Raw genomic sequence first — 57671 nt, 5'->3', positions numbered from 1 at the left:
TTGCATCAACAGGAACTCCGTCTTTCTTTATGCATCCAGGTGAAGCTGGTCATGGTGATCTCGGGATGTTAGTGCGTGGAGATGTGCTGATCGCGATTTCGAACTCTGGTAAAAGTGATGAAATCATGATGTTAATGCCACTCATCAAACATTTGGGTGTGCCATTGATAACAATTTCAGGTGATGACCGTGGACCAATGCCACAGAGCGCTGATGTTGCGCTTACACTTGGTCATATTCAAGAGGCATGCCCATTAGGTTTGGCACCAACTTCAAGCACGACAGCGACTTTAGCTTTAGGTGATGCTTTGGCTGTTGCTTTACTTGAAGCGCGTGGATTTACTGCAAATGATTTTGCCATGTCGCATCCAGCTGGTGCACTCGGTAAGCGATTACTGTTGCATGTTAAACATCTGATGCACGTGGGTGACTCTCTACCAAAAGTTTCACCTGATACACCAATGAATAAAGTTTTATACGAAATATCAAACAAACGTCTCGGATTAACCACAATTGTGGATGAAAATGATGTTCTGTTAGGTATATTTACGGATGGTGACTTGCGACGTCTCATTGATAAGCAACAAGGTTTTGATGTTAATCTTGCTGTATCAAAGGTTATGATTGAAAATCCTCTAACCATTTCACAAGAAGCAAGAGCGGTTGAAGCGCTAGAGCAAATGAATGCAAAAAAAATCAATCAATTTGTAGTAGTCAACGATGCCAAACAAGTGATTGGTGTGATTAGCATGCACGATTTAATTCAAGCTGGGGTAAATTAATTCATGGCATCTTATGTATTGTTAGAACAAGCACGACATATCGAAGCATTGGTTTTGGATGTAGATGGTATTCTAAGTGATGGTTTTGTAACGTTGACGAACTCAGGTGATGAAATTAAGTCATTTGATATTCGTGATGGACTTGGGATGAAACTTGTTCAGCAAGCTGGAATTAAAGTTGTCATTATTACCGGTCGCCAAAGCAATATTGTGACAAAGCGTATGAGTGATCTAGGTGTAGACTTAGTTTATCAGGGGCGTGAAGACAAAGGGACTGCCTTACAGCAAGCTTGTACGCAACTAGGTTTAAAACCAGAAGATTGCTTGTATATGGGTGATGATTGGCCAGATTTATCTGCTTTTGCGATTGCGGGAATGAAAGTAACAGTGCCAAATGGTCATGTTGAGGTTCGTCGTCGTGCAGACCTTGTAACCCAAGCTTATGGTGGTCGTGGCGCTGTGCGTGAAATTTGTGACATGTTATTGTTGTCAAAAGGGGTTTACCATGAACTTCTTGAAAAATATTTGGCTGTAATGCATTAATACGCAGTTGATATGAACGCTGAATATAGTTGATGATTTATGGATACTAAAGTTTTATACATTACTGCTGTTATCGTCGCTGCTATAAGTGGCGGCTATTATTATTACAGTGGTAAAGGGAAAAAATTAGAGGGTTCATCCGCTCAATCGATGACATATTCGGCAAAGAATATTAATCTTTTGCAAACTGATGAAAAAGGCATGCTTTATGTTAAGGCTACAGTGGATGAACTGAACCAAGATATGAAACAGAAAACATCAAGCTTGCAGAATTTAAATGCCAGCATGTTTACTGATAATGTAGAAGACGCTACGTTTTATGCTAAACAAGCACATGGTTTCAATGACAATGAGAAGATTGTGTTATCTGGAGATGTTGTTGCAACCAAGCAAGGAGAAATGGGCAAAATGGTTTTTCGAACCGATGCGCTTACAGGATATCCAAAAACAAGAAAGCTTGAAACATCTGAGCAAGTTACTGTACAAACACCAAATGCAGATTTTGTCAGCCAAGGCTTAGAAGCAGATTTGAATGAAGGTCAGTACGATTTTAAAAATATTCGAGGAAAGTATGCACCAAACTAAACCTTCTTATTTATCAGGTTCGAAAATGCTTAAAGCAATAGCAATGGTGGCACTCAGTTCTATTTCTGTTATGGCATTTGCATTGCCAAGCGATCGTAATCAACCCATCATGCTTTTAGCTGATCGTGCGACCTATAATGATAAAACAGGTATAACGACCTATGTGGGGAATGTTTCTGTTGAACAAGGTACTTTCAAGTTAAATGCAGCTTCTATTGTTGCTAATCTCAATGCCAATCGCCAAATTAGCTCAGTAAATGCGTCAGGTTCTCCTGCAAAGTTCCAACAGCAATTAGAGTCTAAACGTGGCATTGCACGTGGTGAAGCCTCTAAAATTGTATATAACGCTGATACAGGCATTATTACTTTGTCGGGCAATGCATATTTGTATCAAGATGGCGCAAGTATTCGTGGGAACACTTTGCGTTACAGTATGAATAAGGGTGATATCGAAGTTGTAGGCGGTGGCAGTAGTGGCACAGGCAGTTCGAAAGGTCGTGTACAAATTATCATTCCCCCTTCTGCCTCAAAATCATTCTCTGGAGTACGTGATTAATGAGTGTCAATGAATCACAAATCCAAACATTAAAAATTAAACATCTTGCCAAAGTTTATAGTAAACGCTGGGTGGTGAAAGATGTTTCATTTAGCATGCAAAGTGGTCAAATTGTGGGTTTGCTTGGACCGAACGGGGCGGGAAAAACGACAAGCTTTTACATGGTAGTCGGACTGGTTCGAATGGATAAAGGTGAAATTCATTTAGATAATCTTGATCTTTCGGACCTTGCAATGCATGAGCGTGCTCGTCATGGAATTGGTTATTTGCCACAAGAGGCTTCAATTTTTCGTAAATTGAGTATTTCAGATAATATTATGGCGATTCTTGAAACGCGCAAGGATCTTAATAAGCAACAACGCAAAGAGAGACTTCAAGAGTTATTAGAAGACTTTAAAATTACACATATTAAAGATTCTTTGGGGATGAGTGTGTCAGGGGGGGAGCGTCGCCGTGCTGAAATCGCTCGAGCATTAGCCGCCGATCCTAAGTTTATGCTCCTTGATGAGCCTTTTGCTGGGGTAGATCCAATTTCTGTAGGTGATATCAAAGACATTATTCGCAATTTAAAAGAACGTGGTATCGGTGTGCTCATTACAGACCATAACGTTCGCGAAACGCTCGCGATTTGTGAGCATGCTTATATTGTCAGCGAAGGATCTGTCATTGCGGAAGGAACACCAGATCAAGTACTTATGGATGAAACTGTCCGTAAAGTTTATTTAGGTGATGATTTCACAGTTTAAAAAAATAGTGTGATATCTATAAAATAATGTTGTTTTATAGATATTTAGACTGTAAATTAACTCAAACAAATCGTAAGTTTACAATTGACGCAGAAATAATATAAAAATCATTGTAGAATACGATTGATTTTATGTGACGTAGTTCACACTTTTTAATAGAGATTACAAGTGGCTAAACATCAATTAAGTCAGAAGGATATGGGGTATATCACGCTGTTTGCGATCAGTTTATGTACGACACAAGTACATGCTGAAGATGCAATCGCTCCTCTAGCAATTGACGATACCCAACGTGCACTATCAGCAGAATTACAAAAACCAAAAATCAACTTTAGTTTGGAAAAAAAGACTGTTGAAGATATACCTGAACAGCTTGAAAAGCCACGTTTTAAATTATTCCAATCGAAATCCAAAATCTCGAAAGAGCAAGTAAAAGAACAGGTTCTTGTTCCTAAAGTTATTGAACAAGTTCCTGATTTAGACGACATAGTCGAAAATGAAATTGCTCAAGTTAACACTATACCTTTATCTAATTCGCAGTCTCAGAATGAGTCGAAGGAAAAGACTCAAAAGAAATCTTTCTTTGCATTTGTTAAGCGTGAAAAAGCGGCATCTGAACCAAAAGTATTGCTGCCAAAGGTAAAGCAGGATATTGAAGAGGCTTCAGCGCCAAATGTTCTAAAACCTACTATTTCATCTACTGTACAACCCGCTACTAAAGACACTCGTCAGGTTTTAAAACCGCTTAAACCAAAGATCCAAAATCAACTAACAGAATCTTTAATTGAGGCGCAACACGCAAAATTACTAGAAAATGAAACATCGGTTTCAGAAGACAAAACAGAAAAACCAAAAAGTAAACTCTTTACATTTATTGGGAATATAGGCAAAGATAAAACTAAGCTGGATGAGGGGCATCACCAAGCTGCTGGCAATGTTTCAAATACAAAAGTTTTGACACCGTCTTTACAAAAATCGGTGAGTGAATCTTCATTGAAAGTGTCTAATACACCAAAACCGAAGATTGTTAATGATCAACAAATTAACAGCCAAAACAACTTGCTACAAGCTCCACCTTCAACAGTAGCGCAAGTTGAACATCGTCAAAGTCTTGTATCTAAAGCCAAAGCTTTTTGGCCTTTTAAATCAGGTTCTCATAATAAGTTAGAAACAGAGAATGTAATTGAGCGTCCAAACTTGATCGTTCAACAACAGACTAGTGCTTTGGCTGTAAATAAACCTACAATTGTTTATTCAAAACCAATAGAGCAGAAAGCGAAAATATCTGAACAATCGCAGTCGATTAAGCCAGTTGTAAATATTAAGCCTAAAGCTGATCAAGTCGTCTCTGAACTAAAATACAATACGGTGAATGCTGAACCGCAAGCAAAGAAAAAATTCAGTTTAACTGCATTAAAATCAAATATGGATCAGTTTTTTAAACCTAAAGCTGATGATGACTTTAGACAAGTTAAGTTAAATGAACTGAGTGATTTTAGCTTTGATCCTAAACAGGTCGAACAATTGCCTGTGATAACGACACAAGCTTCGCCTAGTGCTCCAGCATCTTTGATGCCACTTGTGAATGGTACGGCTGATAAACAAACGTTAAGTTTATACGATGCGATCAAGATCGCAGTAGCTAGACATCCTGAAGTGACACAAAGTGTTTCTTCACTCGCATCACAAAATGCATTTATTGATGTTGCTAAAGCAGGTTATTACCCACAGTTGAGTGCAGGTGTTTCAACTGGAGATATGACTTCAGGAGAAAGAGGGCGTCAATTATTTAATGTCAATGCGACACAACTACTTTTTGACTTTGGTAAACAAAAATCACTAGTGAGTACAGAAGAAGCCAAGTTACAGTTTAGCCAAGCTCAAGTTCTTGTCACAATTGACCAAATTGCTCTTGAAGTGGCTTCTGCCATTGTGAACATTAAGCGATATGAAGAAATTACACGTATTGCACGTGAGCAAATTGCTGGTATATCACGAATCCGAGAAATTGCTAACTTACGTGCAGAGGCAGGTATCAGCAGTCAGGCCGATCCAATTCAAGCGCAATCATATTATGAATCTGCACAATCAAATTTAATTCTGCAAGAAACACAGCTCAATGTATTTAAACAACGTCTTAGAACTTTGATGGGAACAGATATATCAAAATATAACTGGGAAATTCCTGAGAGTTTAATTAAGGCTTCAGATATTTATTCAGAGCCAAAGTTTAACGAAATTCCGAAAATGATGGCTGCCAAAGCTGAAGTTGATGTTGCAGAATTAGAAAAAAAACAAACTCAATTGAGTCGTTATCCTACGTTAAATGTTAAAGGTACATTAAGTCAAGCAGTCAACGGACGTAATCCAAATAACAATCAAGACGATGGAACAGATAGCTCTATTATGCTTGAAGCAAATAGTACTTTCTTCCAAGGTGGTGCAATTAGTTCACGTAGTCGTGCGGCATCGTTTGCAGAAGAAGCTGCTAAAGCAAAAGTAAATGCAATTTATTTAGAAACAATTGATGAAATACGTCGTGCTCAAGAGCAAGTAGAAAATAAACAGCGACAAATGAAAGTATTGATTGATCAACAAGCGACATCAGTCAGAACGAAAGAGTTATATCAAGAACAATATAAACTTGGCACTCGTACAGCTGTTGATCTTTTAAATGCTGAGCAAGCGATTCACCGTTCAAATTCAGATATTGAAACGGCACGTTATGATATTTATGAAAACTTAGTTCAATATATTGCCGCTTCTGGTAAGAGCCGCGATGTATATCAACTTAATAATTTGACCATTCAAGGGGTAGAATTGAAACCATGAATACAAGAATAAATTATCAACCATGGTTACAAGGTGTCCTGACGGTTGCACGTCATTATCGAATTGAAACCTCTGCTGAACGTATTCGCTTAGAACTAAATTGGAATCAGAACCAGTCAGTCGACGACATCTTGGCAATTATGACACGCCAAGTAGGTTTACATGTCCGTAAAGTGGATTTTAGCCCTGATATTTTAAATCCGTGGCGTTTACCGGTATTGGTCGGATTTAAAGATGGGCAAGTTGGCGTCATTGATCGTGCAGATGCACAAGGTAACGCAAGTGTTCAACTGAGCGGTGATGAAGGGTTAGCACAGACATTTTCAGTAGATACATTATTAGATGTCATCGACTCAGTCTATATTTTAAGACCAGAAACCTCAGTACCTGATGCGCGTATTGACGAATACATTAAACCGTACGAAAAAAATTGGTTTTGGGAAATTGTATTACGCGATTGGAAACGCTATATCGATATTATGTTTGCATCATTGCTTGCAAACGTATTAGCACTCGCGACAATCGTATTCTCGATGAATGTGTATGACCGTGTTATTCCAGCACAATCTATTCCAACCTTGTGGGTGCTGGCAGGTGGTGTATTACTTGCTGCAATCTTTGAATTCGCATTGAAATACTCACGATTAATTCTTTCAGATATGATTGGTAAGCGTGCGGATTTAAGAGTCTCGGATCGGGTCTTTGGTCATGCTTTACGTATTAAAAATAGTGAACGATCTAAATCCACGGGAACGTTTATTTCACAAATTCGTGAATTAGAAGGTGTGCGTGAGCTTGTAACATCTACAACAATTACCGCCTTTGCTGATTTACCATTCTTCTTCCTGTTTCTTGGTATTTTTTGGCTTATTGGTGGCAATCTTTTCTGGGTAATTTTGGTGGTTGTACCGCTGATGATTATTCCAGGGCTTTTGGCGCAAAAAAAATTAGCGCAATTGGCTAAAGAGGGTATGCGTGAGTCATCAATACGAAATGCGATTCTTGTTGAAGCCGTTCAAGGTATTGAAGATATTAAACTGTTACGTGCAGAGTCTCGTTTTCAAAATCAGTGGAATCACATGAATGATGTTTCAGCTTCTATCAGCATGAAACAACGTAAAATAGTAGGCGTATTGAATCTCTGGACTCAAAAATTACAGGGGTTGACCTTTGCAATTGTAGTATTGGTGGGTTGTTTTGCGGTAATGGATGGAGAAATGACCACTGGTGCGTTAGTGGCATGTTCGATTCTATCTTCACGTATGTTAGCGCCAATTGCACAGGTAACTGGTGTTCTTGGTCGTTATCAGCAAGCCAAAACGGCGAAAGAAAGTCTTGATGAATTAATGAGTAAACAGGTTGACCATCCTGAGCGTTCACAATTGATTCAGCGATCAGTACTCAATGGTCATTATGAATTAAATGGTGTGGTCTTTAAATACGGCGAAGAAGATCCTAAACCAAGTATTGTTATTCCTAAACTTGAAATTAAACCAGGTGAAAAAATTGCGATTCTTGGGCGTAACGGTGCAGGTAAATCGACCATTCTTCAATTACTTTCAGGTATGCAAACCGCAGTTCAAGGTAAAGTTCAATTAGATAATATTGATATTACCTTGTTGGACCCATCGGACGTTCGTCGTGACGTAGGTTTGTTGAATCAAAATGCGCACCTATTCTTTGGTACAGTCAGAGAAAACTTAACGTTAGGTGCACCATTAGCTACAGATGATGATTTATTAAAAGCACTTGCAGTAACCGGTGCACTCAACTTCATTCAAGAAAAGAAGGAGGGACTAGATCATATTATTTTAGAAGGTGGTGTAGGCTTCTCAGGTGGACAACGTCAGGCACTTTTATTGTCAAGACTCCTCATTTGTCAGCCAAATATTCTGTTGTTAGATGAGCCTACAGCTGCGATTGATGATGTATCTGAAAAACAATTAATTGATCATATGAAGAACTGGCTTGGACATCGCACATTGGTTGTGGCAACCCACCGCCGTGCAGTATTAGAGTTAGTGGATCGTATTATTGTGGTGAATGATGGTCGTATCGTTATGGATGGCCCACGTGATCAAATTTTAAATAATTCTGGCCAGCAACAAGCAAATTCAGGGGCTAAATCATGAGCGAAGAATTAAAACAACAACGTTCATTAAAAGTGTCTCAGTTAGAGCCACCATTACCGAAGGTCAGTATTACGATTTGGATTATTGGTCTGGGTTTGCTTGCACTCATTATTTGGGCAGCTATTTTCAAACTTGAAGAAGTTTCTAATGGTACAGGTAAAGTGGTTCCAACTTCTAAGGAACAAGTGATTCAATCTTTAGAGGGCGGGATTCTAACCAAACTTGAAGTTAAAGAAGGTGATATTGTTGAAAAAGGGCAAACCCTTGCTCAACTTGATCCGACACGATTTGCTTCAAATGTGGGTGAATCAGAATCGTTGCTACTGTCATCGCAAGCAACAGCTGCGCGTTTACGTGCGGAAGTGAATGGTGGTCCACTGGTATTTCCAGAATCAGTTCAAAAAATTCCAAAATTGGTTGCTGAGGAAACTCAGCTTTATCGTTCTAGACGTGCCAATATGGAAGAATCTATTGCTGGCTTAACGCAAGCACTTACATTAGTTCAGCAAGAATTGAGAATGACAGAACCGCTTGTTGCTAAAGGTGCTGCGAGTGAGGTTGAAGTTTTACGTTTAAAACGTCAAGCAAATGAATTGACCAACCAAATTAACGATATTCGTAATCAGTACTATGTGCAGGCACGCGAAGAGTTATCTAAGGCGAGCACGGATGTCGAAACTCAACAACAAGTAATCAAAGGTAAATCTGATAGTCTGAATCGTACAATCTTTAAAGCACCAGTCCGCGGTGTAGTGAAAGAAATTGATGTGATGACTTTAGGTGGTGTTATTCCTCAGAATGGTAAGTTAATGACCATTGTCCCTTTGGATGAACAACTTTTAATTGAGGCGCGAATTTCACCGCGTGATATTGCATTTATTCATCCTGGACAGGAAGCTTTAGTTAAAATCACTGCGTACGATTATTCAATTTACGGTGGCTTAAAAGGAGAGGTAACAGTCATTTCTCCTGATACGCTACGTGATGAAGTTAAACAAGATCAGTTTTATTATCGTGTGTATATTCGTACTGATTCAGACAAGCTTTATAACAAAGCTGGGCAAGCTTTCCCAATCACGCCGGGTATGGTATCAACGGTTGATATTAAGACAGGTCAAAAAACGATTCTTGAATACCTGTTGAAACCATTCAATAAGGCGAAGGAAGCGTTACGCGAACGATAATCTTTATTTTTCAGTCTGTTTAAAACCCAATCAATGATCTTTTGATTGGGTTTTTTAATATGATTGAATCACGCATAATGTATTTGAGTTCAATTGTTGTAATTTACCATGCCATTTACTCTTGCTCAGACTTATATCTATGAAGAAGATATTAAGAAAAGCCGTTTTCAGGCGATCACCGCACCTGTGGAAAATGAACAGGATGTAAAAGAATTTTTAAACCAGTATTTTGATGCCTCGACGACCCATCAATGCTGGGCATGGAAAATTGGGCATCAAGTCCGTTTTAATGATGATGGAGAACCTTCAGGAACAGCTGGAAGACCCATACTTGCAACGATTGAAGGGAATGAGCTCACTAATATTATTGTATTGGTAAACCGCTGGTATGGTGGTATCAAACTCGGAACTGGAGGCTTGGTACGAGCATACGGAGGTGTAGCAGGGCAATGCTTATTACAGGTCGAAAAAATTGAACTCATCGATAAGAAAACTGTAAATTTTAAATGCCAATTTAATGAGTGGTCTATTTTTCAATATGAGTTAAATCAACAAAAAATTGAATATATTGAAGAATATGTTGATTCAGGAGTATTGATTACTGCACGTATGCAAATTCATGAAATTGAGCCGTTTAAACTGAAAATCCAAGATGTGACTCGTGGACGTGAGCAATTGAATATAGAGGATGTCGAACGTGACGGAACATGATCCTTTACTCAAATACCGAGAACAGCATAAACATCGTTTGAATTACATGCCTTGGTTATATTGGTCACTCAAGGCAAAGCATCGTGAATGGGCAGAAGCTTGGCAAAAAGATTATCAAGCCTATTTAATGGATATGGAGACTGTTGAAATTGGGAAAAATTGTTTCATTTCCCCTTTAGCCCATATTTTTGCTGAGCGTGGTCGGAAGATTATTATTGGGGATAATACTTTTATTGCTGCGGATTGTACCTTGCATGGTCCTTTAGAAATTGGGTCTGAAGTCGCCATTAATCATCATTGTATTTTAGATGGTGGACGCGTTGGGATTAAGATTCATGACCAAGTACGGATCGCAGCTTATTGTCATCTTTATGCCTTTGATCATGGCATGAGTTTAGATCAACCTATTTACCAGCAAGCAGTACGCTCAAAAGGCATTGAGATTCATCGTGATGTTTGGTTAGGGGCGCATGTGGGTATAAAAGATGGCGTGACCATACATGAACAGGTGATTGTAGGTATGAATAGTATGGTTACTAAGGATATTCAGGCAAGAGAAGTTGTTGCAGGGAATCCAGCTCAATTTATACGAATACGTGAATAATTCGTAACGCGAAAGATTGAATTAAATTACATAAACCATGTTCATTTGCCCGAAAGCTATGATAGTTTAAAGAAAAGAACAATCAGACATCATGTCAAAGTGAGGCAATCATGAACCGTGTAATTGCGTGTATTGATTCATCCCCATGTATTCATGCCTTAGCTGAAGCAGCAGCCTGGATTGCGGATCGAACTAAACGTGAGTTAGTCCTTTTACAGGTTTTAGATTACTATCCTGCAAGTTATCATCTGGGTGAAATTAGTGGTGTGATTGGATTTGAAAGTAATGCGATGCTCTTAAAAGAGCTCGCGGAATTAGAACAAAAACAAAGTGAATTAGCCTTAGATTATAGTAATAATCTTCTTTCACATATTTCAGAAGTGATCGAAGAAAAATATGGTATTACGCCTATAAAAATTCAAGAAAAAGGCGATTTCCTCGAACAGAGTTTCAATGTTTTAAATGAAAATGACATTGCGATTATTGGTCGAGTAGGTGAGCGCTCTGCAGAAAAACACAAAAGCTTAGGGAGTAATGTAGAGAATTTTATTCGTGGTGCTCGTTGTACTGTTCTAACTGTTGGTGAAACCTTTAAGCCCCCAACACGTTTTATTTTTGCCTATGAAGATTCTCAGACTTGTAAAGAGATGATGCATCGTGTTGCTAAAAGTGATTTATTAAGAACACTTCAGTGTCATTTGCTTTATGTCGGTGATCATCCTGAAATTCTTGATATCCCAGCTCAGTATTTACGTGAAGCTGGATTGGATGTGGTTGTTGAATACCGTTTTGGAGATGTCGCTGAGAATATTTTAGATTATCAGCAACAACATCAAATTCAATTAATTGTGCTAGGCGCTTATAGTCGCAGTAAAGTAAAACAATTTTTCTTGGGCAGTATTACGACCAATATATTTAGAAATTCAGTCGTTCCATTGTTGGTTGCGAAATGATCAATCAGTTTTGATTAATTTTACTTGATAAATATTCGGTCAACTTTACTGGTAGAAGGTGGATAAATTTTTAGAATAGTAGGGTTTTATAGTTTGATTATTTTATAATCTTTTTATTAAAGTATATGAAAATCAAGTGTTTGCCATAATATTTTATTTTTATCCACAGGAATACAAACAGGAATCGGGGATAACTTTTTCAGGGCTTTAGCGCAAGAAAAAGGAGTATTCAAATTGATGAATACTCCTTTAAGTGATACTAATGACTGCTATTAAGATTTATTTGACAATCGCCAGTGCAAAACCATCATGTCCTTTACTGCCGACCGTTTGTAAGGCTGTACTCAACAGTAGTCGAGGATGATTCTGCATGAGGCGGTACATTTCACGAATACCTTCGATGCTTGGTTTGACATTTTTTTCATCCAGAATATCACCAGCGCGAATCACATTATCTAAAAAAATAATGGTACCTGAGCGTGAAAATTTAAGTGATAGTTCTAAATACTCTGGGTAACTTTGTTTATCAGCATCAATAAATATAAAGTCAAATGGCTCAAAATTTTCAGGTAAAGATTTGAGAATATCAGCAGCGCGACCGACTTTTAATTCAACCGTTTGCTTTAATTTCGCATTGTCGATATTTTCTTGACCGAGTGCTGCATGTGTATCACGACCCTCGATCGTGAGAATATATCCATCCTCAGGGAGGGCTCTAGCTAGCCACATGGTGCTATAAGCCGCAAAGGTTCCAAGCTCTAACACACGCTTACACTGATTCATTTGAATCAACATTTGTAATAACATGCCTTGGTTAGCAGCAACTGCTAGATGGTCAGGAAAACCCTTATCAGCTGTATTTTGTAGAGTCTGAGTTAAAATTGGATCTTCTGGCATCAGATGAGATTCAATATAAGCATCAATATCTGACCATTGTTGTTGCATAACTGAGTACCTTTAGGGAGTTCAGTGCATTGTAATCGTTTCGAGTGAATGTGCAAATTTCTGATGCTTTGATGCTGAAAAATCAGTCAAAAAAAAGAGGTCAAAGACCTCTTAATTTAATCTGATCATCTAAAATTAGTAATGGCATAAAGATGTATTTCGAGTCAGATCAGGTCCCCAAGTACGGTAACCTTGAGTATCAATATGTATTTGACCAGTCGCATACAAACCTAAGCCCATATTTAAGCTTTGACCATAATTTTGCCAAAATTGGCATAATTTAAATTTAGAATTTTCGATGAAGGCATAATCTTCAGCCTTAGGAAATTCAGGACCAATTCTGAAATCAATGGCTGAGTTATACAAGTGTCGAGACGAACCTGCACCACCAGCACACTGATTTAACGGAAGGTCACGATATACAGATGTAACCTCAAAATCAGTTAGAATCCTTGCTGCAACGAGATATTTAAATACTTTCAGTGTCGCTAACTGATTCGACCACAGCTCACGGTTAGGAACCATATATTCAGATTTACCACATTTTTGCCAAGCACGTGCTGATTTAAAGAGTTCAAAACTTGGGATAATATTGCCAACATTATTACGTTCTAAGTATTGTTCATATTCTCGTGCTTGAGCTTGGTTATTTCCTTGCATCAGCCAAACACGATAAGAATTCGGCATGACTTTTGGTCGCGCTGGACGTTCATAGGTTATTTTTTCTTGTGGAATATATATGCGTTGACCATCATTGGTGACGATTGTTCGTCCTTTTTGAGGGGAGGACGTACATCCAATCAATATCAACGATATTGCACTGATTGAGCACAAGCCCTTCAAAATTAATTTCATTATCAATAAATTTTACTAAAGCAAATAAGTTTCTATTTTATGCTAATTGATTATCAAGAATGCGTATAAATTGCAAATAAATGTACCAATTGGGTATAAAAAAGATCAGCCGAAGCTGATCTCTCATTGGATTATTTTTCTAAATATTGCAATTTGTTTGGTTTGCCATTCCATTCTTCACGGTCAGCTGGTTGATCACCAATCTGAGTAATGTTTGGCCATTTTTCTGCAAGTTCAGCATTGAGTTCGATAAAGACTTCTTGACCTTCAGGTAGTTCATCTTCCGAGAAAATGGCATTAGCAGGGCATTCAGGCTCACATAACGCGCAGTCAATACACTCATCTGGATTAATGACTAGAAAGTTTGGACCTTCATAGAAACAGTCAACTGGGCAAACTTCTACGCAGTCTTGATACTTACATTTAATACAATTTTCAGTGACAACAAAGGTCATGGCGTCAGCTACCTAAAAAATATGGTTCTAATAACGAATGCTGTATTTTAGGCAAATTGTACGAAACTAACAATTCCTTTTCTTGATATTTAATATAGGGGATGCTACTAAATCAGTAATATTTATGATGAGATCGTACTAATCTGCAAATTCTCAGGCATTCTGCCACTGATTTCAAAAATCATGATTAAAAAAAGCCAGCAGATCGCTGGCTTATTGATTGAGTGTGCTTGAACTAAGATTTTTGGAGTAATTGTTTGAGTTGGTAGAGTTGGTCTAAAGCCTGTCTTGGACTTAAGTCATCTACAATAATTTCTGAAAGAAGTTGTTCAACTTGAGAAGGTTGATGAATTTCAACCACTTTTTCAACTTCAATAATTTTTTCTACAGGTTCACTATTTGAAAATAAATCTTGAGAGAACAAATCTTTTTGCACAGGTTGAGTTTGCAGTTGGAGTTTCTCCAGTTTTTTAAGTTTAGCTTGAGCCTCTTTAATCACGTTTTGAGGAATACCTGCTAGTTTAGCGACCTGTAAACCATGACTTTGACTTGCAGGACCTTTTTGAACCTTATGCAATAAGATGAGATGACCATTCACTTCTTGCGCAGTGACATGATAATTATCAATACACGGATCCATGCCTAATTCTGTTAATTCAAAATAGTGTGTTGCAAAAAGACATAAACATTTAATGCGATGCGTCAAATCAAGAACACAAGCCCAAGCTAATGATAAACCATCATAAGTACTGGTGCCACGACCTACTTCGTCCATCAATACCAAAGATTGTTGAGTGGCATGATGTAAAATTTGAGAAGTTTCCGTCATTTCCACCATAAATGTAGATTTGCCAGAAGAAAGATCGTCTGCTGAGCCGATACGAGTAAAGATCCGATCAATAGGTCCCAATTTGGCAAATTTCGCTGGAACGAAACTACCGCAATATGCCAATAGCGTAATTAAGGCCGTCTGACGCATGAATGTCGATTTACCACCCATATTTGGGCCTGTGATAATCGACATACGATGCTGTACATCTAGATAAGTATCATTTGGGGTGTAAGGCGTTTTAATCAGTGATTCAACAACGGGATGGCGTCCTGCTTGAATGTGTATTCCAATTTCAGGGCTAAATTCCGGACGATTCCAATTATATAATCTTGATAGATGTGCGAAGTTTGTCAGTACATCCAGTTGTGCAATAGCACTCGCCATCATTTGAAGATTGGCAATATCTTGACGTAATTCATCCAATAACATTTCAAACAAAAGTTTTTCACGAGCCAATGCACGCGATTCACTTGAAAGCACTTTATCTTCGAAAGACTTCAATTCAGGGGTGATATAACGTTCAGCATTTTTTAATGTTTGACGACGAATATAATGGGCAGGAGCTTGTTCAGCTTGCGCTCTGGTTAATTCAATATAGTAGCCACTCACTCGGTTATAACCGATTTTTAGTGTGTTTATACCTGTTGTTTCTCTTTCTTTGATTTCTAAATCAATTAGAAATTGTCCTGCATGATCGCGTATTTGACGAAGTTCATCCAATTCATGATCAAAACCATTTGCAATGACATTACCATCTCTTAATAGAACAGGTGGGTTTTCCACAATGGCTGACATGAGGCGATGATGTAAACAATTAAAGTCACCCAATTCCTCATTCAATTGATCGATTAAAGCGGATTGCTGTGTTGAGGTCATTGGTGCTAATGCATGGCGTAAATACGGAATCTGAGCACAGGCTTGACGTAGTTGCACTAAATCACGCGGTCGCGCACTTCCTAATGCCACACGGCTGAGTACGCGTTCGATATCACTAATTTCTTTTAATACCAGACGAATCGGAGCTTCATGATAGCCAGAGAGTATTGTTTGTATCGCATCTAAACGCTGATCCAACAATGCAGTATCACGAATCGGTTGCATTAACGTTCGACTAAGCAGTCGGCTACCCATAGCCGTTTGGCATTGGTTGGTTAAATCAAATAATGAAGTGCCATGCTCAAACAAAGGATCAATAATCTCTAGATTTCGTCGCGTCACAGGATCAAGAGCAATAAAGTCGGAGCTTTGTTCAAGTCGAATTGAACGAATATGTGGCAATGCCGTCTTTTGTGTATCTTTGGCATAATGAATTAAAGCTGCCGCGGCTGCTTTCGCTAACTCAAGATGTTCAATTCCAAAGCCAGATAAAGTACTTACGGCGAATTGATCACATAAAGTTTTTTGCGCATTATTCATATTGAAGTCTACATTTGGGCGTTTTGTAACGGGACAATCAAGAATTTGCTTAATCTGTTCAACCACTTCTGGATGCTTGAAATCCTCATCAATCAAAACTTCACTTGGCATAAGACGCGCAAGTTCTAGAGGAAGTTGTTCAGCTTGAAAACTTTGTTGTTGGACTTTAAAAATACCCGCACTGAGATCTAATAGGGCGATACCAATTTCATCAGATTTAATACAGATGGATACTAAATTTGAACTCTGATGGGCATTTAGCAATGCGTCGTCTGTCAATGTTCCCGGTGTAATAATTCTGACTACACCACGTTCGACAGGTCCTTTACCAGTGACTTCCCCAAGTTGTTCACAAATAACAACGGTTTCACCTTTTTTGACTAATCGTGCTAGGTATCCTTCTGCTGCATGATACGGAACTCCAGCCATTGGTATCGGTTGTCCATTCGCTTTACCACGGTGGGTTAACGTAATCCCTAAAATTTTAGCGGCTTTATGCGCATCGTCAAAAAATAACTCGTAGAAATCACCCATACGATAGAACATTAACGAATGCGGGTGCTGTAATTTCACCGTCATGTATTGCTGCATCATTGGCGTCAATGTTGAAAGATCGATATTGGATTGATCTAAAGTCATCTGTGAAAAAAACCTGTAGTTAAATTTGAAACGAAGAAGTACTGCTCAAGCTTAGCATGAGAAAAAATGCGTAAATCGATTATAAGATCTATTTTTAGCAAAAGATAAATGAGTCGAACCAATATTATAACCAACGACTCAATTTCGTTCATTGAATAATTAAATTCGATATCCATTTATGCAAATTCTTTGTGTAAAGAATCAGCAGTCTCTGGATAGTCTCCGCATCTTTTGGACAGTTTGTTATCGCATTTCATTTCATGATCAGATCATATTCGATGTCTTAGGGAAGAAAAAATGACAGGTCAAACGATTGAGATCACTACCAAATCAGGGAATCGCTATTCAGGGTATTTGGCAGTCCCAGAAGCGAAGAAAGGTCCAGGGATTGTATTGTGCCATGAAATATTTGGTATTAATGCAGCGATGCGAGCAAAAGCTGACTTTCTCGCAGAGGAAGGCTATACCGTTTTAGTCCCAGATCTATTTTGGCGTACTGCACCAAACATTGAGCTAGGTTATACACCTGAGGATTTTGAAAAAGCTTTACAACTTTATCAGCAATATGATGAAGATCAGGGTGTAAATGATATTCGTGAAAGTTTAAGTTTTTTATCAACTTTAGATGCATGTGACACGACTACGGGTCAGTCAGTGGTCGGATATTGTCTTGGTGGAAAACTTGCATATTTGGCTGCATGCCGCATTGATAACTTAGCGTGTTCGGTTGCTTACTACGGTGTAGGCATTGAAAAAGCGCTCGATGAACTCTCGAATGTGAAGGGTAAGCTTGTGTTACACATGGCTGAACTTGATCAATTCTGTCCAGCTGAAGCGCGAAATCAAATTACTGAAGCATGCGCACAATTTAAACATATTCATGCTTATGTTTATGAAGGTGTTGATCACGCATTTGCACGACCGAACAGCGATCATTATCACAAACCATCGGCGCGATTTGCCCATGAACGTACCGTAACAGCGTTACATGAAACGGTTGGCCCTCACTATGACTTAGTTGCATTGTGGGAAGAGCATATCAGACATGAGTTCGACACGCGCGATGTACCAGCAACCATGGCAACGATGGTCGCTCAACCATATGTGAATCACATTCCAACATTGACAGGTGGTGTGGGATATAGCCAGTTAGGGCGATTCTATCGATATCATTTTGTACATCAAAATCCTCAAGATATGAAAATCACCTCAATTTCAAGAACCGTGGGATCTACTCAGGTTGTGGATGAATTCATCATGAGTTTCACTCACGACACTGAAATTGATTGGTTATTACCAGGTGTAAAACCGACTGGAAAATATGTCGAAATTCCAATGTTGGGGGTCATTCAGTTTAGAGGTCCAAAACTTTGTCACGAACATATTTATTGGGATCAAGCTTCTGTACTTGTCCAAATAGGACTACTTAATCCAGAAGGATTGCCTGTTGCAGGTGTAGAAACAGCGAAAAAACTTTTAGATGAAGATATTCCTTCAAATGGCTTGATGCCAAGTTGGGAGTCGAGTGCTGGTAAGCCAATCGAATAATCAAAATAAATGGGGCAAAAAAATGGAATTAAATATTAAAGATAAAGTTGCCATTGTCAGTGGTGGATCAACATTGATTGGACAGGCTGTGGTTCAAAGTCTCGTGAATTTAGGGGCTAAAGTTGCCATTTTAGACATTGATGATTACGGAAAAACCATAGCTGCGCAACATCCTTATGAAGTGATGTTTATACAAACTGATCTAACTTCAGACATCGCAATTCAGGAAGCGGTGAACAGCATTAGAAATCATCTAGGTGAAGTCAGTTATTTAGTGAATTTGGCATGTACCTATCTTGATGATGGTTTCAAATCACCACGATCAGATTGGTTAAAAGCATTAGATATCAATTTGGTGTCTATTGTTGAGCTAACGCGTGCCGTATATGAAGATTTGCAAAAAAATAAAGGGTCAGTGGTGAATTTCACCTCGATTTCAGCGCAATGTGCTCAAACGGGGCGTTGGTTATATCCAGTGTCTAAAGCAGCAATTTTACAACTGACCAAATCAATGGCAATGGATTTTGCGCCAGATGGTATCCGTGTCAATTCAGTTTCACCAGGTTGGACTTGGTCGAGAGTAATTTCTGAAGTGAGTGGACAAAATCGTGCGAAAGCTGATGCTGTAGCAAGTGATTATCATCTCTTGGGACGTTTGGGTAATCCGGCAGAAGTGGCAAATGTAGTGACATTCTTATTGTCGGATGCTGCAAGTTTTGTGACTGGCGCAGATTATGCGGTAGATGGTGGGTATTCAGTCATGGGGCCTGAAACGAATCAACCCGCAATACCACGTTTAGCAGAATAAATTAAATATTGGAGAATAAAGATGAGAAAAATTGCAATTGTTGGTGCAGGTCAGTCAGGACTTCAACTTGGATTAGGACTGCTTGATAAGGGATATGACATCACGATTTTGTCGAATAAAACTCCTGATGAGATTCGTCAAGGCAAAGTCATGTCTAGTCAATGTATGTTCCATACTGCGTTACAGACTGAGCGTGATTTAGGATTAAATTTTTGGGAAGAGCATTGTCCAGCGGTAGAAGGTATTAGTTTTGCTTTGGTTGATCCAGCAAGTGGTGAAAGAGCATTTAAATGGAGCGCGCGATTAGAGCGTTATGCTCAATCTGTTGATCAACGTGTCAAGATGCCTTATTGGCTTGAAGAGTTTCAGCGCCGTGGAGGCAAGTTTGTTCTCCAAGATGTCGGTCTAAATGAATTAGAACATTTGGCTGACGAGTATGAATTAGTGCTATTGGCTGCGGGTAAAGGTGAAGTGGTTAAAGAGTTTGTACGTGACGCAGAACGTAGTACTTTTGACAAACCTCAGCGTGCATTGGCTTTAACTTATGTGAATGGAATGAAGCCAATATCACCATACTCGAGAGTGAGCTTTAATATTATTCCTGGGGTGGGTGAGTATTTTTGTTTTCCTGCGCTTACAGTAAATGGTCCATGTGACATTATGGTTTTTGAAGGGATTCCTAATGGTCCTATGGATTGCTGGGCTGAAGTTAAAACACCAGAAGAACATTTAAATAAAAGCTTAGAAATTTTGAAAGAACATTTGCCGTGGGAATATGAGCGTTGTAAAGACGTAACGCTGACAGATCATGGCGGATATTTAGCAGGACGTTTCCCACCAACGGTACGTAAACCTGTCATGACATTGGCTTCTGGTAAAAAAATATTTGGTATGGCAGATGCATTGGTGGTGAATGATCCAATCACAGGTCAAGGATCAAATAATGCAGCTAAGTGTAGCAAGGTTTATTTCGATGCGATCTTAGCACACGGTAATCAAGCGTTTACTGAAGATTGGATGGAGTCAACATTTGAAAAATATTGGTCATATGCTGAAAAAGTCGTGAGCTGGACAAATAGTTTATTGGTTCCACCTAAACCTCATGTTGTTGAGCTACTAGGTGCAGCATCTCAAAATCATAATTTAGCTTCTCAGATCGTTAATAATTTTGATGATCCACGTAACTTTTCACCGTGGTGGTTTGACGAAAACGCAGCGAAAGAATTATTAGAAACAGATCAAGTTTTTAAAGTGGCTTAATGGAACTGAGGTGTTAAAAATGGATGTATTAGATAAAATTAATCTGCAAGAGATTGATATCAGTAATCCTCGCGAGATTCGTAATCTCCTTGGTCAGTTTGCCACAGGTGTTACCGTAATCACCACACGTGGAACGGATGGACGAAAAGTGGGCATGACAGCCAATTCATTTTCTTCGTTGTCATTAGATCCACCGCTTGTATTGTGGAGCTTGTCGAAAACAGCACCAAGTTTGCCCGATTTTGTTGCAGCTGAGCACTTTGCAATTCATATGTTAACGAAGGAGCAGCATCAGCTTTCTACCCATTTTGCCCGTGGTGCACAAGATAAGTTTGCGACAGTTGATCATGGTGAATGTGATACAGGCGTTCCATTACTGAATGAAGCACTTGCTACACTTGTCTGTAAAAATGTACAGCAATACGAAGGTGGCGATCACCTGATTTTTATCGGTGAAATTCAAAAATATCAACAAACTGCTGGTGAGCCCTTAGTATTTCATGCTGGTCGTTACCAAATTGCAGCGAGCCATCCAGACCTTTAATTATTGCTCTAAAAACCACGATGAATAATCGTGGTTTTTTTGTTGGAAATACACATGAAAAATAAAATTATATTAAGCACTTTAACCTTGTTTACTGCAGCATATTCATCACAAGCTCTGGCTTATGATTTACCAACTGTGAATTTGGGTATGACCAGCTTTCTGGATGGTGGACTACCAGCTGGACCGGGTTGGTATTCACAAACTTATTTTCAACATTATGATAGTGATAAGTTGAGAGATGCGAGTGGACAAAATCTTCCATTGCCCAAAACAGATTTAAATTATCAAGTGATTGTTGAGCAATTAAGTTACATATCGACCTATAAACCGACTGCTCATTCAAGTCTAGGTCTGAACTTACTTATCCCTTATTTAAGTAAAATGAGTGTTGACGATGGTTTAAATAATCAAGCGCTAAAAGCTAAAAGTGGATTTGGAGATTTAATGATTGGTCCATTTCTCCAGTTCGATCCAGTCATGGGTGAACAGGGACCAAAATTTGTCCATCGAATTGAATTACAGCTAAATTTGCCGACAGGGGAATATCAGCAAAACCGTTATATTAATCCGGGCAATAATGCATTTTCCTTCAATCCATATTGGGCTGCAACGTATTGGTTTAATCCGAAATGGACAGCTTCGACACGCGCTCATTATTTGTATAATTTTAAAAATGATGATCCAACTTATAGTTTTGGTGCTGCTGATGACATCCAAGCGGGGCAAGCAGTTCACATTAACTTAGCATCTGAATATGCTGTACATGATCAGATTCGGTTGGGTCTAAGTGGATATTACTTAAAACAGCTCACCGGTACCAAAGTTGATGGTGTAAAAGTCGATGGTCGCAAAGAAAGTGTGTGGGCTGTTGGACCTGGAATTATGTATAGTCACTCGCCAAAAAATCATGTCGTCGCAAATGCATATTTTGAGCATGATGCAAAAAATAGAACTGAAGGTGATCGATTCCAAATTCGATACATTCATCATTTCTAATCAAAAAAGCCTGTGAAATCACAGGCTTTTTTATTCATAGACCTAAAATTAAGAGAAGAGTGAATTTTGTGTAATCTTACGCGTTGATGATGGCAGCTCGCCATAACGACGTTTGTACTCTTGTGAAAAACGACCTAAATGAGTAAAGCCCCATTTAAATGCAACATCAGTGACCGTGGCATGTTCATTATTCATCAGTTCAAGATGAGCTTGTTCAAAACGAAGCTCACGTAAGTATGCCATAGGGGTAATGCCAAAATGATTTTTGAATCCGGCGAAGAGTGTTCGTGCACTTACACCTGATTGTTCAGCCAAGACTTCGATATTAAGTGGTTCATGCAAGTGTTGCCGAATGTATGCTTCAGCACGTTTGATAAAGTAAGGTGCTAATTTTTTCTCATGATGAGCGTTTGCTTTAAAAAAAGCATTGTTTGGTTGCCCATAAATAAGAGCATTAAATAAATTTGATTCAAACTGCTTAAAGGCAAGTGGATGGTGGAGAGGATGATGCTCACATTTGAGTGCATCCATCATGGTTCTCAAAAGTTGTAGAAAATAACCACCAGATTGAGTAGTAAAATCGAGTCGTGGATTAAAAATTACATTTTTTTGTTCAGATTTCACGATATGTTGCTGACAATGATGTGCAAAATCATCTTTTGAAATTTTAAGAATAAGTTGAGGCGAGTGAGCACGCCAGCGCATTCTGAGTGATTGGTCAGGTGAAATAATTGATGCTACTTCTGAATATGAAATAAATTTATCGTGACCAAATTCAATTTCTGCATAGCCTTGAGTAGGAATCTGAATCAGATAAAACTTTTCTAGTTGATCTGGTTCGATCAATACATCTGCACCATATTCCAAACGGCTGATAGAAAGAGCACCAGTTTGAACATGGTGCATGCTTGCACTAAAATTTTTAGCAGGTTTTAACACTTTGAGTGCATGAGGCTTAAAAATTTGACCCACATTTTTACAAGTTTCGCTTAAATCTGCTTGATGGAAGACCAAATTTTGGCGGGTGAAAATTGATTCATTACGAAAATTTTGCCCAGTTAGCTGAGAGGAATGAAGCTGGTTCATTTTGGTTCCTTTTGGCTCATTAGTAGCGCGCACCATGAATGTATTTTTAAATTGATTTCATGGAATGAGATTTACGATATAAATAAATGAAGCAATATTCAGACCAAAACAATAATTTTAAAACGTGATAGATATAGTTAAAATTGAAAAATATTGCGTTTATTTATATCGGTCCTATCCTTAGGACGTTATTCAAAATCTATCTTTATAATCACTGAATGTCAAATTAAACCTCATATTTGATCTCTTTGATTTTTGATCAAGATTTTGAAAATTATGATAAAAAATAACGATACTTATTAAGTAATCTAAGATACCAAAATAGTATTTTTTGATTTATTAATTGATATTCAAAAATATATGTAAATATTTAGTCGAAGCCTAGAGACTTTATTTCGACATTATTTTTAAAAATGTTTTATAGTATTTATCACGATTCAAAATAGCTAGGTGAACAGGATGATCACACTCAGCCAACATAAGGATCTTAGTCACGCTTCGCGTGAATTGAATGTTGCTCAACGATTAATGAGCCTTATTTGTGGTTCACATCAATTAGATACTGCTCGTAAAGATCAGCTCGATTTCCATTATTCAGGTATACGCTTGCCGAGTAAAAAAATGGCAATTGGCTGTATCAGTTATGGCACAGATGTGTCTATTCAAATTCAGCAGCTAGGTGCATACAGTATCAGTTTGCCTATTCATGGACAGCAAACATTGCGTATGAATGGAGAAACTCATTTATCACACAGTAATAATGGAATCATTGTTTCTAGTCAGGATCAGCAAGAACTCATCATTCACCGTAATTGTAAAAAATTTCAAGTAGTGATTCCTGAAGAAAGTGTCAAATCTGTACTTTCCAATCTGCTTTCTAAACCTGTTAAAGAGCGGGTGATTTTTGAACCAGATATGCCATTTAGTGAAGATAACTTCCTAAGATTATGGTGGAATAATATTCAACAATGTTTATCGCTCAGGCAAGATTATTCTCGTTTTGATGGTTTAAATCTGCTTTCTCAAGACTATGAAAGTTTTTTGATTAAGGCTTTGCTTTTAACCCAGCACAATAATTATTCCAATGAATTAAGATCGCTCCAAGAGTATCAGCTTCCGAAGCCAGTCATGGTGGTCAGAGAGTTTATTCATCGTTTTGCTGATCAAGAGTTGGATGCATCAGATTTAGTCATGATATCGGGGACTTCAAAATCGACTTTATACCGTGAGTTTCAACAAGCGCTGCATATGAGTCCTATGGATTATTTAAAAAACTATAGACTTGAACAGATTCATCATGCTTTGTTGCAGAACAATGCAAATATTTCCATTTCAAGATTGGCTTATGATTGGGGATTTAGACATTTAGGACGTTTTTCTCAAGAATACAAAGCCAAGTATGGGGTTCTCCCGAGTGAAACACTTAAAATAATGGTTTAAAAAAAGCCCCTTGATTGGGGCTTTTTAATGACTGAGTCGAGATTAATGGGTTACTTCAGCAGTTGCAGTATTGGCTGATTCAGGTTGTTTCAGTCCTTTTAATGCGAGCGCAATAAACGAAATAAATGTCGGAATTGCGAGGACATAGAAAATACCTGCAAGAGATAATTCAAAAGTAAAAATCAGTGATCCGTAGAACGCACCTAAGATCGCACCGATACGACCAATACCATGCATCCATGAAACACCTACACCGCGGCACACTGAAGGGTAGAACAGTGCTGTTAATGGAAGTAGTGATGATTGAGCACCCACTAATAATGCGCCAATTAAGAAAATTGCAATACCGAGTAAAACAATACTTTGGCTTACGAATGCTGCAACGAAGAACAATACAAATGCTGCGAGATAAGAATATTTAATCACAGTATTTGGATTAACTTTATCCATATACCAACCCATAAAGCATGCACCTATTACACCGCCGAATGGGAAAATCGCTGCAATTAAACTAAACTGCTCTGTTGTAAATCCAGCGGTTTTAAGAATAGTCGGCATCCAGCTGGTTAACAGATAAAACACCATTAGGCTGGTAAAGCAACACAGCCAAAGCATTGCTGAACCCCAAAAGTATTTGCTAAATAAAATTTTAACAGGGCTTTGTTTAGGATCTAAAACTTCTGCTTCAGGTAGTACAAATACAGTACTTTGATCAAATGCTTGACCGTGAATCTTCTCAAGAATTGGTTTTGCTTTTTCTTGACGATTTTGCTTGATGAGGTATTGAGGTGATTCAGGTAACTTAGTGATCAGAAATACCAATACAATCAGTGGGATAATACCGCCAATAATAATGACATTCGCCCAACCTTGATTCTCTAATAAGAACGCAGATAAGACACCGCCACTCGAGATTCCTAACATAAATCCGCAACCTGCTAATCCAGTCAGGAATGCTTTGCGTTTTAGAGGCATATATTCAGATACCATTGTGCTGATATTCGGCATAGCCGCACCAAGTCCGATCCCCGTTATAAAACGATAGATCATAAGTTCTTGTGTGTTAGAAGCGAATCCGCACATGATGGTAAAAATTGAAAACAACAAAGTTGTCATCACGATGACACCCTTGCGTCCAAATTTGTCTGATAATGGTCCTGAGATAATGGCACCGATCGACATACCAACTAAGGCTGCGCTGAGCACAGGTGCTAGATCTGGTTTTGAAATACCCCAATCATCTAACAATGCTGGTGCAATAAAGCCTAAGATGCCAGTGTCTAATCCATCACAGAAAAAAACCAAAAACCCCAGAAAGAAAACTGTCCATTGTAAAGGGGACATTTTTTCCCGATCAATAACGTCATTTACAATTATTTTTTGCATTTAAAATTTCCATATATTCAAACGTTAGAACAAAAAAGGACTATCGTTTGCAAAGAATATTAACGATAGTCCTTAGTGATTGTCATAAGCTCATTTAATTATCTTGAGCTATGACTTTGAATAAACTTCTCACTGTAAACACGTCCGTTGTCTATCTGGTGATCAGCTAACCAATTTTTGACAGCATCGATCATTGGTGGCGGACCACACAAATACATATCGAATGCTGATTCGCTTAATTGCGATTGATCTAAATGTTCGTGGATAAATCCTTTTTTTCCAGTCCAATCATTAGAAGGTTGTCCGATTACGGGATGATACTCAAAGTGTGGAATCTTAGCTGAGTATGCTTTTAACCTTTCTTGTTCACACAAATCTTGCTCTTTGTTTACACCATAATACAGATGTACTGGTGGAATTTGAGGTTGTTTCACAATTTGATCTAGCATTCCTAAAAATGCTGACAATCCAGTACCTCCTGCGACAAAGACTAATGGCTTTTCTTTTTCCACTTCGCGAAGATAAAAACTGCCTAAAGGTGCTTCGAGTAAAATTGTATCCCCAACTTTTGCTCGATCTCGCAGATAGTCACTCATGAGACCTTGCGGGAGTAAGCGAATTAAAAACTGTAATTGATTAGCTTCATTGGGTAAATTGGCAAAGGAATAAGAACGCCAATCATTTGCACCAGGAATTTTTAATCGAGCATATTGACCCGGTAAATAATCAATTTTCTGCGTATGTTGACTGGCATCTACATGAATGATTGCCGTAGTTTCAGAGACTAATTCTACGTGAGTCACTTTGGTTTCGAGTTGAAGTGTTTCACCAGCATTACAGAAACTTGAGTCATGATCGAAATAGAATGCAGCATTCGATTGCACTCGTGTTTGACAAGCTAAAATTTTACGCTCTGCCAGATCACGTTCGGTTAATGCTTCTTCATCGACATAATCTTGAGTGTAATTGCCACTTTCACATTGCCCTTGACAGGTTGCGCAAACGCCTTCACGGCAGTCTAAAGGTAATGTGATACCTTGACGGAACGCAGCATCAAGTAAAAGCTCATCATTATTCACAGAGATAAAGAACGTTTTACCATCTGCAAAGTTGAGTGCAACAGAATGACTCATTCTTTTACTCCTTAAACGTGATAGAAGTCGAGCACAGAATCAATTTTGTCATTCAACAAAATGGTGTGCTGTTTACGAATGCGGAAAGTGTCTTCATGTTGACGAAGGATATAAGTGACATGACCGTAAAAATAGCCTTCTAAACCTTGGCGGTTATAGAATGTCGACCAACCCGCTTTAACTTCTAATAATCCGTCTTCAAGTGTTTTTACACGGATGTTGTGAATCGCATGCATGAGACGCGGAAGGGGAGTAGCTGATGCAGCTTTACCAGTTCCAATACGGAATACGCGATCTTCAAGGCCAGCACGGTTTTCATAATAGATATACGAAAGTCCTTGGTTTGGATCAGTGACGTATTCATGGTCACTAATCCATTGTGGAATGTGGTATTCGCTGTCTTCATCATAGAGTTCTAAATATGCGTCCCATTCATAGTTGTCACAAAGCGCAGATTTTTCATATAAAAATTGAGAAACTTGATGTACAAGAGCTTGTGTCATGATTAAGCCTCCTCAGTTGTCGCTTGTGATGCAGGGCATTCGTGTGGTTCAGAAGTATCTTCAGTGAGTTTAAGTGCTTTATTTTTTAAGCCTTTTAACATGAGATCGCGCCAAACTTGGTGTTGATTGACATATAAACCTTCTTGAGTGATTTCAGTTCCCGTAATGACTGGTTTAATACCAAGTGTTTGAGCATTCGGGCTGTCGCCATAATTCCACTTATGATAACCGCGCGAAATATCACTCCAGCGTTCTAAACGAGCTTGGAAACCACGCTGTTGTTCACGGAATTCAACTAAATCGTCAGGCGTGCCTAAGCCCGATACGTTGAAGAAATCTTCGAATTGACGAATACGGTTACGACGTGCTTCAGCCGACTCACCTTTAACACCAATACACTGGCTAATGACTTCAGTTTTATTCCACGCAACTGGACGAATAATACGAAGTTGCGAACTGATTTGATCCATAAAGAAAAGGCTTGGATATAGGTTTAAGTTTCTGAGACGGTGCATTGCCCATTCAGCACGTTTTTGACCATATTTCTCAACCAGATATGGCATCACAGTTGCGTAACCAGGACGTACAGTTGGGTTAGGCATGTCACTAAACAAAACGTTATGACCATTTTTAAATGAGAACCAACCATCATCAGTTGTGTCATCACCAGCACCTAATTTACTGTAATCAAGTGTGTCTTTTGGTCCGGTCCCTTTTTGAGCATTCAGTTGCTGACGATATTGAACTGTAGATACATAGTTATAGTGAACAGTACTTACGTGGTAGCCATCTACACCATTTTCATTTTGAAGCTTCCAGTTTCCTGCAAAGGTATATGCTGATTTACCCGGTAAAACTTCTAATTCACCTGTAGGTGATTGTTCAACCATAAGATCAAGGAAAACACGTGTATCACCTAAATAATCTTCTAAAGTGTCTGTAGCTGTTGTATCTAAGCTAACGAAGACAAATCCTTTATAACTTGCAATACGTGCTTTTTTTAGACCTCGTGATGATTTATCAAAGTCATCACAATACTCACCAGGAGCTTTAACTTTTACGAGGCGACCATCAGATTTGTAACACCAAGCGTGGAACGGGCAGGTAAATGTGGATTGATTACCTTTAGCAACTCGGGTCAATGTAGCACCACGGTGCTCGCAGGCATTGACCATTGCATTTAAATTACCTTGACCATCACGGTTAATGATGAGCGGTTGGCGACCAATTTGAACAGTGACAAAGTCATTTGGTTTTGGAATTTCACTTTCATGACACGCGTAGATCCATACCTTTTCAAAGATCATTTCCATTTCTAGATCAAAAAGTTCTGGTTCAGTAAACATGTCACGTGCGATACGATAGACGCCATCCTCTGGTCGAAAATCGATACATCCTTCAATAAAATCATGCCATTCGATGCTGCTACGAGATCCCATGGTCTAACTCCTTATATCACTTGATTTCATTTATCTTTGAATCTATTGAACAGTGATTAAGGGAGTCAGGCTATCCAGTTTGTTCTAATCGTTATCCATTTTTTCTCAAATATTTTATGGAGAAGGTAATTAAAAATATGAGTGGGATTCAAAAGTCGTCATTTGGGACTATAAAAACAAAAAGCCGATGCATCTTTGATACATCGGCTGATAAAAGCTAAAGGAAATCGTTATTTGGCAATTCCAAGCTCTGTCAAATGAAGTCTTAGGATTCGTCTTAATTCCAACACAGCTTCAGGCGTTTCCTGAATTGAGTGACCACCTTTGATAATAATCTCAGATTGTGCCCCTTTAAGATGCGCACTCTGATAAGGTACGATCCCATCTGACATAACAGTAGGATCTTTACTCTCAGTCACATTCCCCATGATGGAGTGAAATTTAAACCCTTTAATTGGCGTCACAGGTGAGGTTAAATTGGTGAAAGGAGAGTTGTGACTCAGATCACTCGGACCATTTTGAATCAATCCATGACCTAAGTCTTTGACAAAATGTTTAATATTAATATCTTTATCTGAGAGCGATTCAGCAAATGCACCCAAAAATGCACCTGGCAGCTTGATCACTTTACGCGCAGCTCGTGTAAACCAACGATCAGCATAATCTGTCCCTCGATGAGGTGCTGCTAAGAAAATAGCACGATTAAACTGTGGCACAGGTTTGATTTGTAAACGAGCTTTAAATAAAGGTTCATTCTTAAAACGGCTAATTTGAGAATTTTTTAATTGAGACAATGCAGGTTGTGTTAAATCAGCTTGGCTCACCAATAATCTTGAAATAATACCACCCATACTATGTCCAATCAGAACTGCATCTTTAGCTGATGCCGTAGATTGATCAAGTGAATCAAATGCTTGTTGAATGATCGCATTCACCTGAAAGCGACTTTCTAAAATTGGCATATTGGTTGAGTAAAATACTTGCCAAACTTGATAATGCTCTCTTAGAACATTATCTCCCATAATGTCATTGGTTAATGCAATCCAAGCTTCTGGACTGCTTGCAAGTCCATGCACCAAAACAATAATTTTTTTGTTTGGATTATAGGGTTCGAGCATAAAGAGATGGGGCATTGTGATTGTATTGTCACGATCAATCAAACTCAAATATGCAGCAGCACCTAAGTTATTTTCGGCAAGCCACAAACCATAAGGTGCAGAGTAATTCGCAGCTAAGGGATAAACTTTTCCACCTACTTTTAATTGATCTAATCCATAAGGATCATAAATATTCAGGGTGAAATGCGGGTCATTCAGAATATCCTCTACATTACTTTGACGCGCAGGCTCAGCGGTCATCGTGACTGAAAGATAACGTGGTGGATGAATGTTAGGATTACGACCATTTTTATAAGCGTGATTTAATGGATCTACAATATATTTACCTGAATCGCTATTTCGCTCTGGCGCTGGAAGCGTTGCGACAAATTCCGCACCGAAACCATCCCGACGGTTAATCGAACGTAAGCCACTAAAATTGAGATTGTAGCTTGAAAGCAGGCTATCTAATTTTTGATTAGCAATCTGAGGGTAATGGTCATAGTTGATGGTATAAATGCTTTCACCAATTTTTATTTGTTTGGGAACTTTTTCACCCGTATAGCGCATACCATAGGTCATCACCATTTTCGCCAAGGCTTGATTGTAGAAATCTCGTATTTGAACTTGTCTATTATCGAAAATACGGTCGCTTGGTTGGCGTTTTGTCTTGAATAGATAGGCATAACTATAACGAATACTTTTATCAAGCATTGCTAACTGTTGGTCAAGACATTGACTATAGTTTTCTTGATGAAGTTTTTGCTTTTCTTCTGACTGATATTTATTAATTAAACTGGTATTACAATCAGAAGAATTACTGAAGGTTAATGCCCGTGTCAAATATGCTTCACTTGCAGTTGAATAAAGTTGTTCATCTTGAATTTGTTTTATTTTTTTTAGATCAGATACGCATTTATCTGGATCATTAGAACAACTTTCAGCCTCACTGCCTGTCATGGAGAGGACATTCAGACTCGCTTCACTCATTTTTTTACGCGTTAATATGCTATCTCGTTCATTCGCGATCGAAACATTAAGCGCTTGATTTTTTACACTGACGACTTGGCAACCTGTCATAAATAGTGGTGTTGCGAGCAGTAGGACGCCGATGTATTTATTGTTCATCATAAACATATTTTCAACTGTCAGCATGAATCATTAACGCTGAGCATACGTTATTTTTAGGGAGATAAAAATAAGTGCTAAAAAAAATAGACTGAATAATCAGTCTATTTTTTTTTGAAATAAGATTATGATTTCGCAGGATTGTTTAAAATCTGCCAAACATTGTAGCGACCTTGTTTCTCAATTTCTTGAATCAAGCGGTCAGCAACTTCAGTTTCTTCAGGATATTTCACTTTGTAATTTTTTAAAGTTGTGATTGCATTTTTCTTTTGGCTCAATGCGAGGTAGTTATTAACAGCTACGAGATAAGCTTCTTGAACACCCGCTTTGATGGCCTTGTCGATATATGGAATAGCTTCTTTTTGACCACCACCTTCAGACAAAGAGAAACCAAACCAGAAGTTCGCTTCAGCGTCTTCTTTGTTGATCTTCAGGATTTGTTGAGCATATTTTAAAGATTTAGTGGTGTAAGCAGAACCAAGATCAAGGTTACGACCCAATATACTTGCTTTAAATGCACGAATTAAGATATCGAATGACGCGTTATCTTTCGCTGCTAAAGTATCTAGTTGAGCTGAAACTTCTCGTAATTTAGCTTCAAAACCGCGACGTTCTTGACGATCTGTAAAGCGAGGAGGATAGTGACGTGCTTTACCTTCAACCATCTGGAGGAAGTCATCAATTTCTGTAATATCGATTTCATTTTGACCCGCTAAAACCGTGTATTTCATCGCACGTTGTGAACTATTCACAGTCGGTACGATTAATTTATTCTTATCGAGGATCATCTTCCTATTTGGGTTATTTGGATCAATCACCTCAAGTTTTTGAAGTGGAGCAGCGGCTGCTTTTTTTAGTTCAAGCTCGAATACTGGTGGTTGGCTATAATTGAAAGGATTTAATGCATAAAATGGCGCACTTAAATCAGGCTCAGAAAAGACGATTGGATCGTTTGTTTTAGATTGTTTTTTTACTGCTGGAGAGCTACAAGCACTCAATAATGAAACAGCGATCATGGTGGCAATGAGGGGCTTAATCGTCATATTTTCTTCCAATATTATGTTTTTAAATTCTAGTTCAGGTTGTATCTGAGTCTATGAAAAGTCGAAACAACATGCAACTCAGATTCACCTAACTTAGTCAAACTTATACATTAAGCTTTTGATTGTGCTGTTTGAGCTTCGCACTCACGACGAACTTCGTCAATGATTTTTAACTCTTCAGCGCTAAATGGTTGTCCATTACTTTGAGCGTTATTAAATGTTGGATCAAGTAATGAAAGTCGCTGACATAGAGTGTTCATGCGCTTTTCATTGTGCTGTATACGATCCAATAATACTCGCATACCTTCTAACATAGGATCTGATTGATCTTGGGTTGTCGCGTAAGGCTGAAAACCGATGCTTTCTGCATAATTGCGTCGTTCTGATTCTTTGTCCAAATCTTTTTGCTGATTTTTAATAATAAACCGCGCTGGATTACCTACGGCAGTAGCCCCTTCAGGGACTTCTTTGGTGACCACAGCATTTGAACCTACTTTCGCATTCTTATGCACGGTAAATGGTCCCAAAATTTTCGCACCTGCGCCAACGACTACACCATCTTCTAAAGTTGGGTGACGTTTGCCTTTATTCCAAGTGGTGCCACCTAATGTCACGCCATGATAGAGCGTCACATCATCACCAATTTCAGCTGTTTCCCCAATGACCACACCCATACCGTGATCAATAAAAAAACGTTTGCCAATTTTGGCACCTGGGTGAATTTCGATACCAGTTGCAAAACGACTAAAAGAAGACAGCATGCGGGCTGAAGTTTTACACTCTTTTTTCCAAAGCTCATGCGCAACACGATGCATAATCAGTGCGTGAATTCCTGGATAAGTGGTTAAAACTTCAAATGTGTTGCGCGCCGCAGGATCGCGGGCAAACACAGCTTGAATATCTTCTTTAAGCTGTTTAAGCATCTTTTGATTTCTCTTTAGAATCTGACTTTTTCCATGTGCCATTGTTCAATGCCTGAACACGACTGAAAATACCTCTAAGAAGATGGTACTCCATACGATCTAATTGTATACGTCCGAATAAGCGACGCAAGCGTAAAGGCAATAATCGTGGGTTTTCTGGGTCTAAAAACTCGATTTCGTGCAACATTTTTTCAAAATGAGGATAAAATTGTTCCATCTGTTGATGTGTTACCAACGGCTCATCCCAATGCATAGAATCTTCATCAGTCACTTTCATAACTGCTTGAGGATCTTCAACTTGTTCCATGAGAGCCGTGGTCGCCATTCGCATTTCATAGCAAATAATTTGAATGGCTTGAGCGACATTGAGTACCCCATAGTCTGTATTCACAGGGATGGTCACATGGTAATTCGCCAAGGCCAACTCTTCATTGGTTAATCCGCGATCTTCACGCCCAAATATTACGGCAATTTCTTGTTGTTCTTTGATCACCGCTTGCATCGATTTATCAGCAGCAGGTCGAGCATCTAATAAAGGCCATGGAATAGTTCGGCTACGAGCACTTGTACCAAAGACTAAATGACAATCTGCGATGGCTTCTTCAAGCGTTTCTACAATCTGAATTTGATCAATTAAATCGGTTGCACCGGCTGCAAGTGCATCAATATCAGGGTGAGGATAAGTTTTAGGTGCAACTAAAACCAATTTTGAAAGCCCCATGGTTTTCATTGCTCTAAGTGCGCTACCGATATTCGCAGGCAGGGTAGTATTCACCATGACAATACGCACATGAGACAAATGCGCTGAGACAGCAGCATTATCAATTAAATTCATAAATCTTCCAAAATTAAGAGTATTGACTGACTTCCGTCATGTATTGATCCATTGCTTCATCCATACTGATCTGGTCAGGTGGAGAGGCATGTGATGTGATGACTGGTTCTGATTTTGGTTCTGCGGCGTGGGAACGTGCAGCTTTTGACTTGACATGATACTCCACATGTAAGGCCTCTTTACCAAAATAGTCGCGCAGTTTGAACAATAAGTCATCGAGTGGTGCGACATTCCATTGTGGTGGTAAATGAAAATCAGCCGTTGCATATGGAAAGTCGAGTTGTACTTGTAATGGCACATGCTGACACATATCTACATCACAAAATGGTTGAATGATCTGTGAAAGCTCTTGACCAAGATTTGGCTGAATATGCTCAGGTTGTAATTTGATGAGGATGTGATTCGCACGTTTTTGACGAATTTCGTTTAATGTAAACGCCTTAGTAAGGCGTCCCATCGGACGATCGAAGCCTTCACGTTCATATATTTCACCTTCAATCACAATCACTCTTTCATTCACAATAATATCTTTAAAACGTTGGAAGCGTTCATGATTTGCTGAGACTTCAATTCGAGCAGTACCATCATCGAGTGTGATCATCATGCGGTTAGGGAAATTTGCGACATCCACAACCAAGCCGGCAAATACTGTAGTCACACCACGACGTGTTGGAGTCAGCTCATTAATTTTGTTAGAAATAAACGCTTTTAACTCGGGGCGATACACATCAATGGGGTGTCCCGTTAAGTATAAACCTAAGGTGTCTTTTTCACCTTTTAAACGGACTTCATCAGACCAAGGTTTTACAGGTTTAGTGGGTTTACGTTGAACTTCTTCAACTTCACCAAATAAATCCATAATGCCTGTTTCGCGGTTTGAACGAGCTTGTTCGGCTGCTTGTACAGCTTCAGGCAATTGAGCCATTAAAGTCGCGCGTTCAAGGCCGAGACAATCTAAGGCTCCTGAGCGAATCAAAGCTTCAAGTGTACGTTTATTGATTTTCTTCAGATCAATGCGATGGCAGAAATCAAATAAATCTTTATAAGGTCCAAGTTGCTTACGTGAATCAATCACGGATTGCATTGCTGCTTCACCAACACCCTTGATTGCACCTAGACCATATACAATGGTTTTTTCATCAATTGCATGGAATTGATAAATCGACATATTGACGGAAGGTGGTAACACATCGAGACCATTGTTACGACAGTCATCAATCAAAAATACAATACTGTCTGTGTTTTGCATTTCCGAAGTCAGTACAGCGGACATAAACTCAGAAGGATAGTGTGCTTTTAACCAAGCCGTCTGATAAGCCACCAATGCATAGGCTGCAGCATGTGACTTGTTGAAACCATAGCCTGCAAATTTTTCCATATAGTCAAAGATATGGTTCGCCGTTTGCTCATCGATATCTTTTTTTGCAGCACCTTCAATAAAGATTTGGCGTTGTTTAACCATCTCTTCAGGTTTCTTTTTACCCATCGCACGACGAAGTAAGTCCGCACCACCTAGACTATATCCTGCACAATACTGAGCTGCTTGCATAACCTGTTCTTGATATACCATAATCCCATAGGTAGGTTCTAAGACACCTTCTAATAGGGGATGTAAGTATTCGAACTCTCCACCATGCATACGATGAATAAAGTCTGGAATTAGATCCATTGGGCCCGGGCGGTACAATGACACGAAGGCAATAATTTCTTCAAATTTACTTGGGCGTGCTTCCTTGAGCATTTTTTTCATGCCCACGGATTCAAATTGGAATACCGCAGTGGTATTTGCTTCGGCAAATATTGAATACGCTGCTTTGTCATTCAGCGGAATATTTTCAATCTTTAGAGGTATATCAAACTTTAATCGTTGGTTAATGTGCTGAATAGCATCTTCAATTACAGTAAGATTTCGCAACCCCAAGAAGTCAAATTTAACAAGTCCTGCCGCTTCAACATCGTCTTTATCAAATTGAGCGACACGACCAGTACCATCTTCTTCACACAGTACAGCTGAGAAGTCCGTAATCTTGGTCGGTGCGATTACAACACCACCTGCGTGCTTACCAGTGTTACGCGTTATTCCTTCAAGTTTAAGCGCCATTTCCCAGATTTCTGAAGCATCTTCATAATCTGGGTTGGATGGGTTGGTTACAATATCTTTAAGTTGTGGTTCTGCTTCTAAAGATTCTTCTAAACTTAAACCTAAAGGTTTAGTCGGGATCATTTTAGAAATACGATCTGCTAAGCCGTAAGACTTACCTAAAACTCGTGCAACATCACGAATTGCACCTTTCGCTGCCATCGTACCAAATGTTGCAATTTGAGATACAGCATCACGCCCATAAGTTCGTGCGACATAATCAATTACACGATCTCGACCTGCGATACAAAAATCCACGTCAAAGTCTGGCATCGAAACACGTTCAGGGTTTAAGAAACGTTCGAAAAGAAGTCCGTATGGCAGTGGATCCAAATCTGTAATTTTTAAACTGTATGCAACTAATGAGCCTGCACCTGAACCACGACCCGGGCCTACAGGTACGCCATTGTTCTTGGACCACTGAATGAAGTCCATGACAATCAAGAAGTAACCTGGGAATCCCATCGAGTTAATGATCTTGATTTCAAAATCTAAACGATCGTCATATTCTTTGCGAATTTCAGGCCAGTCTTCTCCACGTTTCTCCACAGGATAAAGGTGATTAAGACGTTCTTCTAATCCTTCTTTAGACAAATGGGCAAAGAAGGTATCAATTGTATGACCTTCAGGAATTGGATAGTCAGGTAAAAAGTATTTACCTAAGCGAAGTGTCACATTACAGCGTTTAGCAATTTCAACTGTATTTTGAATAGCACTGGGGATATCAGCAAATAACTCCACCATTTGCGCTGTTGTTTTGAAATATTGCTCAGGGCTGTAAGTACGTGGACGACGATTATCACCTAAAACATAGCCATCTGCGATGCAGACGCGCGCTTCATGGGCTTCAAAGTCTTCTTCTCTAATAAAATGAACATCATTATGAGCGACAACACCGATTTGATATTTTGCGGCTAATTTAACAGCTTCAATAATAAAATCTTCTTCTTGTGGGCGATTGGTACGTGTGAGTGCTAAATAAACACGATTGCCAAATTTTTCGATCCAAGCTTCAAGTAAGGGTTCAGCTTTTTCAGGGCTACTTGAACACAGCATTTCTCCAACATCACTTTTAATCCCTAAAAGTGCAATCATGCCCGGCGCTTGTTCTAACACCCATTCTTTTTTTACACACGGGATACTGAGTTGTTGTCCTTCAATAAAGCCGCGCGATACTACTTCAGTTAAACTACGCCAACCCTCATTATTCATCGCCAGTAAAGTCATACGATGTGATTCATCATTCAAACGAATCACACTTCCTAAAATAGGTTTAATCCCTTTTTTAAGACACGAGGTATAAAACTTCACTGCTGCATGTAAGTTCGATAAATCTGTCATCGCGAGTGCAGGCATAGAATCCTGTACAGCAGACTTCATTAGATCAGGTATACGTACGATTGATTCAGTAATAGAAAATTCTGTATGAACACCGAGATGAACAAACTGCATAGATGAGTCCTTTACAAGAGCAGAGCGTATTTTATCATGCAAAGTGATTTAGAACTGAGAATCCACGATATTTTATATGATTCGCACAAATTATCTTCGATTTGAATAAAGGCGATTTTATATCAATCAAAAAAGTGCCATTCGGCACTTTTTTATAACATGAAAATTGGGCTTAATATTCCCAGAACATGCGTTGTATTTCTTTTGCATCTTTGGTTTTGGTTAAAGCAAGCGCGGTTAAAATTTTAGCTTTTTGAGGGTTGAAGTCATGTGCAACTACCCAACCATATTTGTCATCTGGCTGTTCGGCATTACGGAGAACGAATCCTTGTGGCACTCGTGAAGAACGTACAATTTGTATACCACTTTGCTGAAGTTGATTCAGCGTGGGAACAATATTTTTCGCGACTGAACCGTTTCCTGTACCTGCATGGACAATGGCTTTAACCCCAGCATTGGCATACGCTTGATAAGCATCAGGAATCATGTTGCCAGAGCCATAGACAATTTGAACTAATGGGAGTGTATCACCCTTAATATTCTCGATATTGAATTCTGACCGCTGATTAAATCGCTTAACAGAACTTCGGAACCAATAAGGTTTAGATTCTACCAACGTCCCTAAAGCTCCCCATTGGCTTACAAAGGCATTAGTATGAATATTAATGCCTTTAGTCACATCTCGAGCTGCAAAAATACTATCGTTCATAAGGACGAACACCCCCTTATTTTTTGCACTCGGGTCTGCTGCCAGAGCAACTGCACTATATAAATTTAGTGGGCCATCCGCAGATAAAGCCGTCGATGGGCGCATTGAGCCGACAACAACAATAGGTTTTTCCGTTTGTACCACTAGATTAAGAAAAAAAGCGGTTTCTTCTAAGGTATCTGTACCATGTGTAATTACAACGCCATTTACATCTGACTTTTTAACCAAATCATTGACTTGGCGGGCAAGGGAGAGTAGTTCTTTGTCTGTAATGCTTTCAGAAGCAACCTGCATTGCTTGTACGCCGCTCACATTGGCTAAATCTTTAATTTGAGGAACGGCATTCAGTAAGTCATCCACTGGAACTTTTGCGGCAGTGTAAGTGGCGCTGTTGGTTGAGCTTGCACCAGCACCCGCAATCGTTCCCCCAGTTGCAACGACAACAACGTTATTTTTAGCAAAGCTCGTTAGGGGTAATAACAAGCCAATCGATAGAGTCAGTGCGGTTAGCGTCTTTTTCATCTTTTTTCCTAAATGTTTTTTATAGTATTGTGCATGGATAATGCTTAATCACGATAAAGGAAAAGAAGGGTGCTTGTATATAATCAAAATGAAATTAATATCATGAAATAATCAAAATATTAAATATAAAACCCCCAGATTGAAATCTGGGGGTTTTAAATACTTCATTCACATAAAACGACTGAATTAACGCATTTTCGCCAAGAATCTTCCTAAACGGTTAATCGCTTCACGAAGTTCATTTTCAGCAGGCAAGAACACCACACGGAAATGATCAGGCGTAGGCCAGTTGAATCCTGTGCCTTGTACCAATAACACTTTTTCTGCTTTGAGGAAGTCAAGCATAAACTGTTCATCATCCTGAATCGGATAAACTACAGGATCAAGTTTAGGGAAACAATACATTGCACCTTCAGGTTTAACGCAACTTACACCTGGGATTTCATTCAACATTTGCCAAGCAATATTGCGTTGCTCATACAAACGACCACCTGGACGAATTAAATCGTTGATAGACTGGTAGCCACCCAATGCAGTTTGAATAGCATATTGAGCTTGATGGTTAGCACACAGGCGCATTGACGCGAGCATATCTAGACCTTCAATATAATCTGCCGCACGTGTCTTATCACCCGTAATTGCCATCCAGCCTGAACGGTATCCAGCGATTCGATAGGATTTAGATAATCCATTAAATGAAATACACAGTTGATTACCCGCAAGGGCAGCGACCGATACATGTTCGATTCCATCGTAAACGATCTTATCGTAGATCTCATCAGCAAATAAAATCAGGTCATATTTTTTTGCAAGAGCGACAATTTTTTCTAAGACATGGCGTGGATAAACAGCACCCGTTGGGTTGTTCGGATTGATAATCACGATCCCACGAGTATTAGGCGTAATTTTGTTTTCCATATCCTGAATATCAGGATACCAATTATCTTCTTCATCACATTTATAATGAATTGCTGTACCACCAGAAAGATTAACGGCAGCAGTCCATAATGGATAATCTGGCATTGGTACCAGCATTTCATCGCCGTCATCTAACAGGCCTTGCATAGCCATTACAATCAGTTCAGAAACACCATTCCCAATATACACGTCATTGACATGCATATTGAAAATACCTTTTTGTTGATAATACTGACAAACCGCTTTGCGGGCAGGGAAAATCCCTTTTGAGTCTGTATAGCCGATTGCATTTGGTAAGTTCAACGCAACATCATTGATAATTTCTTGAGGTGCTTCAAAACCGAAGGGCGCTGGGTTGCCGATATTGAGTTTAATTATCTTATGTCCGGCTTCTTCCATTTCGTTGGCGGCGCGTAACACAGGTCCACGAATGTCATAGCATACATGCTCGAGCTTAGACGATTTCTTAATTTCGCGTGGAGTAGTGTTACCTAAAACGGACATATTCCCATCCAATTATTTTTGAGTGAATAAAAATAGATTACTAAATATCACAATCTATGTAGAAATTTAGCTAGAAATTTTTCAAGCTCTAGCGTAAATATGAAGGTACTGAAGCATGACATTGAATGTCAAAGATTTAAAGGAGTTAATCATGGGAAAACTCAATAAAACAGACCGAGAATGGCAAAGAGAGTTATCACCAGAGGAGTATCGCATTACCCGTCAAAAGGGAACTGAGCCTGCTTTCACAGGGCGATATTGGAATGCCAAACAAGAAGGAACTTATGTTTGTCGTTGCTGTGGCGAACCTTTATTTACTTCAGAAACCAAATATGACAGTGGTTGTGGATGGCCTAGTTTTTATCGTCCAATCAACCAAACAGTCATTGAAGAACATGACGATCACTCACATGGCATGATTCGTACTGAGATTGTTTGTCATCATTGTGACGCACATCTAGGTCATGTTTTTGAGGATGGACCTGAACCTACAGGTCTTCGTTATTGTGTAAACTCAGCTTCATTAGAATTAAAAACCCAAGAAAAAAATGATGAGGAAACCTATCCATGACCAATATTTATCAATTTGAGGCAGAATTGCTAGAAGGGGAAAATAAGCAATTTTCGGACTATGAAGGTAAAGTGCTATTGATAGTCAACACAGCCAGCAAATGTGGATTTACGCCACAATTTGCAGGGTTGGAAGCGCTGTATGAAAAGTATAAAGATCAAGGTTTTGAGGTATTAGGATTTCCGTGTAATCAATTTGGTGGGCAAGATCCGGGTACGCACGAAGAAATTGGTAGTTTTTGCCAGAGAAATTACGGTGTATCCTTTCCGATGTTCGCTAAAGTGGATGTAAAAGGTCCTGAAGCCCATGTGATTTTTCGGTATCTCACCAACAACAGCAAAGGCATTTTAGGAAGTGGAATTAAGTGGAACTTTACCAAATTTTTGATTGGAAAAGATGGCAAAGTGCTTAATCGATATGCACCTACAACTAAACCAGAAAGCATTGAAGATGATATTCAAAAAGCGCTGGCTCAGTAAAAAAAATCAGCTCAATTGAGCTGATTTTTTTATTCATTTAATTTAAGAAACGATAATCGGCTAGATTTGCATTTTTGGTTTCTAGCCAATACTTCCATGTATAACTCGGCCAAAGTGAAAAATTCTTTCCGCCTTCTTGCTGATACCAACTCACACAGCCAGATTGCCAAACTGTGCCTGCAAATTTTTCTTGGATTTTACGGTTGAATTCTTCTTGAACTCCATCTTTGACCACGATTGCTTTGGTTTTGGATTTATCTACAGCTTCAATCAGTTGTAGAATGTAATTCACTTGAGATTCGATCATAAAAATTACAGAGTTATGACCTAAAACAGTATTCGGGCCTAAAAGTTGAAAGAGATTTGGAAATCCTTTGGTAGAAATTCCATAGTAGCTTTCAGCACCCTCTTTCCAAGCTTCTTTCAACTCAATACCATTTTCGCCATAACATTTAAAATCTTTTAAATAAATTCGTGGATCAGTAATAAAACCAGTACCGTAAATTAAGCAATCTATTTCTCGTACTTGACCATCTTTGGTAACAATCGCATTTTCAGTAATTTCTTGAATGCTGTCCGTCACGAGCTCTACATTCTTGCGATTAAATGTTGGGAAATATCGATTTGATACTAAAATTCTTTTACACCCCATGGTGTAATCTGGTGTCAATTTTTTTGCTATTTCTTTATCTTTGACTTGGAAGCGAATAAAAGCTTCTGCAAGTTTTTGACCCAGTCGCATCATTTGAGGTTTAACAATCGGAACTACGCGTGATTCATTTGACCAATACAAGCGCGCTCGATGCAATTTTCTAAACCAGTCGTATTGGGCAAACAGTTTTTTGTCTAAAGCATTATAAGCACGTTCATCGCGCGGTATTACCCATGCAGCGGTTCTTTGAAACACGTATAACTGTTTGGTTTTTGATGCAATCTCAGGAATATATTGAATTGCACTTCCACCTGTGCCGATACTGGCTACACGTTTACCATTCAGGTCATAAGCATGATTCCAAGATGATGAGTGGAATACTTCGCCTTTAAATTTTTCGATTCCTTTAATCTTTGGAATTTGAGGAATATGCAATGGACCAGAGGCAAAAATAAGGAATTGACTGTGTAGAGCACTTTGATTCTTGATGGAGATTTCCCACGCATGAGCTTGCTCATCGAAGCGTGTCGAAATGACTTCGGTATCAAATTGAATAAATTTTTTTAAATCATATTCTTGAATAAGGTCTTGAATATATTGGAAAATTTCAGGTGCTTCAGCATATCGTTTTGTCCAGTCAGATTTTGGTGCAAAAGATAATGAATACATATGAGACTGCACATCACATGCAGCACCCGGGTATTGATTTTCACGCCAAGTACCACCTACATCTGAAGCTTTTTCAAGAATAACAAAATCTTTGATACCGCGTTTAAGAAGTTGAATAGCTGTGGCTAATCCTCCAAATCCGGCGCCGATAATCGCAATTTTAGTATTTTTCTTGATGAATTGCGTTTCAGTTAAGTCGACTGAATTTGTATCTAGCTGATCTGATGTAACTTCCATTTTAATACTCGTTTATATTATTTGAAGCTATCATAATCAGTCTGGACTGAAACTGACATGATTTCATTGACATTTAATATTGATATTTTCGGCAATATTCTTTCCCTTTTTTTTAGGGTAAAACATATGCAACTTTAATTTTAAAATTCTGATTTATGAAAAGGTCGATTCTCGGTTTGTTGTATCTCATACAGGGTATGCGACAAATCGGAATAAATGTGGACGAAAGATTGGAAGCTGTCGGTTTAAAGGCGGATGCTTTAGATCCGAGTTCAACGATTCAACCTGAATTAGAACAAATCATTCAAAGAATTATTGCTAAAGGGGTTAACCCGTTGCTCGGTTTAGATGTCGGTCAACATTATGCGCTCGCAGGCTATGGTCCGCTTCTTATGCTGTTGGTCACAAGCCCGAATGTCGGTGCGGCTCTCACAAATGGAATACGCTATCAAGCGCTTACCCATTTATCGGGTAGACTTACATTAGAGCAGACGAGTGTCTATGCGGCTTTATGTTATGAGCCTCTCAATTTACAAAGTGAAGTTGATGAGTTCAGGGCTCAATGTGAAATTTCAGGTACGGTTAAATTCGTGCAAGATATCTACAAAATGATAGGATTGCCTTTTCCTGAAGTGCAGGTTGAATTGCCGTTTTCACGACCGAAAGAATCCATTTTTTTGAACAAGTATTTGAATTATTTCGGTGCGCAAGTTCGGTTTGAACATGATAAATTTCGACTGATTTTTGATGCAGAAATTTTAGAATTGAAGTTGCCTTCAGCTGATCAAATCACATTTAATGTCCACCAACAAAGATGTAATGCTGAGATCGAAAGATTAAATGCGCAACAATTGAATCAACACCAGTTGATTCAAAGAATTCACGATTATTTGGATTTACAAACGGGGCAGATTCCAACAATGGCAGAAACTGCTCAAGCTTTGAATATTCCAGAGCGTACTTTGCGACATCAGCTTAACCAATTGAATACAAGCTATAAGCAAATACGGGAGCAACTCATTCGAGAGAAAGCGCTTCGATTAATTGAGTACAAAGAGTATTCGATAGAAGTAATAGCTGAAATGCTTGGATATTCAGAACCTGCAGCATTTAACCATGCTTTTAAAAGATGGTTTGGACAAAGTCCACGACAGTATGGGAAATAACCTCAGCATGTATGCTCAAATGGTATATGCCAAAGTGTTATTTATCATTTTTTTAAATATTCGTTATACTTCCGACGGCCTAAAAAAGTAATCAATATCTATGTTCCATTCTCATTCTTCGCAAAATAGTTTAAGTCACACTCCGCAATCACCTGCAGAACGTTATGCTCACGCAATTTCGTCAGGACAATTTATGCCTGATGCTGCTCAAGCTCAAGCAGTACATGAACTTAATCGTGTTTGGGAAGAACTGATCTTACGATATAAAGCTTCTAAAAAAGCGTTTCGACGTTTTCGCCGCCAAACAGCCCCTAAGGGTGTTTATATGTGGGGTGGTGTTGGGCGTGGAAAAACTTGGTTGATGGACCAGTTTTATGATGCGATACCATTCCGTCGCAAGACGCGTATGCATTTCCATCATTTTATGCAATATGTGCATAAAGAGTTAAATAAAAATTCAGGACAACAAAATCCACTCGACATCGTTGCTGATCAAATTTACAAAGATGCGGTTGTGATTTGTTTTGATGAATTCTTTGTATCAAATGTCACGGATGCGATGATTTTAAGTGATTTATTCCAAAAGCTATTTGTTCGTGGAATTACACTTGTTGCGACATCAAACATTGCACCAGATGGTTTATACAAGAACGGCATTCATCGCGACCGCTTTATTCCAACGATTGAAATGGTAAAAAAGAATTGTGTTATTTTGAATGTGGATGCAGGTGTTGACTATCGTTTGCGTGTACTGAAACAAGCGCAATTGTTCAAGTCTCCTTTAAGCCATGATAATCAGGTATGGATGGCACAACGTTTTTCAGCATTAACCAGTGCTCAAAATGTCAGTGAAGAACCGATCATCATTAATGGACGTAATGTCGATACGATTGGTCATACTGAAGATGTATTGTGGTGTGAGTTTTCTGAACTCTGTATGAAGCCACGAAGTCCTGCGGACTTTATCGAAATTGCGAATACTTATAATACAGTCCTAGTCAGTAATGTTCCCGATCTAAATGATTATTTATCAGAAGGGACACGCCGATTCATTTATTTAGTCGATGAGTTTTATGATCGTGGTGTTAAATTGTTACTGACCTCACATGCCAGTATCATTGATATATATAGTGGCGAAAAATTAGCGTTTGAAATCGAACGTACACGTTCACGTTTACTTGAAATGCAATCAGATGACTATTTACAATCTGCGCATCGACAAATTGATAAGCCCGCTGAATAAATGTGAGAATTCACAAATGAACCCAAACAGATGATGTTTGGGTTTTTTTATTTGGAGTGGAATAAATTTGAAATCGTTCCTTAAAAGCGTAGAGAAAATAGACATATTGGTTTAAATTAAATCAGATTTGATGGAAATTGGCACTTAAGTCTAATTTCTACCTTCATAAAACTTTATACACTGTAATTAGATTGTTGAATTAAAACGACTCAATAAGTAATAGATCAAAAGTCTCATCTAATTGGTGTCTATAATAAATGATCACTATTTAGCAATGTGATATTACTATTCAGCAATTTATAAATGGGTATACTAGATTCTCTTGTATAAAAAGTAGCAATATCAGGAAAGACAATGACTGCACGTATTCAGAAAGGCAAGTTAGCGATTGCTAAAGAACTCTACGATTTCATCGAAAATGAAGCACTACCAGGTTCTGGTTTAGACAGTGAAACTTACTGGAAAAACTTTGAACAAGTCGTTGTTGATCTTAGCCCAAAAAATAAAGCACTCTTGGCTAAGCGTGATGACATTCAAGCGAAAATTGATGAATGGCACCGCAATAATAAATTTGAATTAGGAGCTTACAAAGCTTTCCTGACAGAAATTGGCTACTTATTACCAGAAGTAGAAGATTTTCAAATTACAACTGAAAATGTAGATGAAGAAATCGCACTATTGGCCGGTGCACAATTGGTTGTGCCTGTACGTAATGCGCGTTACTGCTTGAACGCTGCAAATGCTCGTTGGGGCTCTTTATATGACGCATTGTATGGTTTCGATGTCATTTCGGAAGAAGGCGGTGCGGAAAAAGGTAAGGGGTATAACCCTGTTCGTGGCGAAAAAGTTATCGCTTTTGCTAAAAATTTCTTAAATGAAACTTTCCCTTTAGCAAATGGATCACATGTAGATGCTACGAAATACGCTGTTGAAGCAAAAAAATTAGTGGTAACGCTTAAAGATGGCAGCACAACGAATTTGGCTAAAGAAGCTCAATTCGTAGGTTTTAATGGTGAAGAATCTGCGCCGACAGAGATCGTTTTATTAAATAATGGTCTGCATGTCATCATTGAAATCGATGCGACAAGCCCAATTGGTCAAACGGATGCTGCTGGCGTAAAAGATCTTGTTTTAGAATCTGCGGTAACAACGATTCAAGATTTGGAAGACTCAATTGCTGCGGTTGATGCTGAAGAAAAAGTTGAAGGCTACCGTAATTGGTTAGGTTTGATGAAGGGTACGTTGGAAGAGAAAATCGAGAAAAATGGTAAAACCATTACTCGTGCTTTAAACAAAGACCGTACCCACAAGAATCTGATCGGTGGTGAAACAACTTTACACGGTCGTTCATTGATGCTTCTTCGTAACGTTGGTCATTTGATGACGAACCCGGCGATCCTTGTGGATGGTCAAGAAATCTATGAAGGTATCATGGATGCATTGATCACACCGTTGTTAACGTTTGCTGACATCAAAGGTCAAAACGAAATCAAGAACTCTCGTAAAGGTTCTATGTATATCGTTAAACCTAAGATGCATGGCCCTGAAGAAGTTGCATTTGCAGTTGAACTATTTGAGCGTGCAGAACAAGCTCTAGGTTTGCCAGCAAAAACGCTTAAAATTGGGATCATGGATGAAGAGCGCCGTACTTCTGTAAACTTGAAAAACTGTATTGCTCAAGCGAAAGATCGTACCATCTTCATTAACACAGGATTCATGGACCGTACAGGTGACGAAATCCATACTTTTATGGAAGCAGGTCCATTCGTTCGTAAGGGTGAAGTTAAATCTCAAATTTGGTTCCCTGCATATGAAAACCGTAACGTGATGGTTGGTTTACAAGCAGGCTTACGTGGCAAAGCACAAATTGGTAAAGGCATGTGGCCTAAACCAGATATGCTTTTAGACATGTATAAAACCAAAATTGAGCATCCTGAAGCTGGTGCGAGCTGTGCTTGGGTTCCATCACCATCTGGTGCTGTAATTCATGCGATTCACTATCACCAATGTAATGTTTCAGCGCGTCAACAAGAGTTGTTAAAAACTGAAGCATTACCTTTAGATGATTTATTAACTCCACCATTAGCGACTGATACGAATTGGACTGATGAAGAGAAAACCAAAGAGTTAGAAAATAACCTTCAGGGTATTCTTGGTTATGTTGTTCGTTGGGTTGATTTGGGTGTTGGTTGTTCTAAAGTTCCAGACATCAACAACGTTGGTTTGATGGAAGACCGTGCAACTTTACGTATTTCATCTCAACACGTTGCTAACTGGTTACGTCACGGTATCGTGACTAAAGAGCAAGTTGAAGAAGTAATGCGACGTATGGCTAAAATTGTAGATGAGCAAAATGCGAACGATCCAGCGTACACACCAATGGCGCCTGGGTTTGACGGTTATGCTTACCAAGCAGCATATGATTTAGTGTTTAAAGGTGCTGAACAACCATCAGGTTATACAGAACCATTACTTCATGCTTACCGCTTGAAGCTTAAAGGTTACACTGGTGACTAATTAAAATAAAAAAGCCTCTCCGGAGGCTTTTTTTACGATTGTGTAAAATAGTTGACCATTGGGTAAAAAATGGCATGTAGAGGGACATAAAATGACGCAATATTCAAATTTAAATCAACAGTTTATTAATGGTTCTTGGTTAAAAGGCTCTTCAGAGCGTGTCATACAAAATTTAAATCCATTTGATTTAAAAGAAATACACCAAATTCAAGCGGCGAATCAGTCTGATGTTGATCTCGCTTTTTCTGCAGCACAACAAGCATTTGATCTTGGCTTAATTACCTCTGCTGTAGATCGCAAGAAAATCATTCAGAAGCTGCATGACATTATACAATTACGTAAAGACGAAATTATAGATTGGCTGATTACCGAGTCTGGAAGTACGCGTCTCAAAGCAAATATTGAAGTGGGTGCTGCGCTTGGTATTATCTCAGAATCATTCACTTTTCCTGATCAAATCCAAACTGTTCAGCTAGAAAGTAAAGATCCTGCGAGAAAAAGTTTTTATCAACGCAAAGCGTTGGGTGTTATTGCTGTCATTAGCCCTTGGAATTTTCCATTTCATTTGTCAATGCGATCGGTTGTTTGCGCAATCGCATGTGGAAATACAGTGGTACTTAAACCTGCGAGTGATACACCTGTTACAGGTGGAACATTATTAGGGAAATTGTTTGAAGAGGCGGGTGTGCCCGCTGGTGTACTGAATGTCATTGTAGGTAGTGGTAGTGAAATAGGGGATTATTTTGTCGAGCATCCTATTCCGAAGATGATTTCATTCACTGGTTCTACAGAAGTAGGAAAAAATGTTGGTGCTAAAGCGATGGCTAGCTCTAGAATCAAACGACTTGCTTTAGAGCTTGGGGGGAATGCGCCATTATTAATTCTTAAAGATGCAGATTTAGATTTGGCAGTCGATTTGACGATCAAGGGGCGCTTCCTTCACCAAGGTCAAATCTGTATGAGCACTAATCGTGTCATCGTAGATCAATCGATTCACAATGAATATGTTGAAAAGCTTTTAAACAAAGTAAAAGATATTCCTGTGGGTGATCCTAATCTTGATGAGACGCTTATAGGACCTATTATTAATAATACACAAGTGAAACAGCATCAACGAATCATTGATCAGGCTCAAATAGAAGGTGCTAAGTTGGTCTATGCTGGGGGTATTGAGAATAATTTGGTTTCACCTCATGTGTTTATTGATGTGTTGCCGACATATACAATTGCTCAAGAGGAGAGCTTCGGACCAATTCTGCCGATCATCAGAGCAGATGATGAGGCACATGCAATTCAAATCGCCAATGACACACCGTTTGGTTTATCTGGTGCTGTATGTACATCTGATATTGAGCGCGGAGTAGAAATCGCTTCAAAACTCGATTTTGGAATGACACATATTAATGGTATAAGTGTCGCGGACCATGCTAATGCACCATTCGGTGGAGAAAAGAACTCTGGATTAGGGCGCTTTAATGGGCATTGGATTATGGATGAATTCACGCGTACACACTGGATGACAGTACCAATATCATCATAATGAACTGAATTGGATCGGCTATAATAGCCTAAGTTTTTTATAGTATTGAAAATTATGCTATGTGTGCCAACTTTAAGCCAATACAAGCCCATCAAATCCAAGCATTAGAACTTCCACATATTCCATTTGAATATGTGGAAGAGGTTTATCCAAGCTACGAAACCCCGTTGTTATTTAAATCTGATCATAGCTACGAGTGGAGGTTAGTTAATTTTGGTTTTATACCAAAATGGGCAACTGATACAGAAATAGCGAAGAAAACCTATAATGCACGCAATGAAACATTAAGCGAAAAAAGAAGTTTTCAAGAAGCATTTGAAAAATGTAAATTTGGTGTAATTCCAGTCACTGAGTTTTATGAAGCAAAATATATTAATGGACGACCGCAACGATGGGGTGTGAGAAGAAAAGATGGTCAGGCATTTTTTATCGCAGCGTTGTATGAAATCACGAAAATTGATCAAATTATTTATCGTTCAGCAACGATGATTACCATGGATGCTATTCATCACGAAATGATGAAGGATTTTCATGAGCCTGGAGATGTTAAACGGTCAGTAATTATTATTCCGCACTATAAATTAGATCAGTGGCTGAGTTTAAAATCCCCCGACATTCAGAACTTTGTAGAGGGCTTTCCAGTAGAGGAATTTGAATGTTTTTATTGTCCAAAACCACGGCAGAACAATACAGCCCAACTCAATATGTTTGATGATGGGCTTTAATCTAAAGTTTAGGGAAATTAGTGCGCTAAATTTTTGAAAATATGCTTTAAGCTTTCCATTAGTTTTTCAATTTGAAGTGGGGTTAATCCCTCAAATGTTTGTTCAAGAACCACACTCATCAGGTCATTAATTTTTTTTGTCATTTCTAAACCTTTTGGTGTTAGTACCACACGCGTAATACGGGCATCGTTTTCACACGAGTAAGTGTCAACCATTCCTTCATCTTTTAAACGGTAAACGATTTTTGTAGTCGTCGACATTTTTGACACAATCATGTCAGAGAGTTCTGAAACACTTGCATCTGGTTTAGTAGACAATGCGACAAGCAAACGTCGACGAGAATTATCAACGCCATACTTTTTGAGCACATGGTCAACATTCAGTACATACTGAGAATGGACTTGAGTGATCCAATAGAATGGAAAATTTTCGAGTTCAAAATTTTCAGATGAAGGTAAAAATTTTGCATATTTTTTTGACATCGCTACGTCCTTGTCAGTGTAACTTAATTGTTTTTATTAATTTAAATATTACATGAAGCATAACCTATATTAAAAGAACTATGTTCAAATAATCAACTTATGTTCAAGCGCTTACCTTAAATCAGACAAAAGGTATGACACCTATTGACTTCAGTTTTATAAAACATATTTCAATGATCTGTAAATATCTTTATGTGTATCAAAACAGAAGATTCGAAAAATACAGCTATTCTGATCTTCATGATTATATCTTTATGTCAATTCCACGCTGACCAAATTCTATTGAAAAATAGAGGAACTATAACTTGGCACTGATATTTTTTTTTGTGTCGAAAATGTCAAAGACTATTCAAGGATGGCAATTACGACTAAAGATATGATCTAAATTTACATAAAAAATTGTTTTGAACATAAAAAAAGTAATTACAAAATAAAATTCTTATGCATAATAGTTTCATCATTTCTGAAAAGGTAACTTTATATATGGACCCGTCGCCGTGTTGGCCTAATTTAGCTTCTTACATTATCTTAAATAATAAGAACCAGGAGATCTAATATGGAATTTTTATTGGATCCTGGCATTTGGATAGGGTTAATTACCCTTATCATTCTTGAAATCGTTTTAGGTATTGATAACTTAGTATTTATTGCGATACTTGCAGAAAAACTTCCTCCAGAACAACGTGATAAAGCCCGTGTAATCGGTTTATCCCTCGCATTATTAATGCGTCTAGGTCTACTTTTTGCGATCTCGTGGTTAGTCACTTTAACTCAACCATTGATTGAAATTTTTGGAAAAACATTCTCAGGTCGGGATTTGATATTACTGTTTGGTGGTCTATTCCTTGTGTATAAGGCTGTCAATGAACTCCATGAAAAAATGGAGGGTAAACCCGAGATTAAAACGAATAACAATGTCGTATACGCTGGTTTTGCTGCAGTTGTGGCTCAGATCGTCGTGCTTGATGCGGTATTTTCACTCGACTCAGTGATCACTGCGATTGGTATGGTGGATAATATTTACGTGATGATGGCTGCGATGATTGTGGCTATGGTTGTCATGTTAATTGCATCAAAACCGTTAACTACGTTTGTTAACCGTCATCCTACGGTGGTTATCCTTTGTTTAAGTTTCTTGTTATTGATCGGTGTAAGTCTAATCGCTGAAGGTTTTGGATTTCATATCCCTAAAGGTTATATTTATTCAGGTATTGGTGTTGCAATTCTAATTGAAGCATTCAATCAATTTTCGAATCGTAATCTTGAAAAAAATCAAGCGAAGATCCCGTTACGTCATCGAACTGCAGATTCAATTTTGAAATTGATGGGCAGTAAATTGGATGCCGATATTGCAACATCCAAAGAAGTTGAAGAAATTCAACAAGCTTTTGGTGATGAAGAGCGTTATATGGTTGGTGGTGTGCTATCACTTGCTGAACGTTCAGTTGCTTCAATTATGACACCTCGAAATCAAATTTCTTGGGTTAATATTGAGGACGATGCCGAAGCAATTCGTGAACAGGTATTAGCTGTACCTCATAGTCTTTTCCCAGTTTGTCGTGGACAATTGGATAAAGTCATCACGATTGTACGTGCAAAAGAATTGATTGATGCGTTAGATGATCCAGATCAACTAAAAGATTTGATGAAACGTGTCCGTCCTATTTTCATTTATGAAAAAATGAAAGTGATTGATGCAATTAATACATTAAGAACTTCTAAAGGTTCATTGGTACTTGTTACAAATGAATATGGCAATATTCAAGGCTTAATCTCACCATTAGATGTTTTTGAAGCAATTGCTGGTGAATTCCCAGATGCTGATGAACAGCTTGAATTGGTTAAAATCGATGATACCACTTGGAAGGCGTCTGGTATGTTAGATTTATATCAATTAGAGCTGGCGCTCGATATATTAGATTTAGATCTGGTGCAAGAAGACTCAGGTTACTTTAGTGTTGCAGGACTGATTTTAGATAAAACGAGTGGGGCGGTTGAAGTTGGTATGTTGATTGAACACCAAGGGGTTAATTTCGAAATTCTAGAAATGGAAGATAATCGAATTAAAACCGTTAAAATCACGCTTTAAACTCTAATAAAAAAGCTCCTTATTGGAGCTTTTTTTTGCTTAAATTTCAATATAAGGTATGGAGTTAGCGAAGTCGTAGTACGAAATATGAGATAAGATGCTAAACATATTGCAATCTGTTTTATAGCGAAGGAATGTCAGATCATGATCGATCAAATGGAATTATCGGTAAGACTTGCTATTTTTTTTAGTGGTATTTTTTTATTGACCGGTATGCTTACTGGTGTTTGGAAGTATGTGCAAATCAGCTTATCTAAACAAGCTCGAGCACATTATTATGTTGATATTGCGCATAGGAGTAGTTTGCTATATGCACCTGCAACGTTAATTCTAGCGGTTATGGCATATTTTTCAGCGTTGAATGAATCGACAAATTTGCTCTTTATTTTAATTAATATTTTCTTTTTTGCATTTTCAATTTTAAGTTATATTTTGCATGGCTTATTGAAAGATACGACAAATCAGTTCAAAGAACCACATCAATTAGGGCGTATTGAATTACCAAAATTGCTCATGAGAGGTGCGATGGTACTATTGGTCGTAGGTGAGGTTGGGGCGACCTTAGGTTTGCTTTATGGTTTATATGTTGGGTTATTCTAATAAGTAGAGCAGAATTGAAAAACTTGTTATTTTGATAGAGTGCTTTAAATGATGAAATTGACTTTAAGATGGATGCTTTGGCATCCATCTCTTAGTCTAAATGTGCTTCTTGATCAGAAAGCTTTTGAGTACGATATTTCGTGTCAATAAAGGCCCACACGTAAAATGCTAGCGTCGCAGCAAGTGCATAAGCAAAATATTCAAGCTTCAACGTGCCTTGAATTGTACCTTGCACAACAAGTGTCAGCATGAGAGCAAACATTGTGCTTAAAAAAACGACAGCATTGTTGTTCGCTTTAAGAGTATTAATGAAGACTTGCTTGTTGAAATGTAATGATAACATCTCCATCCCTCCTGATAATTCATGACAAATCTGAATGATTTAGTCGACTTTGTTTACATACTTGTACAGGGGATTGAAGAATAAAGCAAGTTTTTAACACTCTATTATGTAAATAAATTATGACATTAATATGACAAAAGTCGAAATATTTGAAATTAAGATACTACGTGAGCTAAGTGCTAGAATTATTTCGATAAATCGTGATGAGATGAATAGAGTTTCTTGTAATTCTTTAATCTATTTACTTTTTAGCATCTTGCAAAACAAATAAATAGTAGCAAAAGTCATTCCAAATCTGACTGATGAGGTCAAAGTTAAGGTGGGTAAGCAATAATAGTCTGTTGGATAAACGAGACAATTATTGATTACAGAACAAATACGGCTTGGGTAAAACAATATTTATTGATAAATCACCTGAATTTACTTCTTCAGTCTATCCAGTGTGTAGACAATGACAAATACAACTAAAGAAGGAATCAACCATGCTAAATTTTGTTCAGCCAATGGTAGATTGTTCATAAATGCTGGCAAGAAATGATCTAATTCTGCAACCTTAAGTCCATCAATAATACCGAATATGAAAGCAACCGCTGTAACAGGCGCAATGACGCGTGGAGCGGAATTAAAGAACTTCCACATAAATCCCATCATGATCACCACAATCGCTGGTGGGTAGATTGCACTTAATACAGGTACAGAGAAGGCGATTAACTTGGTTAAACCTAAGTTGGAAATGACAAATGAGAAACCAACAAGAATGAAAACCCATTTTTTGTAAGTAATCTTCGTGATTTGTGAGAAATATTCTGCACATGCACAAGTCAAACCAATTGCCGTAACCATGCATGCGATAAAAATCATCGCCCCTAGAAAATATGAGCCAAAGTCACCAAAGGCATGCTGAACATAGCCATGGAGAATAATGGCACCATTTGCAGCGTTAGGTGCAGCCTCGTGACTACTCAGTCCAAGTTTAAATAGGCTAATGTAAACCAGTGTAAGGCCAATACCTGAAATTAAACTTGCGATCACTGCATATTTGGTAATTAACTTTTGATCAGTTACACCACGTGAACGTATCGCATTAATAATGACAATACCAAATACTAAAGCCCCTAAAGTGTCCATGGTTAAATAACCATTAACAAAACCTTCTGAAACAGGACTATTGATATAGTTTCCAATAGGTGCAGGGATATAATCTGTAGAAACTAAAAAGGCACTACCACCTAAAATGATCAAAGAGAGAATTTTGAGTGGAGATAAAACATAGCCGACAGTATCCAAAATTTTATTCGGATAAAGTGAGATTAACGTTACAAATGCAAAATAAATTGCACTGTAGATCAACAAGGTCGATGAAGACGTTCCAAAATAACTCGAAAAACCAATTTCAAAAGAAACTGTAGCTGTCCGAGGTGTCGCGAAAAGTGGTCCAACAGCAAGATAGCATGCTACGGTTAAGATTAAACTTGCAATCTTACCCAGTGGAGAGCTTAAAAGTTGAATAGAGCCTTCAACACGCGATAGCGCAATGATCGTGATAACAGGAAGGCCAACAGCAGTAATTAAGAAGCCAAAAGCAGCTAACCAAACATGTTCACCCGCTTGTTGAGCAACAATAGGTGGGAAGATAATATTGCCTGCACCGATAAATAGTGCAAAGGTCATAAAACCTAAGGCAATAATGTCCCGTGTACGCAAATTGGTCATAAGGGAGATCGGTTCAAGAAAAAAGAAAGCGATTTTAGAGCAAATGTCAGTAAATAGGGAGGGTGGTCATCCATCGAATGGAATAGTAAAAAAGCAAGAAGCGAATAATTTTATTGGATGGGAAATTATGAGTTAAATTAAGTCTATGTATTTATAAAACTAATAAAATAAATTTATTTATTAAATTGAAATCAAGCAGAGCGTAGATCTAGATTCGCAAAATAAAATAATGTACTGAATGGTTAAATAATAGTCGAAAATGATTAAGTTACAGACAGTCTATAGCGTTTGTGATCGACAAATGAAAGTCCTATAATGAATCCTGAATTAAAAAGGGGTTCATCATGAAGGCAACAGCTGTCACCATTAAAACTGAACAAGATATTGAAAAACTAAGAATATCGGGTCGGCTTGCGGCACAAGTGCTTGCGATGATTGGTGATTATGTGAAGCCAGGTGTGAGTACTGAGTATCTTGATGATATCTGTAATGATTACATCGTCAATACACTTAAGGTGACGCCAGCAAATGTCGGTTATTACGGATATACAAAAACAACCTGTATTTCGAAAAATGAAGTTGTATGTCATGGTATCCCTGCTTCCAATATTATCTTAGAGGATGGAGACATCATTAATATTGATGTTGCAATCATCAAGGATGGTTATTTTGGTGATACCAGTCGAATGTACTATGTGGGTACAATTAAACCTGAAGCAAAAAAATTAGTCGATACGACTTATGAAGCGATGCTTGCAGGTATTAAAACGGTTAAACCTGGCGCGACACTTGGTGACGTGGGTCATGCTATTCAACAAGTTGCGCAACGCGAAGGTTATACGATTGTACGTGAATATTGTGGTCACGGTATTGGAAAAACCTACCATGAGCAACCGAATGTATTGCATTACGGACAGCCTGGTCAGGGATTAGTATTAAGAAAAGGAATGGTGTTTACCATTGAGCCTATGGTGAATGCAGGCAAAGCCAAAGTTAAAGAATTAAAAGACGGATGGACAGTAGTTACAGCAGATAAATCTTGGTCTGCACAATGGGAACATATGGTTGCTGTTACTGATGAAGGATATGAATTATTGACACCTTGGCCTGAAGGTACGGGTGAATATCCTGTAATTTAATTCCCAAAAGCCTATTTTTTTAAATAGGCTTTTTAATTTGTATACGCATCAAATGATAAATAATAAATCCAATAACCAAACCCCAAAAAGCAGATCCAATGCCCAAAAACTGAATTCCAGATGCAGACATTAAAAAAGTGATTAAAGCAGCATCACGATCTAAATCTTCTTTAAATGCGATACTGATGTTATGTCCAATCGTGGCAAAAAGCGCGATCGCCGCCAAAGTGGTAATCATTTCTCTAGGGAATGACAGTAACAATCCCGTTAGTGTCGCCGCAAAAATGCCCATAAAAATATAGAACACACCACAAGCCATACCTGCAATATAGCGTTTTGAAGGGTCTTGATGAACTTGTTCATCTAGGCTCACAGCTGCACTAATTGCCGCGATATTGGTTGAAAATGCCCCGAACGGAGCGAATATTGCTTGAGCAATTCCTGTCCAACTCACTAATTGGTTGACATGAGGTTTGTAACCATAGGATCTGATCATTGCTAAACCAGGTAAATATTGCGAAGCCATATTGATGATCAAGAGGGGAATAGCTAAACCCAAAATACTTGACCAGTGAAATTCAGGTTGAATCCATACTGGATACGTCATTCCGTAGTGAATTTTGGTTGCTGTGTATTCAAAGAAAAAAGGTGTGGCAATAATGCAAGCTAACAATGTAATGACAATGGAGTGGCGTGGTAATGCTTTTTTACTTATAAAATATGTACTGATCAAGATTAAAACATAGATCAATTGGTCTTGCATGACCGTAAATAATGAAATGCCAAATTTTAATAACACTCCAGCTAACATGGCGCTTGTAAGAGATTGCGGTAAAAATTCAAGAATTCTTTGAAATATTCCAAAAAAGCCCAATACAGCAGTCATAATTCCGCATATTAAAAATGCCCCTATCGCCTCATTCAAATTGTATCCTGAGCCTGTAGCGATAATCAGTGCTAGTCCTGCTGTTGACCATGATGTCGCAACTGGATATTTAAACTTCCAGCTTAAGATCAGTCCTGATAATCCTATACTCAGACCCAATGCCCAAAACCATGAGCTAATCTGTGCTTGATTTGCACCTAATATTTGTCCGGCTTGAATGACCAGTACAGATGAAACGCTAATGCCGATTAAAAATGTAATAAAGCCAGCGAAAACAGCAGGTAGACTAAAATCTTTTTTTATTCTTGTTATCACGTTTATGAGCATTTTTATATTATTTCCCTCTGTACACGACAAAAATAGATAACTCATTGAAATAATGTCACAATAATTGTTTTCTAACGACGAATACTATGACACATCTCAATGAGTT

General features: G+C 38.4%; 48 protein-coding genes (1 of these 48 running past the window's edge). 27 read left to right on the top strand and 21 right to left on the bottom strand.

The window, feature by feature from the left end:
- The 11 genes from AC1M9D_RS06620 to AC1M9D_RS06570 all read left to right on the top strand — a co-directional run.
- Nucleotides 1–782 carry the 3' portion of a KpsF/GutQ family sugar-phosphate isomerase gene (locus tag AC1M9D_RS06620; RefSeq protein WP_481611781.1) on the top strand. It extends 211 nt beyond the left edge of the window, so 782 of the gene's 993 nt are visible here — the last part of the coding sequence; its start codon lies off the left edge, out of view; its stop codon occupies nucleotides 780–782.
- Nucleotides 783–785: 3 nt separating this feature from the next.
- Nucleotides 786–1325: a KdsC family phosphatase gene (locus tag AC1M9D_RS06615; protein ID WP_481611780.1), complete on the top strand. Its 540-nt coding sequence runs from the start codon at nucleotides 786–788 to the stop codon at nucleotides 1323–1325.
- A 39-nt stretch (nucleotides 1326–1364) separates the two neighbouring features.
- Nucleotides 1365–1910 (top strand): LPS export ABC transporter periplasmic protein LptC, encoded by a 546-nt coding sequence (gene lptC / locus AC1M9D_RS06610; RefSeq protein ID WP_481593664.1) that lies wholly within the window; start codon nucleotides 1365–1367, stop codon nucleotides 1908–1910.
- A 25-nt stretch (nucleotides 1911–1935) separates the two neighbouring features.
- On the top strand, nucleotides 1936–2466 hold the full coding sequence (lptA, locus tag AC1M9D_RS06605; protein WP_373683313.1) for a lipopolysaccharide transport periplasmic protein LptA: 531 nt from the start codon (nucleotides 1936–1938) through the stop codon (nucleotides 2464–2466).
- The gene (lptB, locus tag AC1M9D_RS06600) at nucleotides 2466–3212 is read left to right on the top strand and encodes an LPS export ABC transporter ATP-binding protein (RefSeq protein WP_481589320.1); all 747 of its coding nucleotides are present in this window, start codon (nucleotides 2466–2468) and stop codon (nucleotides 3210–3212) included. The genes lptA and lptB overlap by 1 nt, the downstream gene beginning before the upstream one ends.
- A 1425-nt stretch (nucleotides 3213–4637) precedes the next feature.
- Nucleotides 4638–6044 (top strand): TolC family outer membrane protein, encoded by a 1407-nt coding sequence (locus tag AC1M9D_RS06595; protein WP_481611795.1) that lies wholly within the window; start codon nucleotides 4638–4640, stop codon nucleotides 6042–6044.
- A complete protein-coding gene (locus AC1M9D_RS06590; RefSeq protein ID WP_035266372.1) occupies nucleotides 6041–8176 on the top strand; it encodes a type I secretion system permease/ATPase in 2136 nt (711 codons plus the stop codon). The genes AC1M9D_RS06595 and AC1M9D_RS06590 overlap by 4 nt, the downstream gene beginning before the upstream one ends.
- Nucleotides 8173–9360 (top strand): HlyD family type I secretion periplasmic adaptor subunit, encoded by a 1188-nt coding sequence (locus AC1M9D_RS06585; RefSeq protein WP_035266373.1) that lies wholly within the window; start codon nucleotides 8173–8175, stop codon nucleotides 9358–9360. Before AC1M9D_RS06590 ends, AC1M9D_RS06585 begins: the two co-directional genes overlap by 4 nt.
- 108 nt (nucleotides 9361–9468) lie before the next feature.
- The gene (locus AC1M9D_RS06580) at nucleotides 9469–10071 is read left to right on the top strand and encodes an IMPACT family protein (protein WP_481611779.1); all 603 of its coding nucleotides are present in this window, start codon (nucleotides 9469–9471) and stop codon (nucleotides 10069–10071) included.
- Nucleotides 10049–10675 (top strand): acyltransferase, encoded by a 627-nt coding sequence (locus tag AC1M9D_RS06575; RefSeq protein ID WP_481611778.1) that lies wholly within the window; start codon nucleotides 10049–10051, stop codon nucleotides 10673–10675. Before AC1M9D_RS06580 ends, AC1M9D_RS06575 begins: the two co-directional genes overlap by 23 nt.
- Before the next feature lie 110 nt (nucleotides 10676–10785).
- Nucleotides 10786–11628 carry a universal stress protein gene (locus AC1M9D_RS06570; protein WP_035266378.1) on the top strand — a complete coding sequence of 281 codons (843 nt, stop codon included), beginning with the start codon at nucleotides 10786–10788 and terminating at the stop codon, nucleotides 11626–11628.
- Nucleotides 11629–11907: 279 nt separating this feature from the next.
- On the opposite strand, the gene AC1M9D_RS06565 is transcribed toward AC1M9D_RS06570, so the two are convergent.
- The 4 genes from AC1M9D_RS06565 to mutS form a co-directional block, all read right to left on the bottom strand.
- Nucleotides 11908–12573 (bottom strand): O-methyltransferase, encoded by a 666-nt coding sequence (locus tag AC1M9D_RS06565; protein ID WP_481611777.1) that lies wholly within the window; start codon nucleotides 12571–12573, stop codon nucleotides 11908–11910.
- 135 nt (nucleotides 12574–12708) lie between these two features.
- Nucleotides 12709–13428: a peptidase M15 gene (locus tag AC1M9D_RS06560; RefSeq protein ID WP_481611776.1), complete on the bottom strand. Its 720-nt coding sequence runs from the start codon at nucleotides 13426–13428 to the stop codon at nucleotides 12709–12711.
- 131 nt (nucleotides 13429–13559) lie between these two features.
- Nucleotides 13560–13883 carry a ferredoxin FdxA gene (gene fdxA / locus AC1M9D_RS06555; protein WP_035266386.1) on the bottom strand — a complete coding sequence of 108 codons (324 nt, stop codon included), beginning with the start codon at nucleotides 13881–13883 and terminating at the stop codon, nucleotides 13560–13562.
- Between the two features lie 235 nt (nucleotides 13884–14118).
- The gene (mutS, locus tag AC1M9D_RS06550; RefSeq protein WP_481611775.1) at nucleotides 14119–16770 is read right to left on the bottom strand and encodes a DNA mismatch repair protein MutS; all 2652 of its coding nucleotides are present in this window, start codon (nucleotides 16768–16770) and stop codon (nucleotides 14119–14121) included.
- Between the two features lie 297 nt (nucleotides 16771–17067).
- Between mutS and AC1M9D_RS06545 the strand changes: the two genes are divergently transcribed.
- From AC1M9D_RS06545 to AC1M9D_RS06525, 5 genes are read left to right on the top strand one after another with little or no spacing between them, the layout of a single operon-like run.
- Entirely contained in the window at nucleotides 17068–18318 is a 1251-nt protein-coding gene (locus AC1M9D_RS06545; protein ID WP_481611774.1) for a dienelactone hydrolase family protein, read from the top strand.
- A 22-nt stretch (nucleotides 18319–18340) separates the two neighbouring features.
- The gene (locus AC1M9D_RS06540) at nucleotides 18341–19126 is read left to right on the top strand and encodes an SDR family oxidoreductase (RefSeq protein WP_092767734.1); all 786 of its coding nucleotides are present in this window, start codon (nucleotides 18341–18343) and stop codon (nucleotides 19124–19126) included.
- Between the two features lie 21 nt (nucleotides 19127–19147).
- Nucleotides 19148–20386, top strand: coding sequence for a styrene monooxygenase/indole monooxygenase family protein (locus AC1M9D_RS06535; protein ID WP_481611773.1), 1239 nt, complete (start codon nucleotides 19148–19150; stop codon nucleotides 20384–20386).
- Nucleotides 20387–20405: 19 nt separating this feature from the next.
- A complete protein-coding gene (locus AC1M9D_RS06530) occupies nucleotides 20406–20930 on the top strand; it encodes a flavin reductase family protein (protein ID WP_035266396.1) in 525 nt (174 codons plus the stop codon).
- A 54-nt stretch (nucleotides 20931–20984) separates the two neighbouring features.
- Entirely contained in the window at nucleotides 20985–21929 is a 945-nt protein-coding gene (locus AC1M9D_RS06525) for a SphA family protein (protein ID WP_481611772.1), read from the top strand.
- 48 nt (nucleotides 21930–21977) lie between these two features.
- On the opposite strand, the gene AC1M9D_RS06520 is transcribed toward AC1M9D_RS06525, so the two are convergent.
- Nucleotides 21978–23015 carry an AraC family transcriptional regulator gene (locus tag AC1M9D_RS06520; protein ID WP_481611771.1) on the bottom strand — a complete coding sequence of 346 codons (1038 nt, stop codon included), beginning with the start codon at nucleotides 23013–23015 and terminating at the stop codon, nucleotides 21978–21980.
- A 459-nt stretch (nucleotides 23016–23474) separates the two neighbouring features.
- Here AC1M9D_RS06520 and AC1M9D_RS06515 point away from each other — a divergent pair, with 459 nt between their 5' ends.
- A complete protein-coding gene (locus tag AC1M9D_RS06515) occupies nucleotides 23475–24455 on the top strand; it encodes an AraC family transcriptional regulator (protein ID WP_481611770.1) in 981 nt (326 codons plus the stop codon).
- Nucleotides 24456–24497: 42 nt separating this feature from the next.
- On the opposite strand, the gene AC1M9D_RS06510 is transcribed toward AC1M9D_RS06515, so the two are convergent.
- The 11 genes from AC1M9D_RS06510 to AC1M9D_RS06460 all read right to left on the bottom strand — a co-directional run bounded on the left by AC1M9D_RS06510 (nucleotide 24498) and on the right by AC1M9D_RS06460 (nucleotide 40187).
- On the bottom strand, nucleotides 24498–25841 hold the full coding sequence (locus AC1M9D_RS06510) for an MFS transporter (protein ID WP_481611769.1): 1344 nt from the start codon (nucleotides 25839–25841) through the stop codon (nucleotides 24498–24500).
- Nucleotides 25842–25939: 98 nt separating this feature from the next.
- Complete coding sequence (antC, locus tag AC1M9D_RS06505) at nucleotides 25940–26974, bottom strand: anthranilate 1,2-dioxygenase electron transfer component AntC (protein ID WP_481611768.1); 1035 nt, start codon at nucleotides 26972–26974, stop codon at nucleotides 25940–25942.
- 11 nt (nucleotides 26975–26985) lie between these two features.
- A complete protein-coding gene (gene antB, locus AC1M9D_RS06500) occupies nucleotides 26986–27477 on the bottom strand; it encodes an anthranilate 1,2-dioxygenase small subunit (protein WP_035266119.1) in 492 nt (163 codons plus the stop codon).
- A 2-nt stretch (nucleotides 27478–27479) separates the two neighbouring features.
- Nucleotides 27480–28916: an anthranilate 1,2-dioxygenase large subunit gene (gene antA, locus AC1M9D_RS06495; protein ID WP_035266117.1), complete on the bottom strand. Its 1437-nt coding sequence runs from the start codon at nucleotides 28914–28916 to the stop codon at nucleotides 27480–27482.
- A gap of 230 nt (nucleotides 28917–29146) precedes the next feature.
- Entirely contained in the window at nucleotides 29147–31150 is a 2004-nt protein-coding gene (locus tag AC1M9D_RS06490; RefSeq protein ID WP_481611794.1) for an esterase/lipase family protein, read from the bottom strand.
- Nucleotides 31151–31266: 116 nt separating this feature from the next.
- A complete protein-coding gene (locus AC1M9D_RS06485) occupies nucleotides 31267–32184 on the bottom strand; it encodes an ABUW_2363 family tetratricopeptide repeat lipoprotein (protein WP_481611767.1) in 918 nt (305 codons plus the stop codon).
- A 110-nt stretch (nucleotides 32185–32294) separates the two neighbouring features.
- Entirely contained in the window at nucleotides 32295–33107 is an 813-nt protein-coding gene (cysE, locus tag AC1M9D_RS06480) for a serine O-acetyltransferase (protein ID WP_035266113.1), read from the bottom strand.
- The gene (locus AC1M9D_RS06475) at nucleotides 33100–33942 is read right to left on the bottom strand and encodes an RNA methyltransferase (protein ID WP_092767753.1); all 843 of its coding nucleotides are present in this window, start codon (nucleotides 33940–33942) and stop codon (nucleotides 33100–33102) included. Before AC1M9D_RS06475 ends, cysE begins: the two co-directional genes overlap by 8 nt.
- A gap of 13 nt (nucleotides 33943–33955) precedes the next feature.
- Nucleotides 33956–37534 carry a DNA polymerase III subunit alpha gene (gene dnaE / locus AC1M9D_RS06470; RefSeq protein ID WP_481608060.1) on the bottom strand — a complete coding sequence of 1193 codons (3579 nt, stop codon included), beginning with the start codon at nucleotides 37532–37534 and terminating at the stop codon, nucleotides 33956–33958.
- Nucleotides 37535–37706: 172 nt separating this feature from the next.
- Nucleotides 37707–38765 (bottom strand): type II asparaginase, encoded by a 1059-nt coding sequence (locus AC1M9D_RS06465; RefSeq protein ID WP_481589306.1) that lies wholly within the window; start codon nucleotides 38763–38765, stop codon nucleotides 37707–37709.
- 186 nt (nucleotides 38766–38951) lie between these two features.
- The gene (locus AC1M9D_RS06460; protein ID WP_481611766.1) at nucleotides 38952–40187 is read right to left on the bottom strand and encodes a pyridoxal phosphate-dependent aminotransferase; all 1236 of its coding nucleotides are present in this window, start codon (nucleotides 40185–40187) and stop codon (nucleotides 38952–38954) included.
- A gap of 151 nt (nucleotides 40188–40338) precedes the next feature.
- Here AC1M9D_RS06460 and msrB point away from each other — a divergent pair, with 151 nt between their 5' ends.
- Together msrB and AC1M9D_RS06450 are read left to right on the top strand one after the other, a co-directional pair.
- A complete protein-coding gene (gene msrB / locus AC1M9D_RS06455; RefSeq protein WP_481611765.1) occupies nucleotides 40339–40758 on the top strand; it encodes a peptide-methionine (R)-S-oxide reductase MsrB in 420 nt (139 codons plus the stop codon).
- Nucleotides 40755–41237 carry a glutathione peroxidase gene (locus AC1M9D_RS06450; RefSeq protein ID WP_035266096.1) on the top strand — a complete coding sequence of 161 codons (483 nt, stop codon included), beginning with the start codon at nucleotides 40755–40757 and terminating at the stop codon, nucleotides 41235–41237. The genes msrB and AC1M9D_RS06450 overlap by 4 nt, the downstream gene beginning before the upstream one ends.
- 37 nt (nucleotides 41238–41274) lie before the next feature.
- Here the strand turns inward: AC1M9D_RS06450 and AC1M9D_RS06445 are convergent, their stop codons facing one another.
- Complete coding sequence (locus AC1M9D_RS06445) at nucleotides 41275–42795, bottom strand: flavin-containing monooxygenase (RefSeq protein WP_481611764.1); 1521 nt, start codon at nucleotides 42793–42795, stop codon at nucleotides 41275–41277.
- A 155-nt stretch (nucleotides 42796–42950) separates the two neighbouring features.
- Between AC1M9D_RS06445 and AC1M9D_RS06440 the strand changes: the two genes are divergently transcribed.
- The 5 genes from AC1M9D_RS06440 to AC1M9D_RS06420 all read left to right on the top strand — a co-directional run bounded on the left by AC1M9D_RS06440 (nucleotide 42951) and on the right by AC1M9D_RS06420 (nucleotide 49986).
- The gene (locus AC1M9D_RS06440) at nucleotides 42951–43961 is read left to right on the top strand and encodes an AraC family transcriptional regulator (RefSeq protein WP_481611763.1); all 1011 of its coding nucleotides are present in this window, start codon (nucleotides 42951–42953) and stop codon (nucleotides 43959–43961) included.
- A gap of 100 nt (nucleotides 43962–44061) precedes the next feature.
- A complete protein-coding gene (gene zapE / locus AC1M9D_RS06435; RefSeq protein ID WP_481611762.1) occupies nucleotides 44062–45204 on the top strand; it encodes a cell division protein ZapE in 1143 nt (380 codons plus the stop codon).
- A 354-nt stretch (nucleotides 45205–45558) separates the two neighbouring features.
- The gene (locus AC1M9D_RS06430; RefSeq protein ID WP_481611761.1) at nucleotides 45559–47721 is read left to right on the top strand and encodes a malate synthase G; all 2163 of its coding nucleotides are present in this window, start codon (nucleotides 45559–45561) and stop codon (nucleotides 47719–47721) included.
- Between the two features lie 91 nt (nucleotides 47722–47812).
- The gene (locus AC1M9D_RS06425) at nucleotides 47813–49261 is read left to right on the top strand and encodes an aldehyde dehydrogenase family protein (protein WP_481611760.1); all 1449 of its coding nucleotides are present in this window, start codon (nucleotides 47813–47815) and stop codon (nucleotides 49259–49261) included.
- Nucleotides 49262–49320: 59 nt separating this feature from the next.
- The gene (locus AC1M9D_RS06420) at nucleotides 49321–49986 is read left to right on the top strand and encodes an SOS response-associated peptidase (RefSeq protein WP_481587649.1); all 666 of its coding nucleotides are present in this window, start codon (nucleotides 49321–49323) and stop codon (nucleotides 49984–49986) included.
- 17 nt (nucleotides 49987–50003) lie between these two features.
- On the opposite strand, the gene AC1M9D_RS06415 is transcribed toward AC1M9D_RS06420, so the two are convergent.
- Nucleotides 50004–50468 carry a MarR family winged helix-turn-helix transcriptional regulator gene (locus AC1M9D_RS06415; RefSeq protein WP_035266085.1) on the bottom strand — a complete coding sequence of 155 codons (465 nt, stop codon included), beginning with the start codon at nucleotides 50466–50468 and terminating at the stop codon, nucleotides 50004–50006.
- 556 nt (nucleotides 50469–51024) lie between these two features.
- On the opposite strand from AC1M9D_RS06415, the gene AC1M9D_RS06410 reads away from it, so the two are divergent.
- The gene (locus AC1M9D_RS06410; protein ID WP_092767773.1) at nucleotides 51025–52557 is read left to right on the top strand and encodes a TerC family protein; all 1533 of its coding nucleotides are present in this window, start codon (nucleotides 51025–51027) and stop codon (nucleotides 52555–52557) included.
- A gap of 144 nt (nucleotides 52558–52701) precedes the next feature.
- Nucleotides 52702–53157 (top strand): hypothetical protein, encoded by a 456-nt coding sequence (locus tag AC1M9D_RS06405; RefSeq protein WP_416224324.1) that lies wholly within the window; start codon nucleotides 52702–52704, stop codon nucleotides 53155–53157.
- Nucleotides 53158–53248: 91 nt separating this feature from the next.
- On the opposite strand, the gene AC1M9D_RS06400 is transcribed toward AC1M9D_RS06405, so the two are convergent.
- Nucleotides 53249–53500 (bottom strand): hypothetical protein, encoded by a 252-nt coding sequence (locus AC1M9D_RS06400; protein WP_035266079.1) that lies wholly within the window; start codon nucleotides 53498–53500, stop codon nucleotides 53249–53251.
- A 420-nt stretch (nucleotides 53501–53920) separates the two neighbouring features.
- Complete coding sequence (gene brnQ / locus AC1M9D_RS06395; RefSeq protein ID WP_481590729.1) at nucleotides 53921–55213, bottom strand: branched-chain amino acid transport system II carrier protein; 1293 nt, start codon at nucleotides 55211–55213, stop codon at nucleotides 53921–53923.
- Between the two features lie 344 nt (nucleotides 55214–55557).
- Between brnQ and map the strand changes: the two genes are divergently transcribed.
- Nucleotides 55558–56352 carry a type I methionyl aminopeptidase gene (gene map, locus AC1M9D_RS06390; RefSeq protein ID WP_035266073.1) on the top strand — a complete coding sequence of 265 codons (795 nt, stop codon included), beginning with the start codon at nucleotides 55558–55560 and terminating at the stop codon, nucleotides 56350–56352.
- A gap of 19 nt (nucleotides 56353–56371) precedes the next feature.
- On the opposite strand, the gene AC1M9D_RS06385 is transcribed toward map, so the two are convergent.
- Nucleotides 56372–57550: a benzoate/H(+) symporter BenE family transporter gene (locus tag AC1M9D_RS06385; protein ID WP_481590759.1), complete on the bottom strand. Its 1179-nt coding sequence runs from the start codon at nucleotides 57548–57550 to the stop codon at nucleotides 56372–56374.
- Nucleotides 57551–57671 lie beyond the last annotated feature (121 nt).

It is taken from the genome of Acinetobacter sp. ANC_7682 (assembly GCF_056779795.1).
The sequence above is the reverse complement of the archived record's forward strand: the minus strand, read 5'-3'. Positions and strand labels throughout refer to the sequence as shown.

Excerpts from the sequence above, each read along its gene's own strand:
- AC1M9D_RS06615 (WP_481611780.1), top strand. The coding sequence starts at position 786 with ATGGCATCTTATGTATTGTTAGAACAAGCACGACATATCGAAGCATTG.
- lptC (WP_481593664.1), top strand. The coding sequence starts at position 1,365 with ATGGATACTAAAGTTTTATACATTACTGCTGTTATCGTCGCTGCTATA.
- lptA (WP_373683313.1), top strand. The coding sequence starts at position 1,936 with ATGCTTAAAGCAATAGCAATGGTGGCACTCAGTTCTATTTCTGTTATG.
- lptB (WP_481589320.1), top strand. The coding sequence starts at position 2,466 with ATGAGTGTCAATGAATCACAAATCCAAACATTAAAAATTAAACATCTT.
- AC1M9D_RS06595 (WP_481611795.1), top strand. The coding sequence starts at position 4,638 with ATGGATCAGTTTTTTAAACCTAAAGCTGATGATGACTTTAGACAAGTT.
- AC1M9D_RS06590 (WP_035266372.1), top strand. The coding sequence starts at position 6,041 with ATGAATACAAGAATAAATTATCAACCATGGTTACAAGGTGTCCTGACG.
- AC1M9D_RS06585 (WP_035266373.1), top strand. The coding sequence starts at position 8,173 with ATGAGCGAAGAATTAAAACAACAACGTTCATTAAAAGTGTCTCAGTTA.
- AC1M9D_RS06580 (WP_481611779.1), top strand. The coding sequence starts at position 9,469 with ATGCCATTTACTCTTGCTCAGACTTATATCTATGAAGAAGATATTAAG.
- AC1M9D_RS06575 (WP_481611778.1), top strand. The coding sequence starts at position 10,049 with ATGTCGAACGTGACGGAACATGATCCTTTACTCAAATACCGAGAACAG.
- AC1M9D_RS06570 (WP_035266378.1), top strand. The coding sequence starts at position 10,786 with ATGAACCGTGTAATTGCGTGTATTGATTCATCCCCATGTATTCATGCC.
- AC1M9D_RS06565 (WP_481611777.1), bottom strand. The coding sequence starts at position 12,573 with ATGCAACAACAATGGTCAGATATTGATGCTTATATTGAATCTCATCTG.
- AC1M9D_RS06560 (WP_481611776.1), bottom strand. The coding sequence starts at position 13,428 with ATGAAATTAATTTTGAAGGGCTTGTGCTCAATCAGTGCAATATCGTTG.
- fdxA (WP_035266386.1), bottom strand. The coding sequence starts at position 13,883 with ATGACCTTTGTTGTCACTGAAAATTGTATTAAATGTAAGTATCAAGAC.
- mutS (WP_481611775.1), bottom strand. The coding sequence starts at position 16,770 with ATGACTTTAGATCAATCCAATATCGATCTTTCAACATTGACGCCAATG.
- AC1M9D_RS06545 (WP_481611774.1), top strand. The coding sequence starts at position 17,068 with ATGACAGGTCAAACGATTGAGATCACTACCAAATCAGGGAATCGCTAT.
- AC1M9D_RS06540 (WP_092767734.1), top strand. The coding sequence starts at position 18,341 with ATGGAATTAAATATTAAAGATAAAGTTGCCATTGTCAGTGGTGGATCA.
- AC1M9D_RS06535 (WP_481611773.1), top strand. The coding sequence starts at position 19,148 with ATGAGAAAAATTGCAATTGTTGGTGCAGGTCAGTCAGGACTTCAACTT.
- AC1M9D_RS06530 (WP_035266396.1), top strand. The coding sequence starts at position 20,406 with ATGGATGTATTAGATAAAATTAATCTGCAAGAGATTGATATCAGTAAT.
- AC1M9D_RS06525 (WP_481611772.1), top strand. The coding sequence starts at position 20,985 with ATGAAAAATAAAATTATATTAAGCACTTTAACCTTGTTTACTGCAGCA.
- AC1M9D_RS06520 (WP_481611771.1), bottom strand. The coding sequence starts at position 23,015 with ATGAACCAGCTTCATTCCTCTCAGCTAACTGGGCAAAATTTTCGTAAT.
- AC1M9D_RS06515 (WP_481611770.1), top strand. The coding sequence starts at position 23,475 with ATGATCACACTCAGCCAACATAAGGATCTTAGTCACGCTTCGCGTGAA.
- AC1M9D_RS06510 (WP_481611769.1), bottom strand. The coding sequence starts at position 25,841 with ATGCAAAAAATAATTGTAAATGACGTTATTGATCGGGAAAAAATGTCC.
- antC (WP_481611768.1), bottom strand. The coding sequence starts at position 26,974 with ATGAGTCATTCTGTTGCACTCAACTTTGCAGATGGTAAAACGTTCTTT.
- antB (WP_035266119.1), bottom strand. The coding sequence starts at position 27,477 with ATGACACAAGCTCTTGTACATCAAGTTTCTCAATTTTTATATGAAAAA.
- antA (WP_035266117.1), bottom strand. The coding sequence starts at position 28,916 with ATGGGATCTCGTAGCAGCATCGAATGGCATGATTTTATTGAAGGATGT.
- AC1M9D_RS06490 (WP_481611794.1), bottom strand. The coding sequence starts at position 31,150 with ATGTTTATGATGAACAATAAATACATCGGCGTCCTACTGCTCGCAACA.
- AC1M9D_RS06485 (WP_481611767.1), bottom strand. The coding sequence starts at position 32,184 with ATGACGATTAAGCCCCTCATTGCCACCATGATCGCTGTTTCATTATTG.
- cysE (WP_035266113.1), bottom strand. The coding sequence starts at position 33,107 with ATGCTTAAACAGCTTAAAGAAGATATTCAAGCTGTGTTTGCCCGCGAT.
- AC1M9D_RS06475 (WP_092767753.1), bottom strand. The coding sequence starts at position 33,942 with ATGAATTTAATTGATAATGCTGCTGTCTCAGCGCATTTGTCTCATGTG.
- dnaE (WP_481608060.1), bottom strand. The coding sequence starts at position 37,534 with ATGCAGTTTGTTCATCTCGGTGTTCATACAGAATTTTCTATTACTGAA.
- AC1M9D_RS06465 (WP_481589306.1), bottom strand. The coding sequence starts at position 38,765 with ATGAAAAAGACGCTAACCGCACTGACTCTATCGATTGGCTTGTTATTA.
- AC1M9D_RS06460 (WP_481611766.1), bottom strand. The coding sequence starts at position 40,187 with ATGTCCGTTTTAGGTAACACTACTCCACGCGAAATTAAGAAATCGTCT.
- msrB (WP_481611765.1), top strand. The coding sequence starts at position 40,339 with ATGGGAAAACTCAATAAAACAGACCGAGAATGGCAAAGAGAGTTATCA.
- AC1M9D_RS06450 (WP_035266096.1), top strand. The coding sequence starts at position 40,755 with ATGACCAATATTTATCAATTTGAGGCAGAATTGCTAGAAGGGGAAAAT.
- AC1M9D_RS06445 (WP_481611764.1), bottom strand. The coding sequence starts at position 42,795 with ATGGAAGTTACATCAGATCAGCTAGATACAAATTCAGTCGACTTAACT.
- AC1M9D_RS06440 (WP_481611763.1), top strand. The coding sequence starts at position 42,951 with ATGAAAAGGTCGATTCTCGGTTTGTTGTATCTCATACAGGGTATGCGA.
- zapE (WP_481611762.1), top strand. The coding sequence starts at position 44,062 with ATGTTCCATTCTCATTCTTCGCAAAATAGTTTAAGTCACACTCCGCAA.
- AC1M9D_RS06430 (WP_481611761.1), top strand. The coding sequence starts at position 45,559 with ATGACTGCACGTATTCAGAAAGGCAAGTTAGCGATTGCTAAAGAACTC.
- AC1M9D_RS06425 (WP_481611760.1), top strand. The coding sequence starts at position 47,813 with ATGACGCAATATTCAAATTTAAATCAACAGTTTATTAATGGTTCTTGG.
- AC1M9D_RS06420 (WP_481587649.1), top strand. The coding sequence starts at position 49,321 with ATGTGTGCCAACTTTAAGCCAATACAAGCCCATCAAATCCAAGCATTA.
- AC1M9D_RS06415 (WP_035266085.1), bottom strand. The coding sequence starts at position 50,468 with ATGTCAAAAAAATATGCAAAATTTTTACCTTCATCTGAAAATTTTGAA.
- AC1M9D_RS06410 (WP_092767773.1), top strand. The coding sequence starts at position 51,025 with ATGGAATTTTTATTGGATCCTGGCATTTGGATAGGGTTAATTACCCTT.
- AC1M9D_RS06405 (WP_416224324.1), top strand. The coding sequence starts at position 52,702 with ATGATCGATCAAATGGAATTATCGGTAAGACTTGCTATTTTTTTTAGT.
- AC1M9D_RS06400 (WP_035266079.1), bottom strand. The coding sequence starts at position 53,500 with ATGTTATCATTACATTTCAACAAGCAAGTCTTCATTAATACTCTTAAA.
- brnQ (WP_481590729.1), bottom strand. The coding sequence starts at position 55,213 with ATGACCAATTTGCGTACACGGGACATTATTGCCTTAGGTTTTATGACC.
- map (WP_035266073.1), top strand. The coding sequence starts at position 55,558 with ATGAAGGCAACAGCTGTCACCATTAAAACTGAACAAGATATTGAAAAA.